This window comes from Dankookia sp. GCM10030260 (genome assembly GCF_042666655.1).
GTDB lineage: Bacteria > Pseudomonadota > Alphaproteobacteria > Acetobacterales > Acetobacteraceae > Paracraurococcus.
Window position 1 is genome coordinate 1 of sequence record NZ_JBHTDE010000004.1, and the last position, 55,480, is coordinate 55,480.

The window sequence follows — 55,480 nt, forward strand, 5'->3', positions numbered from 1 at the left end:
GTCGGAGGCACCCGATGCAGATTCAGTCCGGCCTTACCGCCGGCAAACCCCAGGTCGCGTAGCTCGCTACGCCGGATCGTTTTGGACCACTCGAAGTCCGGCCTGGCAAGATTGTACAGGCGGTCACCAAGCGCACCATCGCCTGGCTCAACTGCTGCCGAAGACTGGCCAAGGATTGGGAGTGCTTGAACCGCCGCGTTTGCCTTCCTGCGATGGACCTCCGTCCGCCGCATGCTTCGGAAATTATGGCAGAAAGCCATATGATCCCTGATGGATTTCCAAAAAACGGCGCAATCGGCTTACATAAAATTCATTCGTAAAGAAATAAAGTTACTCTCATATCACAAGATCTACATATCATCATTACTATGCAATATGTAAAAATCATTGCTCAATCAATCGAAGGCGACCTCTCTGCTGCTCTCAGAAAGTGTGTCTTTTTATATTATATTACGGTTAAGAATTTCAGTCGAACTAACGTGCGCCGCCGCGCCACATCAAGCGACTTGCAGATCCTGCAGCACCGCTTCCAGCTCCTGGAAGCTCGGCATCAGGGCGGTGGGTGCCATCTTGCGGCCGGTCTCGACCGCGACCTGCGGCGCATTGCCGTGCAGGTGGGCGACCAGGACGGCGCGGATCACCTCGTAGTACTTGGCCTCCTCTTCCACCACGCCCTTCAGTCGGGCGGCCATCGGCCCGACCATGCCATAGGCCATCAGCACGCCCATGAAGGTGCCGACCAGCGCGCCGCCGATCATGCCGCCGAGCACCGAGGGCGGCTGGTCGATGCTGGCCATGGTCTTGATGACGCCGAGCACCGCGGCGACGATGCCGAGCGCGGGCAATGCATCGGCGACCGATTGCAGGGCGTGCGAGGGGTGCAGCTCCTCGGCCAGGATCTTCTTCAGCTCGCGCGCCATCACGTCCTCGATCTGATGCGGGTCGTCGGCGTTCATGCCGACCATGCGCAGGTAGTCGCAGATCAGCGCGACGCCGTGGTGGTCCTTCTGGATCTTGGGGAATTTGCCGAAGGCGCTGCTTTCCTCCGGCTTCTCGATATGCGGCTCGAGCGCCATGGCGCCCTTGGTCTGGGCGAGGCGGACGAAGAAATACAGCAGGCTCAGCATCTCGACGTAGTCGGCCTTCTTGTAGCGGGCGCCCTTCATGATCTTGCCGAAGCCGCCGGCGACATGCTTGATGTCGCCGATGCTGTTGGCCATGACGAAGGCGCCGACGGCGGCGCCGCCAATGGTCAGCATCTCGTGCGGCAGGGCATGCAGGATGATGTCGAACTTGCCCCCGGCCAGCACGTAGCCGCCGAAGACGCAGGCCAGCAGGAAGATCAGGCCGCCGATCGTGGTCATGGGTTGGCGGGTACCGCGCGCAGCAGGGTGATGGCGACGCGGCGGTTGCCGGCTGCCAAGGGCTCGTTCGGCAGCAGCGGCATGCGGTCGGCATGGCCAGCGACGCTTTGCAGCCGCGCCTCGGCGATCCCCGAATCCAGGAGCAGCCGGCGCACCGCATTGGCGCGTTCCGCCGACAGCTCCCAGTTCGAGCGGTCGGCGCCGCGGAAGGGGGTCGCGTCGGTATGGCCGGCGATGGCGAGCCCGTTCGGCAGCCGGGCGGCAACCGCCGCCACCTTGGCCAGCAGGGCACGGGCGCGGTCGTTTGGCACTGCGCCGCCGACCGGGAACATCGCTTGCCGCTCGGCGTCGAGGATCTGGATGCGTAGCCCCTCCTGCACCTGTTCCACCACCAGCTGCCGCGCCAGGTCGGCCAGTGCCGGGTCGTCCTGCACCGCGGTCCGGATCTCCGCCGCCGCCGCCTCGAAGGCCCGGGCCTCCCGCTTCGCCAGCTCGGCGCGCAGCGCGGCCTCCCCCAGCGCGGCGGCTTCGGCGGTGCCGGGCGGCGCGGTGCCTTCGGCCGGCACCGCGCCGGAGGTCTGCGGCGCGGCCTCCCCCGGCGGTTGGGGCGGCTGCGGCGTGGCCGCTTCGGGCGGGGCGTCGGATTGCCCGTCATCCTCGATGTCGAGCCGCACCGGGGCGCGGCCCTGTTCCATCCGGATGGCGCCATTGTCGGAGACCATGGTGCCGTCGGAATTCGGGCTGCTGCCGCCGAAGGGCTCGCCCGAGCCGGTGGCGCTGCGGCCGAGCGCGTTGGACGGTGCGAAATAATCCGCCAGGCCGCGGCGCTGGTCATCCGACGTGGCATTCAGCAGCCACATGAGGAGGAAGAAGGCCATCATCGCGGTGACGAAATCGGCATAGGCGACCTTCCAGGCGCCGCCGTGGTGCCCGTCCCCACCCGCTTCCTCCCGTTTGATGACGATGGTCGCGCCCGCGCCGCGCCCGCCCTTGCCCTTGCCCGCCATGGCCCCCGCGTCGTCGCTGCCGCGCGCAGACTGCCGCAGCCGGGCTTAAGGCCGCGCTAATGACCCGGGCGCCCCAGGCGCGGGCATTCTGCCGCCGGCTTGGGCAGCCTGCGCCCGGCGGATGGTGTCCGGCCGGGGCTACGGGCCGGCCGCCTCGGCTGGCACGAGGCTTGCGATGCAGTGGTCCCGGTGTCCCGAACACCGCAACGACGTCCTACCGGAGACGCCCCTCCCATGACCTTCCGGCGCATGCTGCTCGCCGCCGTAGCCGCCCTGGCGCCCGTCGCCCTGGCCCCCGCTGCCCAGGCCCAGGGCACCATCCGCATCGGCATGACCGCGGCCGATATCCCGCTGACCCACGGCCAGCCCGACCAGGGCTTTGAGGGCAACCGCTTCACCGGCATCCCGCTGTTCGACGCGTTGACCGCCTGGGACCTGTCGCGCGGCGACCGGCCGACGCCGCTGGTGGCCAACCTGGCCACTTCCTGGGAGGTCGATGCAACGGACAAGACGCGCTGGATCTTCAAGCTGCGGCCGGGCGTGAAATTCCATGACGGCTCCGACTTCACCGCCGATGCGGTGGTCTGGAACGTCCGCAAGGTGCTGGACCGCGAAGCGCCGCAATTCGACCCGCGCCAGGTCGGCCTGACCGCCACCCGCATGCCGGCGCTGCGCCGGGCGGAGAAGGTGGACGACCTGACGGTCGCGCTGATCACGAGCGAGCCGGACAGCTTCCTGCCGATCAACCTGACCAACCTGTTCATGGCAAGCCCCACGCAGTGGGAGAAGCTGCGCGCCGCCGCCCCCAGCGCCGAGGCCGCCTGGAACGCCTTCGCCGCCGCGCCGTCCGGCACCGGCGCCTTCCGGATGACCCGCTTCGTGCCGCGCGAGCGGGCCGAGTACAGCCGCAACGAGGCCTATTGGGGCGAGAAGGCCAAGGCCGAGAAGATCGTCCTGCTGCCGATCCCGGAGGCGAATGCCCGCACCGCGGCGCTGCTGTCCGGCCAGGTGGACTGGATCGAGGCGCCGGCGCCCGACAGCGTGCCGCAGATCAGGTCGCGCGGCATGGTCATCCAGCAGAACCTGCAGCCGCATTTCTGGCCCTGGCAGCCCTGCTTCGCCGGCGAGAGCCCGCTGAAGGACGTGCGGGTCCGCCGCGCGCTGAACCTGGCGATCGACCGCGACGGCCTCAAGCAGCTGCTCGGCGGCTTCATGGAGCCCTCGATCGGCACCGTCGGCCCCGGCCATCCCTGGTGGGGCAACCCGGAATTCCGCATCCGCACCGACAAGGCCGAGGCGAAGCGCCTGCTGGCCGAGGCCGGCTATGGCCCGGGCAAGCCGCTCAATCTCAAGGTGCAGATCAGCGCCAGCGGATCCGGCCAGATGCAGCCGCTGCCGATGAACGAGTTCCTTCAGCAGGACCTCAAGACCATAGGCGTAAACGTCGATTTCGACGTGGTGGACTGGAACACGCTGTTCACCAATTGGCGCCAGGGCTGCATGGCGCCGGCCGCCCGCGGCGTGCACGCGATCAACGTCTCGATCTCCACCATGGACCCGTTCTTCGCCCTGGTGCGGTTCTACGACAGCAAGATGGCCGCCCCCGTCTCGAACAACTGGGGCCTGTTCAGCGACCCGCGCTTCGATGCGATGATCCGCGAGGCCCGCACCAGCTTCGAGCCGGCGGCGCGCGATGCGGCGCTGGCCAGGCTGCACGCGGCCGGCGTGGACGAGGCGCTGTTCATCTGGATCGCGCATGACGTCTCGCCGCGCGCCATGTCGCCGCGCGTCAAGGGCTTTGTCCAGCCGCAGAGCTGGTTCGTTGACCTCCGCCTGCCCTACATCCAGTAATCATTGAGGGATCCGCCGATGCTTCTCTATCTGCTGCGCCGGGTCTTCTATGCGATCCCGATCGCGCTCGCGGTCGGCTTCGTCTGCTTCATGCTGGTGCAGATCGCCCCGGGCGACCCGATCAACGCCATCGTCCCGCCGGACGCGCCGGCGGATGTGGTGGAGCAGGTCCGCAAGGATTACGGCCTCGACAAGCCGCTGCCGGTGCAGTTCGGGCTCTGGCTGTCGAAGGTGGTGGTCGGCGACCTCGGCCGGTCGCTGGCGACCGGGCGGCCGGTCTGGGCCGACCTGCAATCGGCCATTGGCAACACGCTGATGCTGGCCTTCGCCGCGTCCTCGCTCGGCTTCGTGCTGGGCTGCGTGCTGGGCGGGCTGGCCGGTACCTTCCGCGGCTCGGTGCTCGACCGCGTCGCGGTGGGGGTCGCGGTCGCCGGCGTCTCGGTGCCGCACTACTGGCTCGGCATGGTGATGGTGGTGATCTTCTCGGTGCAGCTGAACTGGCTGCCGGCGATGGGGGCGGGGCCGGGCGGGTCGTCCGACTGGGGCTGGGACTGGGAGCACATCAAGCATCTGGTGCTTCCGATGGTGACGCTCTCGGTCATCCCGATGGGCATCGTCACGCGCACCGTGCGCGGCATCGTCGCCGAGATCATGAACCAGGAATTCGTCGTGGCGCTGCGCGGCAAGGGGCTGACCCGCTGGGGCGTCTTCCTGCACGTGGTCAAGAACGCTGCGCCGAACGCGCTGGCGGTGATGGGCCTGCAGCTCGGCTACCTGATGGGCGGCTCGATCCTGGTGGAGACGGTGTTCTCCTGGCCGGGCACCGGGCTGCTGCTGAACAGCGCCATCTTCCAGCGCGACCTGCCGGTGCTGCAGGGGACCATCCTGGTGCTGGCAATGTTCTTCGTTGTGCTGAACCTCTGCGTCGACCTGATGCAGACGGCGCTCGACCCCCGGATCAAGCGCGGCTGAGGAGGCCAAAGGCATGAGCACGGCCACCACCCCCACCGCCGCGGAAGCGGAACTCGCGGTCCAGGCGAAGCAGACCCAAGCGAAGTCCGAGGGCTATTGGGCCGGCGTCTGGAAGCGCGTGCGGCGCGACCCGGTCACCATCGTCTGCGGCGCCATCCTGCTGACCATGCTGCTAGCCATCATCTTCGCGCCGCTGATCGCGCCGCACGACCCCTACCAGGGCAGCATGATCCGCCGGCTGAAGCCGATCGGCACGCCCAACTACCTGCTGGGCACCGATGAGCTCGGCCGCGACATCCTGACCCGGCTGCTCTACGGCGGGCGGCTGTCCTGGTTCATGGGCATCGCGCCGGTCGCCATCGCCTTCGTCATCGGCACCACGCTGGGCGTCATCGCCGGCTTCGTGGGTGGCCGCGTGAACATGGCGATCATGCGGACCACGGACGTGTTCTACGCCTTTCCGTCCGTGCTGCTGGCGGTCGCCATCTCGGGCGCGCTGGGGGCGGGCATCTTCAACGCCATCCTGGCGCTGACCCTGGTCTTCATCCCGCAGATCATCCGGGTGGCGGAAAGCGTGACCCAGGGGGTGCGCAATCTCGACTTCGTCGATGCGGCGCGGGCCTCGGGCGCCTCCGGCTTCACCATCGTGCGCGTCCATGTCCTGGGCAACGTGCTGGGGCCGATCTTCGTCTACTCGACCTCGCTGATCTCGGTCTGCATGATCATCGCCTCGGGCCTCAGCTTCCTCGGCCTCGGCACCAAGCCGCCGGAGCCGGAGTGGGGCCTGATGCTGAACACGCTGCGCACCGCGATCTATGTGCAGCCCTGGGTGGCGGTGCTGCCGGGCGCCTGCATCTTCGTGACCTCCATCTGCTTCAACCTGCTGGCGGATGGGCTGCGCCAGGCGATGGATGTGAAGGGCTGAGGCCCTTCGCACCCATCGCCGCTATCCCGTGCTCCGAGTCCGCAACGGATGTGAAGGGCTGGACAGTCACCCACCTGGCCGCACAAGCCTCGCGGCCAGGCGGCAACCCGCGGCGCGACGGGACGTTGCGGCACCGGCAACCATTCCAGGAGGTTCCCGATGCCGACGCCGACCCGCCGCCATGTGTGCCGTCTCGCGCTCCTCGCCGGCGCCCTCGCCGCACCGGGCATCCTGCCGTCCCCCGCCCGGGCCGCGACGCGCCGCGAGATCGACGCCGATGTCGCGGCCGCGCTGATTCGCCTGCGCGAACTGCCGAACACCGAGCCGCTGCTGCGCCATTCCAAGGCGATGCTGCTCTTCCCGCGCATCATCAGCGGCGGCTTCATCGTCGGCGGCCAGTACGGCGAGGGCGCCCTGCTGCGCGGCGGCAAGACCGAGGGCTACTTCTCCATCGCCGGCCTCTCGCTCGGCCTGCTCGCCGGCGCCCAGGCCTCCGGCCTGGCGATGTTCTTCATGCAGGAATCGGCGCTGACCGCGCTGCAAAAGGCCGATGGATGGGAGATCGGCACCGGGCCGAGCGTCGTGGCGCTCGACAAGGGACTGCAGGCCAATGCCAGCATCACCACCCTGACGGAGCCGGTCTATGCCATCACCTTCGGCCAGCAGGGGTTGATGGCGGCGCTTGCCTTGAACGGCACCAAGATCACGAAAATTACCCCGGACGCCTGATGTTGCGCGGGCGGCGCGGGCAGGCGTAAACGGCATGCCGTTCCGGGGGACGACTCATGCCGATTGCCCGCCGCCGCCTCGCCGCGCTTGCCTTGTTGCCGCTGGCCTGGCCTGCCGCTGTCCGGGCCGCCAGCCGGCGCGAGATCGACGATGCCGTCGGCCCGGCGCTGGCCCGACTGCGCGAGCAGGACGGCACCCGCATCCTGGCCGACAACGCCAAGGCCATCCTGGTCTTCCCGCGCATCATCCGCGGCGGCTTCGTCCTCGGCGGCCAGTACGGCAACGGCGGGATGGTCGAGGGCGGCGAGACAACCGGCTACTACAGCATCGCCGGCGCCAGCTTCGGCCTGCAGATCGGCGCCCAGACCTACGGCCTGGCGATGTTCATCATGACCGAGGCCGCGCTCGACTTCTTCCGCCGCAGCCAGGGCTGGGAGGTCGGCACCGGCCCCAGCGTGGTGGCACTCGATGCCGGCCTGGCCGGTAGCCTGACCTCCACCACCATGAGCCAGGATGTCTATGCGGTGACTTTCGGCCAGACCGGGCTGATGGCGGCGTTGACGTTGGACGGGCAGAAGATCAGCCGGATCACGCCGGACTGACTTCGGCGGCCGGGCCCCTTGGCCTGCCGGACGCGGGTGCCGGCCGCCGCGGGGCGGCCCGGAGCCGGCGCTCAGGACCACAGCACGCCCGCTAGCATTCACTCCAAGAGAACCATGCACCTTGCAGTAAAGGTGCCGCTATATGCCAAGCACCGAAAATGTCGACGTCGCCGGCGCTGGCGTTATTTGTGGTTCTTAAGAATTAATTGGAAGCCGCCACCGATCCTCGTCATCCTCCGCACGCCATGGATAGGAGGCGAGCATGGACGACGCGAAGCTGAACCAATTCATCGGCCGCATCCTGGGTGACCTGGGTGGCGCGGCCAGCGTGCCGATGGTGCGCATCGGCGATGCGCTGGGGCTCTACCAGACCCTGCATGCGCGTGGCGCGATGACCTGCGGCGAACTTGCCGGGGCGGCCAAGGTGCATGAACGCTACCTGCGGGAATGGCTGTCCCACAATGCCGCGGCCGGCTACCTGGACTACGACCCCGCGACCGGCCGCTTCATCCTGCCGCCCGAGCAAGCGATGGTCTTCGCCGTCGAGGACAGCCCGGTCTACATGATGGGCGCCTTCGACCTGATGGTGGCGCAGGTCGAGAACCAGCCGAAGGTCCAGCAAGCCTTCCGGACCGGCGGCGGGGTGGCCTGGGGCGAGCAGGCCGGGTGCATGTTCTGCGCCGTGGCGCGCTTCTTCCGGCCGGGCTACCAGAACCACCTGATCGCCGAGTGGATGCCGGCGCTCGATGGCGTCGTCGCCAAGCTCGAACGCGGCGCCAGCGTGGCCGATGTCGGCTGCGGCCATGGCTGGTCCACCGTGCTGATGGCCAGGGCCTTTCCGAATTCGACCTTCACCGGCTACGACTTTCATGCCGGGTCGATCGAGGCGGCGCGGGAACACGCGGCCTTGCATGGCGTCGCGGCGAATGCGCGGTTCGAGGTGGCGACCGCCAAGGCGATCCCCGGCGGCGATTTCGACCTCATCACCTGCTTCGACTGCCTGCACGACATGGGCGACCCCGCCGGGGTGGCGGCGCATCTGCGCAGCCGGCTGAAGCCCGATGGCACCTGGATGATCGTCGAGCCGATGGCCGGCGACCGGCTGGAGGACAACCTGAACCCGATCGGCCGGCTTTTCTACGCCGGCTCGACGATGATCTGCGTGCCGACCTCGCTGTCGCAGGAGGTCGGCGCGGCGCTCGGCGCCCAGGCCGGCGAGGCGAAGCTGCGCGAGATCATCGGCGGGGCGGGGTTCCGTTCGGTCCGCCGGGCGACGGCGACGCCGTTCAACATGATCCTCGAGGCCCGGCCGTGACGCACTGCCGTCGCCGCATCGGGTGACCCGGGGCCCGTGCGGCGTCCTGCCGGCTCAGCGCCGCTTCGGCGGCTCGAACCGGTAGGGCGCGTCGCTCGCCACCATCGGGTCGAGCGACAGCCGGTGCTCCAGCGGCGGGAAGGCGCGGCTGCGGCAATCCGTGCGGTCACACAGCCGGCAGGAGAGGCCGATGCCGACCATCGCCTTGTCCATGTCCAGGCCATCGCCATAGACCACCTCGTCCGCCCGGCCGATGTCGCAGCCCATGGCGACGACATAGACCGGCGGCGGCTCGCCCCAATGCGCCGCGACGCCGTGCACGGTGCGGGCGAAGCAGAGGAAGCTGCCCCCGTCCGGCAGCTGCGCCAGCTGCACCCGCACCGTGCCCGGCGTGCCGAAGGCCTGGTGGACGATCCATTTCGGGCAGGAGCCGCCGAAGCGGGCGAAGGGGAAGCCGGCCGCGGCCAGCCGCTTGCCCACGTTGCCGGCCGGGTCGACGCGGAGGAAGAAGAACGGCACGCCGCGCTGCGCCGCCTCGCCCGGGCGCTGCATCGTCGTCAGCCGGTGGCAGGCCTGCTCGAAGGAGACGCCGAAGCGCGAGGCCAGCGCTTCCAGGTCGTGCCGCAATTCGCGCGCCGCGCCGAGGAATGGCCCATAGGGCATCAGCAGTGCCGCCGCGGTGTAGTTCAGCAGGCCGATGCGGATGAGCTGCCCGGCCTCGGTGGACGACGGCTCGAACCCGGCCATCGCCGACTGCACGGCATCGCCGGCTTCGAGCAGCATGAGCTGGAAGGCCAGATGGAAGCCGCGGCTCTCGCGCGGCAGCGTCTCGGACAGGTCGAGCCGCCGGCCGACGGGATCGTAGCGCCGCAGCGCGCCGGGCAGGGCGGTGACGGTGACGGACAGCCCGTGCTTCTGCCGTAGCCGCTGCGCCACGGCATGGTTCATCTCGGACGGCGCGGTGACGCCCATCTCGGCCGCGATCGCCTCCGCCGCTGCTTCCAGTTCCGCGAAGTGGTTGCTGCGGTCGTGGAAGAAGTCGCGTGCCTCCTCGGTCGGCAGCAGGATGCGGCGCCCGGTCGGCAAGGCGATGCCGCCCGAATCCTCCCGCGCCACGCGCCAAGCGCGGTACAGCGCCAGCATGGCGCGGGCCGCATTCGGCGCGCTGCCGGCCAGCGTCGCCACCTCGTCCTCCGGCACTTGGTCGAGGCCGAGCAGCGGGTCGGACATGACCTCGCGCAGCCCGGTCTCGATCGCCTTCTCCCGCATGCCGGACAGCGCGGCGATGTCGACCTGGAGCGTCTCGGTCAGCTTGATCAGCAGCGTCGCGGTGACCGCCCGCTGGTCGTGCTCGATCAGGTTCAGGTAGCTGGCCGAAATGCCTAGCCGGGCGGCCAGGGTCTGCTGCGCCAGCCCTTTCTCCTGCCGCAACCGACGGACGGTACGGCCGATCAGCGCACGCGCCATGCTTGACTGCCTTTACTAAATTCACAGATGCGGTGTCAAAACGGCGACCCATTTGCCGATTTTCACCGATTTAGAGGCTGATCTTCGGCGCCGCAATGTGAATTATTGACCCTGCCCGCCGGGACGATCCGGCCCAGGAGAAACCAGTCATGCGCCAGACCCCTGTCCCGACCCACGCCCCCGACGGCAGCTTCGGCGGCGGCCGGCCCGAACCGGGCCGCTTCGAAGGCATCCGCCGCGACTATACCCCGGCCGACGTGGCCAAGCTGTCCGGCAGCTTCCGGATCGAGCATACCCTGGCCGACATGGGCGCCCGCCGGCTCTGGCAGCTGCTGAAGACCGAGCCGCAGGTGACCACGCTCGGCGCGCTGACCGGCATGCAGGCGCTGCAGCAGGTCAAGGCGGGCCTCAAGGCGATCTACCTGTCGGGCTGGCAGGTGGCGGCCGATGCCAATACCGCCGGCACCATGTATCCCGACCAGTCGCTGTATCCCGTGGACAGCGTCCCCAACGTGGTGCGGCGGATCAACAACTCGCTGCGCCGGGCCGACCAGATCGCGGTGCAGGAAGGCAAGGGCGACACCACCCAGTGGATGGCGCCGATCGTCGCCGATGCCGAGGCCGGCTTCGGCGGCGCGCTGAACGCCTACGAACTCATGCGGGCAATGATCGATGCCGGCGCCGCCGGCGTCCACTTCGAGGACCAGCTCGCTTCCGAGAAGAAGTGCGGCCATCTCGGCGGCAAGGTGCTGGTGCCGATCGCCCAGCATATCCGCACCCTGAACGCCGCCCGCCTGGCCGCCGACGTGGAAGGCGTGCCGACCGTGCTGCTGTGCCGCACCGATGCCGAGAGCGCGCAGCTTCTCACCAGCGACGTCGACGAGCGCGACCGCCCGTTCATCGGCAACGACCGCACCCCGGAAGGCTTCTTCCGCATCAAGCCCGGCTGCGGCAAGGACTACGCCATCGCCCGCAGCCTGGCCTATGCGCCCTATGCCGACCTGCTGTGGTGGGAGACCTCGGACCCCGACCTGAACGACGCCCGCATGTTCGCGGAAGCCATCCAGCGCAAATTCCCGGGCAAGATGCTCGCCTACAACTGCAGCCCGTCCTTTAACTGGCAGCGCAAGATGGGCGTCGAGGCGGCGACCAAGTTCCAGCGTGAGCTCGGCGCCATGGGCTACAAGTTCCAGTTCGTGACCCTGGCCGGCTTCCACAGCCTGAACCTATCCATGTTCAAGCTGGCGCGCGGCTACAAGGACCGCGGCATGGGCGCCTACTCCGAGCTGCAGCAGGCCGAATTCGCCGCCGAGTCCGAGGGCTTCACCGCGGTGCGCCACCAGCGCGAGGTGGGCGTCGGCTATTTCGATGCCGTCGCCACCGCGGCCGGCGGCGGCCAGTCCAGCACCACGGCGCTGGCGACCAGCACCGAGGCGGCCCAGTTCCACGACGAGCACGCCCCGGCGCACTGATCCCCACCCCCGCGCCGGGTGACCGGCGCGGGGTCCTCCACCACGCGGCCCCTAAGCAAAAGGAAAAGTCCCATGTCCAACGACGATTACGACGACGGCCTGGTGCACTCCCACGGCTGGGCGACCGAGCCGCCCGCCCCCCCGGCCGGCCCGATGCGCCGCGGCGCGGAGATCGCCGCGGCGATGTCGGCGCACCCCGAGGAGGAGTCCTTCGACGATGGCCTGGTCCACAGCCATGGCTGGGCCTGCGGCGAACGCGGCCAGCCGGCCGCGCGCTGAACGACCGCCGAGGCGGTGGGCGGGAGAATCTGCGGATGATGTTCAAGCTTCCCCGCCTGCCGCTGCGGCGATACCGCCACGGCGCCGGCCGCGCGGTCCGCGATGCGGTCTCGGCGCTGCTGCACGGCATGACGCCGCAGCGCCGTCCCGGTGGCGCCGTGGTGTCGCACCTCGCCGCGCCGAGCCCGGCCGGCAGGGTGACGCCGGATGACGCGCATGACGCGTGGTCGCGGTTCCAGTCCGGGATCGCGGCAGGCGGCTGAGAAGGCAAGGCCAGGGAGGAGGTATCCTCCCTGGACCCACCCCTGTTTTTCTGAGGCTGCACTCGCTTTGCGGCACGAAAGCCCTATTCGACCAGGCCCGCCGCCACGTTCACCGCCGCCGCCAGGATGACGACGTTGAACAGGAACGAGACCAGCGCATGCACCAGCGCCAGCCTGCGCAGCAATCGCTTCGAGACGGCGACGTCGGAGGTCTGGAAGGTCATCCCGATGATGAAGGCGAAATAGAGGAAATCACCGAATTCGGGTTCCGTGTCACCGGGGAAATCCAGCCCGCCCTCCGCCTGCCAGTATTCATGCGCATAGCGCACCGCGAACAGCAGGTGCACGAAGACCCAGGACAGGGCGATCGAGACCAGCGCCAGCACCACCTCGCCTGCGCCCATCCGCCCCGACTTCGAGGCCAGGAACCAGGCGACGGCGGCGATGGCGGCGATCGCCGCGGCCAGGCTGGCGGCCAGGATCGCACCCTCGCCCTCGTCCAGCAGCTCCGCCCTGCGGCGCATCTGCGCCGGCGTCGCCCGGTGCATGATGCGCAGCGTCGGGACGACATAGGACAGCGTCGCGGCGCACCAGCCGGCCAGCAGGGCGGCCTGCAACGGCAGGCCGAGCGCCGCGCCGAGCCCCACCACCAGCGCCCCCAGTCCCGCCGCGGCCAGCAGGACCGGCCGGTGGCGGAGCCCGAGCCGCATCACGCCGCCAGCGCGAGCGCGAAGACCGCCGGGTCCACGTTGCCGCCGCTGATGACGACGCCGATGGTGCGGCCCCTGGCGTCCAGCTTGCCGGCCAGCACGGCGGCCAGCGCCACGGCGCCGCCCGGCTCCGCCACGATCTTCAGGTGATCGAAGGCGAAGCGCATGGCGCGCAGCACCTCAGCCCGGGTCACCGCGATGCCGCCCGCCAGGCGCGGATGGTTGATGGCGAAGGTGAGGGCGCCCGGCTGCTTCGACAGCAGCGCGTCGCAGAAGCCGTCGCCCTGTCCGTCGGCGGCGATGCGGTGGCCGGCCGCCAGGCTGACGCGGGTGTCGTCCCAGCCTTCCGGCTCCACCGCCCAGACCTCTGCCAGTGGCGCCAGCGCCTCGGCGGCGAGCGCACAGCCGGCGATCAGCCCGCCGCCGCCGGTGCAGACCGCCAGCGCGTCGAGCATGAGGCCCGCCGCCCTGGCATCCTCGATCAGCTCCAGCGCCACGGTGCCCTGGCCGGCGATGACATGCAGGTGGTCGAAGGGTGGGATCAGCGTCGCGCCGCGCGCTTCGGCCAGTTGCCGGGCCAGCGCGTCGCGGTCGACGCCGTGGCGGTCGAAGGGGTGGATCTCGGCGCCCCAGCGGCGGGTGGCGGAAACCTTGATCCCCGGCGCGTCGGCCGGCATGGCGATCAGCGCCGGCATGCCCAGCATATGGGCGGCGCAGGCCAGCGCCTGGCCATGGTTGCCCGATGAATGCGTCACCACCCCGGCGCGGCGCGCGTCGTGGTCCAGCAGCAGCGCCGCGTTGGTCGCGCCGCGCAGCTTGAAGCTGCCGGTCCGCTGCAAGGGCTCCGGCTTCACCAGCACGGTGCCGCCGGTGAGCTCGTCCAGCAGGCGGTGGCGCAGGACCGGGGTGCGCACCACCTTGCCCCGCAGCCGCGCCGCAGCGGCCTCGACATCGGTGAAGCCTACGGTCTCGCTCATGCTGCTGTCCTTTCGAAGCGACGCGGATCGGACAGCGGCACCGCCGCCGCCAGGTCCGCGTCAGGCGTCGTGTTGTTGACCGGTGATGCCAGCAGGCGCCCTGCCGCCGGCGCGGTCTGCATGCCGTAGCCGCCCTGGCCGACCATCCAGAAGAAGCCGCGCTCGGCGGCCTCGCCGATCGCCAGGCCGCGGTCGGGGGTGACGCTGCGCAGCCCGGCCCATTGGTGCCCGATGCGCGTCACCGGGATGTCGAGGGCCTGCTGCATGCGGTCGATGGCGATGGCCACCTCCAGCGCCTCCGGCTGGGCGTCGAGCGGCGGGCTGTCGGTTTCGTCGGCCGGCGAGACCATCAGCTTGCGCCGCGCCTCCGGCCATACATACCAGCTGTGGTCGACGTCGCCGAGCAAGGGCCAGTCGGCGCAGTCGTGCCCGCCCGGGTCGATGAGGCAGGCGGTGCGGCGCTTCGGCTGCAGGCCGAGCACCGGCACCCCGGCCAGTGCCGCCGCCGCGTCGCCACAGGCGCCGGCGGCGTTCACCAGCACGGGTGCTGCGAAGACCGCGCCGTTCGAGGCCGCGGCCCGCCACCCGCCATCCTGCCGCCAGATCCGCCCGGCCCGGTGGCGCAGCGCCGGCATCCCGCCGCGCGCCACCACCTGGCGCAGGTAGCCCTGGTGCAGGGCGGCGACATCCATGCCGAAGCAGTCCGGCTCCAGCGCCGCCACGCGGCATAGCCGGGCCGCAGCGCCGGCACGCGGGCGCGCAACTCGGCCAGTCGAACGGCCGCATCTCCGGCGCGCCGGACATCATCTGCCGCAGGTGCTCGGCCTGCCAGGGTGGCGCCAGATGCACCGCGTCGCGCGTCCGGATCAGCGGGGCGTCGGCGAATTCCGGCGGCGGGGCTGCCGTAATCGCGGATCCAAATCGCCGCCGACCGGCCGGTAGTGTGGTAGCCGGCACTCTCCTCCGCCTCCAGCAGCGCGACGCGGCGGGTGGCGGAGAGATGCGCGGCGGAGCTGGCCCCGGCCATGCCGGCACCGATGACGACGGCCTCGACGGCGGTTGTGTCCATCGGGGCATCGTCTGTCCGGGCGTCGTCGGGGGCAAGGCCAGGGAGGAATCATCCTCCCTGGACCCACCTCTATTCTTGTGGGTCTGGCACGTGCCGATCTGCCTACCGCGCCGCATCATCGTCCGGCAGCGGCGCATCGCCGGCCGCCGCGCTGCCCGCGGCCGGCCCCTCGCCGGTCCCCGGCCCGTCATTGCCCATCGAGGCAGCCCGCTCCGCGTCGGCCGCCGCGCTGCGTCGCGCCGAGGTGCTGGGCGCCGCCGCCGCCAGCGCCGCCGGCCCGGCCGGTCGCACCGCCGGGGAGGAGGCGACGCCGGCATTCACCGGCTTGGTGATGTCCTCATCCGTGCTGCGGGCGCCCATGCGGTGGCTGCCGGCATAGGTCGAGCCGACCTTCTCCGGGGCTGCCGTCTCGCGCGTCGCCGCGGTGCTGCCGATCGCGGCGCCGCCGCCGGTCCAGCCGCCTTCCGCCGCATCCGCGTTCACCGCCGGCAAGCTGTCCGGCGTGGAACCGCTGCCCGCCGACTTGCCGCCGATGAGGCCGCCGCCGCCGGTCCAGCCATCCGCCCGCCAGGCCGCTTCGCGGGCGTCCAGGTCGGCCGCGCCGTGTCCGGTGAGGACTGCGGACACCGTGTGCGCCTGCTCGTCCGGCACCTCGGCCGAGACCAGGATGCCGCCGCGGCGCAGGCCCTCGCCATAGCGCGCGCGGTCCTTCTCCCGCGCCGAGGCGAGGAAGCCATGGTGCGACTCGCTGCGCTGTTCGTGGGTTCCGGCGGTGGCGTTCTCGGCGCCGGCGGCATGGACCTGCACGCGGGCGCGGTCGATGCCGTGTTCCTGGACCAGGGTCTCGACCGCGCGCTCCGCCTCGGGGCGGCTGTCGAACAGGCCGGTGATGGTGCGCATGCCGTGGGTTTCCTTGTCGTTTCGCGGCGGCGGGAAGCAACGATACTTGGACTACCCAACGCGTTCCCGTGGCACAGGAACGGTTCGGCGCCTCCCGCCGCGTGGCGCGGACTCAACGGCGGCGACGGCTCGGCCGTTCCGCCCGGCAGCGCATCGTCCAGCTGGTTGCGCCGAAGTTACAAACCGACCCCCGTTGTCACGGCACGGTCGCCGGGCCATGTTGCGCGCCGGGGCCGGTACAGGCCCAGCAGGGATGTCCGGCGGGCTTTGCCCGTCACGCAGGGAGGATTCAGATGGCAGGCAATCGCTTGAGCCGGCGCACGGTGCTTCGGTCCGGTGCGGGTGTGGTCGCAGCCGGTACGCTCGCCGCCCCGATGGTGCATGCGCAGGGCACGGGCGGTACGCTCCGCTTCGCCTTCTGGGACCATTGGGTGCCGGGCGGCAACGACGCGCTGAAGAAGCTGGCGGCCGATTGGGGCGAGAAGAACCGCGTCACCGTCTCTCTCGACTTCATCAATACCACCGGCAACCAGCTGCAGCTGACCGCCGCCGCGCAGGCGCAGTCGGGCAACGGGCATGACGGCATCTCGCTGACCCCCTGGGACGTCGGCGCCTACTCCGACAAGCTCGAGCCGGTGGACGACGTCATCGGCCGGCTGGAGGCCAAGTACGGCCAGATCAACCCGGTCGCCAAGTTCCTCGCGGTCCATGGCGGCAAGTGGCGCGGCATCCCGGCCACTTCCGGCACCCAGAACAAGCCGGCCTGCGTCCGCTTCGACCTGATGCAGGAGCATGCCGGCATCGATGTCCGCGCGATGTGGCCGGCCAGCGGCGAGCGTGGCCCGGGCGCCGACACCTGGACCTGGGACACCTTCCTGAAGGCGGCCGAGGCCTGCCACAAGGCCGGCTTCCCCTTCGGCCTGCCGATGGGCCAGTTCTCCGACGCCGTCGACTGGGTCGGCGCGCTCTTCCTCAGCTACGGCGCGCAGATCACCAATGCCAAGGGCGAGCCCACCATCAAGGGCAACGACAAGCTCAAGCAGGCGATCGACTACGGCGTGCGGCTGTCGAAGTTCCTGCCGAACGACGTCTGGGCCTGGGACGATGCCTCGAACAACCGGGCGCTGATCTCCGGCCGCTCGGCGCTGGTCTTCAACCCGCCTTCCGCCTGGGCGGTGGCCAAGCGCGACAACATCGCGGTGGCCGAGAAGTGCTGGACCATCCCGATGCCGTCGGGCCCGGCCGGCCGTTTCCTGGCCTACCTGCCCTTCACGACCGGCATCTGGGCCTTCGGCAAGAACAAGACCGCGGCCAAGGCGATGCTGGAGTTCTTCAGCCAGCGCGAGAGCGCCGAGCTGACCACCAACACCAGCGGCGGCTACGACATCCCGCCCTTCGCCACCATGTCCGACTTCAAGATCTGGGAGACCCAGAACCCGCCGGTCGGCACCATCGCCAACTATCCGCTGAAGCCGCACCACCAGGCGAAGACCTCGATCGCCTTCGACCCGGCGCCGCCGGAACTGGCTTCGCAGATGTACATCCAGGCGCTCAACACCAAGGTGATCGCCCGCGTCGCCCAGGGCGGCGAGACGATCGACCAGGCGATGGGCTGGCTGGAGCGCGAGATCAACAACATGCGTCGCGGCTGAACCGAAGCGTAAACGGTAGGGGGCAGCCACACGCTGCCCCCTCTCGCTATTTGAGCAGGGGAGGGCGCGATGGCGCTGGATGCCACCACCATCAACGAAGCCGGGCGCCCCGCATCGCCCGCTGCCGGGGGGATGACGCTGCAGCGCTTCGCGCGGCGGCGTTCGACCATCGCCTTCCTGATGGCATTGCCGCTGATCGCGGTGATTGCCGGGCTGGTCGCCTGGCCGGCCGGCTATGCCATCTACCTGTCGACGCTGAACCGGAGGATGACCACCTTCATCGGCCTGGAGAACTTCGACATCCTGCTGGATTCCGAGACCTTCCGGATGGTGATCTGGCAGAGCTGCATCTTCGCCATCACCGCGGTGGTGTTGAAGGCGCTGCTCGGCTTCTGGCTGGCGCATATGCTGCACCATATCCCGACCAAGGGTCAGCGGGTCTGGCGCGGCATGCTGCTGCTGCCCTGGGTGGTGCCGCCGGCGCTGTCGACGCTCGGCTGGTGGTGGATGTTCGATCCCAGCTATTCCAGCCTGAACTGGCTGCTGACCGCGATGGGCGGTCCTTCCATCCCCTGGCTCGGCGAGCCCGGCTGGGCGCGCGCCTCGGTCATCATCGTCAATGTCTGGGCCGGCACGCCCTTCTTCATGATCATGTACCTGGCGGCGCTGAAATCGGTGCCCGACCAGCTGTATGAAGCCGCCGCCATCGACGGCGCCACCGGCTGGCAGGGCCTGCGCTTCGTCACCCTGCCGATGATGCGCAACATCATCAGCATCACCGTGCTGTTCAGCTTGATCGTCACCTTCGCCAACTACGACATCGTTCGGGTGCTGACCAACGGCGGGCCGCGCGACCTCACGCATGTCTTCGCCAGCTATGCCTTCCAGGTCGGCGTGCTGTCCGGCAACATCCCGCGCGGTGCCGCGGTGTCGTTGTTCATGTTCCCGCTCCTTGCCATCGTCGCCTTCTTCATGTTGCGCGGCGTCAACCAGCGCAACCGGGAGATGGCATGATGTCGGCCTCCGCAGCCTCGCCCTCCGCCGTCCTCCCCGGCGTCGCCCGCAAGATCGGCTCGCTCCGCAAGGAGCGCCGCTGGGCGCTGATCACCGCCTATGTCTCGCTGGTGGTCGCCGCCGTCGTCATGCTGGCGCCGCCGGTCTACATGCTGATCACCAGCCTGAAGACGAGCGCCGAGATCTCCAACCCCGTCGGCTCGCCCTGGCTGGTGCGCAACCCGACCCTGGAGAATTACTGGGCGCTGATCAGCGACCCGATGTTCCGCGGTTTCTTCTTCAACAGCATCAAGATCACCGTCGCCGTGGTCTGCATCACCATGGTGATCTCGGTGCTCGCCGCCTTCTCGCTGGCGCGGATGAAGTTCTTCGGCAGCGGCGTGCTGGCCACCGGCGTCTTCCTCACCTACCTGGTTCCGGACACGCTGCTGTTCATCCCGCTGTACCAGATCGTCGGGGGCCTCGGGCTGCTGAACTCGATCTGGGGGCTGGTGCTGGTCTACCCGACCCTGACCGTGCCCTTCTGCACCTGGATCATGATCGGCTACTTCGCGTCCATCCCGAAGGAGCTCGATGAGGCGGCGCTGATCGACGGAGCCAACTGGATGCAGATGCTGACCAAGATCTTCATCCCCGTGGCGTTGCCCGGCATCATCGCGGCGACGATCTTCGCCTTCACCGTGTCCTGGGCGGCCTTCGTCTACCCGACCGCCTTCATCACCCGGCCGGACGAGATGCCGCTGACCATCGGCGTCGTCTCCCAGCTCATCCGCGGCGACACCTTCGCCTGGGGCCAGCTGATGGCGGGCGCGCTGCTGGCGGCGCTGCCGCCGGTCATCGTCTATGCGTTCCTCATGGATTACTACATCGCCGGCCTGACCGCCGGCGCGACGAAGGGCTGACCGCCATGGCGCAGGTATCGATCCGCAAGGTCGTCAAGGAATACGAAGGCGGCGTGCAGGCGGTGAAGGGCATCGACCTCGAGATCGACGACCACGAGTTCGTCGTCCTCGTCGGCCCCTCTGGCTGCGGCAAGTCCACCACGCTGCGGATGATCGCGGGGCTGGAGGAGATCTCCCGCGGCGAGATCGCCATCGGCGGCGGCGTGGTCAACGACATCCCGCCGCGCGACCGGGACATCGCCATGGTGTTCCAGAATTACGCGCTCTATCCGCACATGTCGGTCTACGACAACATGGCCTTCGGCCTGATGCTGCGGAAATTCCCAAAGGAGGAGATCAACCGCCGCGTGATGAACGCGGCCAAGATCCTCGATATCGGCGTGCTGCTGGATCGCAAGCCGAAGGCGCTGTCCGGTGGCCAGCGGCAGCGCGTGGCGATGGGCCGCGCCATCGTCCGCGACCCCAAGGTCTTCCTGTTCGACGAGCCGCTGTCGAACCTCGATGCCAAGCTGCGCGTGCAGATGCGGACCGAGATCAAGAAGGTCCACCAGACCGTCAAGACCACCACCGTCTACGTCACCCACGACCAGGTGGAGGCGATGACGCTGGCCGACCGCGTGGTGGTGATGAACCATGGCGTGATCGAGCAGGTCGGCCCGCCGCAGGAGTTGTATCACCACCCGCAGACCAAATTCGTCGCCGGCTTCATAGGCAGCCCGGCGATGAACTTCATCCCGGCCCGGCTTACCGAAGCCTCCGGCGCGCTGAAACTGGAGCTGTCCAGCGACATCGTGCTGCCGATCCCGGAGGACCGCATCGGCCGCTACAAGGCGCATGCCGGCCGCGAGCTGCTGTTCGGCATCCGGCCGGAGCACATGACCGAGGTGCGCCCGAACGACCACCGCCCCGGCCTCGCCAGCTTTCACGCGACGCCCGAGGTGGTGGAGCCGATGGGCGCCGAGACGCTGCTGCATTTCTGGAAGGATGGGCACGAGATCTGCGCCAAGTTCGACCCGGGCGTGGCGGCCGAGCCGGGCGTGCGGATGCCGATGGCGATCGACATGAACCGCATGCACCTGATCGACCCGAAGACCGACCGCGTCCTCTGATCGCGCCTGCCCGAGGGAAAATTCATGGCTAGCTACACCCCGGTGCTGATCGGCGCCGACGCGCTCGAAGACCTCGTCGCCAGGATCTTCGTCGCCAATGGCTGCGCCGCGGCGGAAGCCGGACGCATCTCGCACCACCTGCTCGGCGCCAACCTCGCCGGCCATGACAGCCACGGCGTGGTCCGCGTGCCGCGCTACGTGGAATGGCAGCAGGCCGGCTACATCGTCGCCGGCCAGTCGGCCGAGGTCGTCACCGATGGCGGCGCCTTTGCCCTGCTCGACGGCAAGTTCGGCTTCGGCCAGACCGTCGCGCCGGAAGCCTGCGCGCTCGGGATCGAGCGCGCGCAGAAGCACGGCACTGCCATCGTCGCGCTGAAGAATGCCGGCCATGTCGGCCGCATCGGCGCCTACGCCGAACAGGCGCTCGCCGCGGGCCTCATCTCCATCCACTTCGTCAACGTCGCGGGATCCGTGCTGGTGGCGCCCTTCGGCGGGACCGAGCGCCGCTTCTCCACCGCTCCCTTCAGCGTCGGCGTGCCGACCGACCCGCCGGTGGTGCTCGACTTCGCCACCTCCCTCGTTGCCGAGGGCAAGGTGCTGGTGGCGTCGAACGGCGGCAAGCCTTTGCCGCAGGGCGCGCTGATCGAACCCGACGGGACGCTCTCGGCCGACCCGCACACGCTGTACGGGCCATACGAACAGGTCGGGCCGCGCAGCCCCTCGGCCGGGCTCGGCGCCATCCGTGCCTTCGGCGAGCACAAGGGCTCGGGCCTGGCCTTCATGTGCGAGCTGCTGGCCGGTGCCTTCACCGGCGGCGGCACCTCCGGCCCGATCGATGCGCGCGGCCGCATCGCCAACGGCATGCTCTCGATCTACATCTCGCCCAAGCATTTCGGCACCGAGGGCGAGTTCAAGCGGACCGCCGAGGACTATGTCGCCTGGGTGAAGTCCTGCCGCGCCGATACCCCGGGCGGCGAGGTCCTCGCCCCCGGCGAGCCCGAGGCGCGGCTGCGCGCCGAGCGGCTCGCCAAGGGCGTGCCGCTGCAGCCCGACACCTGGGAGAGCATCGTCCGCTGTGCCCGGGCGCTTGGCGTCACCGTCCCGAACTGAATGTCCGAGGACGAGACGCCGGCGGCGCGCTACGCCCGCTACGCCGCGATCCGCCGCAGCCTGCTGAGCGCGGCCTCGCAGCTTATCCCGCTGGTCAGCGTCGCCAGCCAGGCCCGCGCGCTCACGCTCTGGGACGGCAGCCGGGTCTGCCCGGCCGACGAGATGCAGCTTGCCGCGGTCTTCGACCTCGGCGTGCTGGACCCGGTCGGCGGCCATGGCCGCGCCATCGAGCGCCAGGCCCGGGCCGAGCCGCCGCTGCCGGGCAGCCCGGAGGCGCGGATGCTGGCCGCGCTGGGCACGGCGCGCTTCGGGCTCTATCGCATCCTCGGTCCGCGGGTCGAAGGCGGCGTGTCGGCCGAGGCGGTGCCGGACGGCACGCCGCTGGTGATCTGGGACAACCACCTCGCCCGCAACCGGGTGCCGGGCGCGCTGGTCGGGCTGCGGCTGGCCTGGCCCGATGCCGACCTGGCGATGACCTGCGGCACCGCCATCTCGCTCGACAGCCGGGCCCTGGAACGGCTGTTGCTGGGTACCCCGCCGCAGCGCGGCCCGGTGCGGCCGAGCCTGCCGCTGCCGGAGGACGGGCCGGCGCTCGACCGGCTGCTGGCCGAACCCGCGGCGCGACTGCGGCTGACGGCGCTGGCCGCGGCGCCCGGCTTCGCGGCGAAGGTCACCCGCACCGCTATCGATCTGGGCCTGATGGGCGGCATCCCCGGCCGCACCCCGCCGGAATTGCTGCCGCAAGGCTGACGCCCTCCACCAAGGAACACACCATGCGCCGACTGCTGGGCCTTGCCCTCGCATTGCTGCTGCTCGCGCCCGCCGCGCGGGCCTTCCCGGACCGGCCGATCACCCTGGCCACCGGCTATGCCCCGGGCGGCTCCACCGATATCGCGGCAAGGCTGCTGGCGGATCGGCTGGCTGCCCATCTCGGCAACGGTGCCCGGGTGGTGGTGGAGAACCGCCCCGGCGCCGGCGGCATCGTCGCCAGCGAATGGCTGAAGCGGCAGGCGCCGGACGGCCATGTCATCATGCTGGTCGAGAGCTCGTCCCACGCCATCGCGCCGAGTGCCCTGGTCGGCGGCACGCGCTACGACCCGATCGCCGATTTCTCGCATCTCGGCGTCATCGGCACCGCGCCGCTGATCCTGGTGGTGAACAAGGACCTCCCCGGTGCGACGCCCGCCGCGGTGGTGCAACACCTGCGCGGCGCGCCGGCCGACAGCATCGCCTATGCGACGTCGGGCGTCGGCACCATCGTGCACCTGGCGAGCGAGATGCTGGCGCTCGACCTTGGCACCCGCTTCGTCCATGTGCCGTACCGCAGCGGCGGGCAGATGCTGACGGCGATCTTCCAGGGCGACGGCAAGTTCGGCATCGCGGTGCTGGCCTCCGCCGCGCAGCAGGTGCGGGACGGCATGGTGCGCGGCATCGCCGTGACCGGTGACCGCCGCTTCCCCAGCTTCCCCGACCTGCCGACGCTGGCGGAGGCCGGGGTGCCCGGCTACGACCTGACGACCTGGAACATCCTGCTCGGCCCGCCCGGCATGCCCGCCGAGATCCAGGCGGCGCTGAACCGGGCGCTGAATGCCTCGCTGGCCGAGCCCGCCTTGCAGCAGCGGCTGCTGACCGCCGGCGTCGAGGCCTGGACCCGGCCGAACGGCCCGCCCGAGGCGCGCGCCTTCCTGCAGCGGGAGGTGGAGAAATTCCGCGTCGTGGTGCAGCGGACCGGGGTAAAGCTGGAGCCCTGATCGCAATCTCTTGCCCGTGCGGCCTCGGCAGGGGTAACTGAGGGGCCAATGGGGAAGGGCGCCGGGACCCGCGCGGCTTGCGTGGAGGGGACCGGAATTGTCGGATCGGGTTGAGACTGTCGACACGGTGCCGCCGGCACCGAAGCTGCTGGCCTTGGCGCTGCAGCATGTCCTGGTGATGTATGCCGGCGCCGTGGCGGTGCCGCTGATCATCGGCCGTGCCGCCAGGCTGCCGCCGGACCAGGTGGCGCTGCTGGTCAATGCGGACCTCTTCGCCTGCGGCGTCGCCACGCTGATCCAGTCGCTCGGCATCGGGCCCTTCGGCATCCGGTTACCGGTGATGATGGGTGTCACCTTCGCCGCCGTCGGCCCGATGGTGGCGATGGCCACCAACCCGGATCTCGGCCTGCTCGGCATCTTCGGCTCGGTCATCGCCGCCGGCGTGGTGACGATGCTGATCGCGCCCTTCGTCAGCCGGCTGCTGCCGCTGTTTCCTTCCGTCGTCACCGGAACGATCATCCTGATGATCGGCATCTCGCTGATGCGGGTGGGCGTGAACTGGGCGGCGGGGGCGCCGTCCCCCACCATGCCGGGCTATGGCGACCCGCTGCATCTGGGGATGGCGGCGGGCGTGCTGCTGCTGATCCTGCTGGTCACCAAATACGCCCATGGCTTCCTGGCCAATGTCTCGGTCCTCGTCGGCATCGTCGCCGGCTGCGCGGTGGCCTGGAGCATCGGCCGGATGGGCTTCGCCAAGGTCGAGGCGGCGCCCTGGTTCGACCTGGTCATGCCCTTCGCCTTCGGGATGCCGAGATTCGACCTCGTCGCCATCGTCACCATGAGCATCGTCATGGTCGTGGTGATGATCGAGTCCGCCGGCATGTTCCTGGCATTGGGGGAGATGACCGGCCGCCGCGTGGACCAGGTGGCGCTGACCCGCGGGCTGCGGACCGACGGCATCGGCACCGTCATCGGCGGCATCTTCAACACCTTCCCCTACACCTCCTTCTCGCAGAATGTCGGCCTGGTCGGGGTGACGGGGGTGAAGTCGCGCTACGTCACCGCGGTCGGCGGCGTCGTCATGCTGGCGATGGGGCTGGTGCCGAAGCTCGGCGCGCTGGTGGAATCCGTGCCGTTGTTCGTGCTCGGCGGCGCCGGGATCGTCATGTTCGGCATGGTGGCGGCGACCGGGGTGCGGATCCTGTCCGGCGTCGACTACCAGGGCAACCGCAACAACCTCTATGTCGTCGCCATCTCCATCGGCTTCGGCCTGATCCCGCTGGTGGCCCCGCAATTCTTCAAGGCGATGCCGCATGCGCTGGCACCGCTGCTGGAATCCGGCATCCTGCTCTCGGCGCTGATGGCGGTGGCCCTGAACCTCTATTTCAACGGCATGGGCGCGGCCGCCGCGGCGCAGGACGACGCCGCCGCCTCGGCCCGGGCGCAGGAGGCGCTGCATTGATGGACCCGTATCTGCAGGAATGGGGCGGGCTGCTGCTGCGCTGGCTGCATGTGCTGGCCGGCATGGCCTGGATCGGCACCAGCTTCTACTTCATGCATATCGACGCCATGATGAAGGCCGACCCCGGCATCCCCGGCGGCAAAGGCGGCCAGATGTGGGAGGTCCATGGCGGCGGCTTCTACCAGGTGCGGAAATGGCTGGTGGCGCCGGCCTCGCTGCCGCCCGACCTGCTCTGGCACAAGTGGGAGGCCTATACGACCTGGCTCTCCGGCTTCTGCCTGCTGGCCTGGATCTACTACGGCGCCGCCGACCTCTACCTGATCGACCCGGAGGTGGCGGCGATCGGGCCGGTGACGGCGGCGGCCATCGGCATCGGCGCGCTGGTGCTGGGCTGGGTGGTCTACGACCAGCTCTGCAAGTCGCGCATCGGCCGGAACGAGGTGCTGCTGGCCGGCGTCTGCTTTGCGTTCGTCATGCTGCTGGCGCTGGCGTTCCAGCAGGTCTTCTCCGGCCGCGGCGCCATCATCCATACCGGCGCGGTGCTGGCGACCTGGATGGCCGGCAACGTCGCCATGATCATCATCCCCAACCAGCGCAGATCCATCGCCGCGCTGGTGGCGGGGCAGGAGCCCGACCCCGCCTTCGGCCGGATCGGCAAGATCCGCAGCACGCACAACAACTATCTGACGCTGCCCGTGCTGTTCCTGATGCTGGCGAACCACACCCCGATCGTGTCGTCGACGCCCTTCGCCTTCGTCATCGTCGGGCTGATCCTGGTGGCGGGCGCGATGATCCGGCATTTCTACAACGTCCGGCACCATGCCGGCGGCAATCCGTGGTGGTGCTGGGCGGTGGCCGCGGCGGCCATCGTGCTGGCCGGCGTGATCAGCATGACCTCCTCCTCCGCGGGGCGGGAGCGGCTGGGCCTGGCGGCGATCGACCCGCCCGGCGCCGCGCTGCCGCACGGCATGGCGGCGCCGCCGGATCAGGTGGTGGAGATCGTCCTCGGGCGCTGTTCGATGTGCCATGCGGCGGAACCGGCCTGGGCCGGCATCGCCATCGCGCCGAAGGGCGTGCGGCTGGACACGCCGGAGCACATCGCCCGCGCGGCCCCGGCGATCCGCGCCCAGGCGGTGATGAGCCACGCCATGCCGCCGAACAACATCACCGGCATGGAGCAGGACGAGCGACGGGTGCTCGCCGCCTGGCTCTCGCCGCGCTGACCCGGCGCCGGCGCGCGAGGCCTGGCGTGCTTCGGCACCTCAGGCGGCCGGCGTGGCATCCATGCCTGCCTTCCGCAACCTTTGGCGCGCCCCCGGCGAGGGGGCACGGAAGGCCTGCGATCGGTCGTCGAGGATGACCGATGGCGTCAGACGATCGCCCAGTCGCTGCCCGGATTGCCAAGCGCGGTCGCCGCGACGACGACCGTCCCGTCCATGAGCCAGAGCGAGACTGATCCTTCGGCACCGCGCCACAGGATGTCCGCCTTGCCGTCGGCATCGTAGTCGCCGACATCGGCGACCTCCCAGGCGGTGCCGGGCGAGGCGATCGCACCGCCGCCGGTCGGCGTCGTCCCGTCCATGGCCCAGAGCGAGATGCTGCCGTCGGTGCCGTTGCGCCAGAGCAGGTCGGCCTTGCCGTCGCCGTTGAAGTCGCCGACCCCGGCCACCGTCCAGGCGGTGCCGGGGTTGCCGATCTCGGCGCCGCCGACGATGGCGGCGCCGTCGAGCAACTGGACGGAGACGCGGCCGTCGTCGTTGCGGGAGACGAGGTCGCTGCGCCCGTCGCCGTCGAAGTCGCCCATGCCGACGACCTTCCAATCCGCGCCGGGGGCGCCGATCTCGCCACCGCCGGCCGAGGCCAGCCCGTTCAACAGCCAGCCGGAGACGGTGCCGTCGGCATGCTGCCAGAGGATGTCGGCCCGGCCGTCGCCGTTGATGTCGCCGACGCCGACGATCCGCCAGGCCACGTCGACCACGGCGATGCTGTCGCCGGCGATGAAGCTGGCGCCGTCCATCTGCCATTGCGCCACCGTGCCATCGGTGCCGCGCCAGAGGATGTCGGCATGCCCGTCGCCGTTGAAGTCGGCATAGCCTGCAACACTCCAGCCGGCGTCGGCCGTGGCGATGTGAAGGCTGGTGCCGGTGCTGCCCTGCATGGTCCAGGCGGTCAGCGTGCCGTCGCCGCCGCGCCAGGCGATGTCCGAGGTGCCGTCGCCGTTGATGTCCTTCGGCGTGCCGGACTGGCCGATGACCACGGTCCGGTCGGTGAAACGCAGCGCCTCCACCCCGGTCAGCGTGTCGGCGCCCTCGGCGGTCGTCACGATCCAGCCGCCGGCGGCGTCCCGCAGCCAGGTCGCCGCGGTGGAATCGACCAGGTAGGCCGCGGTGTCGAACCCGGCACCGCCGGCGATCGCGTCGCTGCCGTCGCCGCCGCGCAGGATGTCGTCGCCGGCGCCGCCGGCCAGGGTGTCGGCGCTGCCGCCGCCGCTCAGCGAATCCGCGCCCGCCGCGCCGGTGAGGCGGTCGGCAAGGTTGGAGCCGAGCAGCGTATCGGCGAAGCCGGTGCCGAGGACGCCTTCGATGTTCGCCAGGGTATCCGTGCCGCCCCAGGCATCCGTCGCGGTGCCGGCGCCGAGGTCAACGCTCACGCCCGCGCCGATCGGCGTCAGGCTCCAGACCGAGTAGTCGACCACGTCGAACCCCTGGCGACCGTCGATGCTGTCGCTGCCGGCGTCGCCCGCCAGGGTGTTGTCGCCGTGCGAACCCTTGATGGTATCGGCGCCGAGCCCGCCATAGGCGCGCTCGATCGAGACCAGGGTGTCGGTGTAGCCGGAGTGGAAGGCGTTGCCCTGGTAGGCGCCGCCGACCGAGCTCGTGCCCAGGTCGACGTAGAGCGTGGCGCGGCCCTGGTAGCGCCAGGTATCGGTGCCGGCGCCGCCGAGGACCGTCTTGTTGCCGGTGCCGGCGATGATGAAAGTGTCGTCGGCCGCGCTGCCGGTCAGCACGTCGTCGTGGCCGTTCGATGCCATGATGGCATGCACGCCGACCAGCATGTCGGTGCCGCCGGCGCCATCGACCGCGGTGCCGGTGCCCAGCGTCGCGGTCACCGCCCCGGTCGCCGCGCTGTAGTCGGCCACCACGGTCTCGTGGCCGTTGCCGGTGATGGTGTCGTCGCCGCCGCCGCCGCGCACGATGAAGGCGAGCGGTGCCGCTGGGGAATACCGCGCCAGGTCGAAGGCGTCGGCACCGGCGGTGCCGAGGAGCTGGTTGATGTTCAGCAGCGTGTCGGTGCCGTCGGTCTTGGTGACGACCAGATAGCCGCCATCGACCGCTTCGACGGCGAGCGCGCCGCCGAAATAGCCGCTGCCGCTGCGGTAGTCGACGGCGTTGCGCAGCGTCCGCTCGCCGCCATCGACGCTGTCGCTGCCGGTCCCGGCCAGGATGGCATCGGCGCCGTCGCCGGCCACGATGCTGTCGTTGCCATCGCCGCCGCGCAGCGTGTCGTTGCCGCTGCCCGCCGCCAGCGTATCATGGCCGCCGCTGCCGTTGAGGCTGTCGTCGCCGGCACCGCCGGCGAACCAGTTGTCGAGGTTCGAGCCGATGACCGTGTCGGCGAAGCCGGTGCCGAGGACGCCCTCGATGTTCGCCAGGCTGTCGATGCCGCCCCAGGGATCCCGCGCGGTCCCGCCACCGAGCGTGACGCCGCCGGAGCCCTGCTGCGAGGCGGCCAGGTTGACGAAGACGCCGCCGGTCACGGTGGCGTTGATCGAGCCGGAATAGTCCAGCAGGTCGAAGCCGCTGCGGCCGTCGATCGTGTCGTTCCCGACATCGCCGGAGAGGGTATTGTCGCCGTGCGTGCCCTTGACGACGTCGTCGCCGGTGCCGCCATAGGCGCGCTCGAAGCCGAACAGGGTATCGATGCCGCCGGCGACGGTCGCCGAGCCCTCGTAGCCGTTGGCGCCGGCATTCGTGCCGAGGTCGACGAAGACGCTGTCGGACGTGCGGAGATAAAGCGTATCGAGATCGGCCCCGCCCAGCAGCATTTCGGCGCTGCCGCTGGCGAAGATGGCGTCGTTCCCGGCACCGCCCTGCACCGAATTGGCGCCTGGGCCGCCGTCCAACGTGTCGTCGCCGGCAAGGCCGAGGATCGTGTCGGCGCCGTCGCCCGGAAGCCCGCCGGTCACATCGGGCGAGATGAAGGATACCGTTATGATGTCGCGGAGATGCGTACCAATGGTTTCCGTCATGACCAGTTTCCTATCGCAAACGCGTTAGGTGGTCCTATAAGATATATATCTAAGGTTGAATATTGGCGAAGATCGGATCGCGGTCTGATATGCTAGCCGCAGCCTTCCGCACGAGCCTCGATGAACTCGAGCAGGCAGCTCCCGTAGCGCAGCGTGAAGCGCGCATCGGCCCCGCCGCCATGACCGGTGACCTCCTGCGGCCGGTCGAGGAACAGCATCCCGCCGACGCGCGGCGCGCCCAGGCTGCGGAACAGGACGGCGCGCCGGTCGGGGTCGGGATCGAATTCGTCGCGGGCGAAATTCGCCACGACGACCCGGGCCTGCGGGCTGCGCGCGGCCGTCACCACCTGTTTCAGGTCCTCCAGTGCCCAGGCCCAGGCCGGGCTGCCGGTCGCGCCATGCGCCGCCGGCGCCACCGCGACGACGCCATCAATCAGGCCGGGCGTGTCCAGCGCCTGCAGGGCATTCCAGGCGCCGCGCGACTGGCCACCCATGACGATGCGGCCATAGCCCTGGGCGCGCAGCGTGCGCAGCGCCTGCTTCAGCCAGACGGCGGCGGTGTCGGTCTCGTCGGTCGTCGGGTCGCGGTCGAAGCGCAGCACGTCGTAGCCGGCATTGTTGAAGACGCGGACATGCGGCTGCGGCTGGCTGCCGCGGCTGTCCTGGCCGCCGGCGGCGCGGCCATGCGCCCAGACATAGGCGCCGCGGGCCGCCTGCGGCCCCTGCCAGAGGAACCGGCCGTCCGGCACCAGCGACCAGCCGGCGCCGGCCTCGACCGCGGCGGCCGGGGCGACGGGCGGTGCGGGGCTTTCCCGGCCGGGCCAGACCACGGCCAGATCCTGGGCATAGACCTGGCAGCCGCTGCCGCCCCAGGAGGCGCAGAGTGCGACCGCCCGCGCCGCGGTCGCCGCCGCGTCCGGCAGGGCAGCGGCCCAACCCCAGGCGCCTTCCGGCGACACGGCGAAGGCGCGGGGCGTCGCCTGCAGCAGGAAGCGGGCATAGTCCTCGCGCCCCTCGGCGCTGAGATGCGGCACGGCGGCGGCATTGAGGACCGGAGCGTTGGGGAAGGGGGCGCGCGGCGGCTCGGCCCGGGCGGGCAGCAGGGCGGCGGCGACAAGGATAAAATACAATAATATGTGATATCCCATAAAAGTGAGGAAACCACATTGCCGGGGCCTTTTGCAACAAGCCTCTTGTCCCCCGCGCGTCGCCGGGGCAGGACACCAAGGATTTTCCGGGCCGCGGGGCCTCTCCCGTGGCTGCCCTGACGGGCCGACCAAGGACGTTTCCGATGCGCGTGAAGGACGTGAAGAAGGTTGTCCTCGCCTATTCCGGCGGGCTCGACACCAGCGTCATCCTGAAATGGCTGCAGACCACCTACCAGTGCGAGGTGGTGACCTTCACCGCCGATCTCGGCCAGGGCGAGGAGCTCGGCCCGGCCCGCGACAAGGCCCTGCTGCTCGGCATCAAGCCGGAGAACATCTTCGTCGACGACCTGCGGGAGGAGTTCACCCGCGACTTCATCTTCCCGATGTTCCGCATGAACGCGCTGTACGAGGGCCAGTACCTGCTGGGCACGTCCATCGCCCGGCCGCTGATCGCCAAGCGGCAGATCGAGATCGCCGAGCAGGTCGGCGCCGACGCCGTCTCGCACGGCGCCACCGGCAAGGGCAACGACCAGGTCCGGTTCGAGATCGGCTACTATTCCCTGAAGCCGGAGGTGAAGATCATCGCCCCCTGGCGCGAATGGGACCTGACCAGCCGCACCGCGCTGATCGCCTTCGCCGAGGCGCACCAGATCCCGATCGCCAAGGACAAGCGCGGCGAGTCCCCCTTCAGCGTCGACGCCAACCTGCTGCACTCGAGCTCCGAGGGTAAGATCCTCGAAGAGCCCTGGGACGCGCCGGACGAGATGGTCTGGCAGCGTACCATCCGCCCCGAGGACGCGCCCGACACCCCCACCGAGATCACCATCGAATTCGAGCGCGGCGACGCCGTCGGCATCAACGGCGAGCGGCTGTCGCCGGCCACGCTGCTGACGAAGCTGAACGCGCTCGGCAAGGCGAACGGGATCGGCCGGCTCGACCTGGTGGAGAACCGCTTCGTCGGCATGAAGTCCCGCGGCTGCTACGAGACGCCAGGCGGCACCATCCTCTACGCCGCCCACCGGGCGATCGAGAGCATCACGCTGGACCGCGAGGCGGCGCACCTCAAGGACTCGCTGATGCCGCGCTATGCCGAGATCGTCTACAACGGCTTCTGGTTCAGCCCGGAACGCCGGATGATCCAGGCCATGGCCGATGCGAGCCAGGCCAGCGTCAGCGGCACCGTCCGGCTCAAGCTCTACAAGGGCAACACCATCGTCACCGGACGGCGGTCGCCGAACAGCCTCTATTCGATGAAGCACGTCACCTTCGAGGACGACCAGGGCGCCTACGACCAGATCGACGCCAAGGGCTTCATCAAGCTGAACGCGCTGCGGCTGCGGCTCGGCGCCATGGCCGGCCGGAAGGGCGGCGCACTCTAGGCGCGCCACACCCATGCGGGAGATGGCGCGGCAGCACGGCAAGCGGGTCGTGCTGCGGCACCTTTACGAGGCGGGGACGCGGCCTGCCAGGCGCTTCCGCTATGGGCTGCTCTGCCTCGACATCCTCAGCATCGCCTGGATCGTCATCGCCTCCTTCCTGCCGGTCAGCAGCGTCGTGCTCACGCTGGACGTGCTGCTCGGCCTGGTACTGCTGACCGAGTTCGGGATGCGCATCGCCGCCAGCGGCGTGCCGTTGCGCAGCCTGGTCAACCCCTTCAACCTGGCCGACCTGGTCGCCATCCTGTCGCTGCTGCTGGCGCCGGTGCTGCAGGGGGCGATGGCCTTCCTCCGCGTGCTGCGGACGCTGCGGCTGCTGCATTCGGTGAAGCTGATCAGCACCCTGCGCAGCGACCTGCCCTTCTTCCGCCGCAACGAGGAAGCGACGCTGGCCGGCGCCCAGCTTCTCGTCTTCCTCTTCGTCATGAGCGGCGTGGTCTTCGAGACGCAGCACCGCGGCAATCCCGGCATCAAGCACTATGCCGACGCGCTGTACTTCACCGTCACCACCCTGACCACGACCGGCTTCGGCGACGTCACCTTGCCGGGGGTGACCGGACGGCTGCTGTCGGTGGTCATCATGCTGGCCGGCGTCACCCTGTTCCTGCGGCTGGCCCAGGCATTGTTCCGCCCGATGAAGGTGCGCTACCCCTGTCCCGCCTGCGGCCTGGAACGGCACGAGCCGGACGCCGTGCACTGCAAGGCCTGTGGCCAATTGCTGAACATCCCGGATGAGGGAAATGCCTGACCCGATGCGCACCATGTCCATCGCGCTGCTGTTCGCGGCGCTGCTCGGCGCCGGCCAGGCGCTCGCCCAGGCCTGCCCGGGGCACCTCTCCTCGACCGCCCTGGCCCCAGTGCCGCGCGACGCGGTCTACGGCATCGCGCTGCGCAACGACGACGCCACCGGCCGGGCGCTGCGCGACCGGCTGTTCGCCGCGCTGCGCGGCTCCGGCCACCGGGTGGGGGAGCCGGCGACGCATGTGCTGTCCTGGCGCGGCAGCCTGTCGACCGACGGCATCGGCCGCGGCGGCGCCGACCCCTTCAGCTTCCGCGATTCGGACAACAACCGCGACGGCGACGACCTCGGCTGGATGCGGGATGTCCCGCGCAACCGGCGCGGCGGCGCGGTGCCCACCCGCCGGCTGAACGGCAGCGTCGAGCTGCGCGACCGTGCCAGCGGCCGCGTGGTCTGGACCGCAGTGCTGTCCTGCGACCGGCAGGGCGACGACCAGGCGGCGCTGATCGGCACGCTGGTCGGCGCCGTGGTGCCGGCGATCGGCCAGACGGTGGCCGGTCGGGCCTTCTGACGCCGGACGGGGAGGGGACCTCGCAGCACCTGCTGGATGCCGGCTTCCGCCTGGCCTGCCGCATCGCCTTCCGGCTGCTGCGGGTCTGGCGGGCGCTGCGCCGCCCGGCGCGGCACGGCGTGGTCGTCGGCATCTGGTGCGGCGGCCGGGTGCTGATGCTGCGGCAATCCTATCGCCCCGGCAACCGGGAGGTGGTCGCGGCCGGCTTCCTGGCGCCCGGGCAGGCGCTGCGCGACCCCGACCTGCCGCCCCATATCAGCACCTACCTGGATGCGCGCGCGGCGGCCGTCGCGCCGTGATCGCCCATGCACCGCAGCCGGCGGCGCAGGCATTGCCCTCCACGCCGGAACCGCCCCCCAGCCCCCGGCGTTCCGCCGCCGGACCGAAGGAGCGGGATATGCCGAACGCGGATACGCCCAAGGAAGCGGGCAAGGGCACCGGGGAGCCGGGCTGGACGGAGCAGGAAAAGGGCCAGGACGCCTCCGGGCAGGCAGGCTCGGCCGAAGCGGCGGATCCAGGCGAGGCCGGCGACGCACAAGCCAAGGGCCGCCCGACCAATGACCGCGAGAAGACCGAGACGGCGGCTGCCAATACGAAGCCCTGAGTGGCGGTTCGGCAGACCACTGCGCCGAAGCAAGTGAAAGAAGGCCGGGGAGAGGGTATTCTCCCCGGCCCCCCCTTATTTCTGTGGGTTGCACCTGCCGCGCGGCGGATGCCGAGCCCAGAAGAAGCAAAGCTGGGGTTGGGGGAGGAGATGCTGTTTCCTCCCCCGGCCCTCCTTCCCTGCCCGGCTTGCAACCCCGACCCGCATGCGCCGCCGTTGCGGGACTGGCCCGGCTTCCGGCAGGCTGGCGCCATGTACAACCCGCCCGCCTTCCGGGAAGATCGCCCGGACATCCTCTATGGCCTGATCCGCGCCGCCCGCCTGGCGCTGCTGGTCTCGAACGGCGCCACCGGCGTGCCCGACGTGACCCACCTGCCGCTGGTGCTGCTGGAGGAGGAGGGCGTCCTGCTGGGCCATGTCGCCCGCGCCAACCCGCATTGGCAGGCGCTGCGCGCGGCCGGCCGGGCGGTGGCGGTGTTCCAGGGGGCGGAGGCCTATGTCTCGCCCAATTGGTACCCCTCGAAGGCCGAGCACCACCGGGTGGTGCCGACCTGGAACTACGAGGCGGTGCATGCCGAAGGCCCGGTCGAGGTGATCGAGGACCCGGCCCGGCTGCATGCCGTCGTCTCGGTCCTGACCGACCGCAAGGAAGCCGCGCAGCCGCGCCCCTGGGCGGTGACCGAGGCGCCGGCACCTTTCGTCGCCGGACAGCTGAAGGGGATCGTCGGCCTGTCGCTGAAGATCGAGCGGCTGACGGGGAAGCGGAAGCTCAGCCAGAACCGCGCCGAGCCGGACCGTGCCGGGGCCGAGGCGGGGCTGGCGGAAAGCGCCGACCCGCGCGACCGGGAGGTGGCGGCGGCGATGCGGGCGATGGCGGAGCGGGGCTGAAGCCCTATCGCCGCGCGCGGAACAGCAACGCCAGCCCGGCCAGCGTCACCGCACCGCCGGCGAGGTCCCCCGGCGCCAGCCGCTCCCCCAGCAGCGCCCAGCCGAACACGCCGGCCAGCGGCGGCGCCAGCAATTGCAGCGCCGCGGCAGTCGCCGGCGGCAACCGCTCCAGCATGACGAAATACAGCGCATAGCCGCCGACGCCCACCACCAGCACGCCATACAGCAGCGACAGCAGGAGGGTCGGGCTCGGCGCCGGCGGCAGCGCCGGCTCGGCCAGCCCAGCCAGCAGCAGCAGCGTCATCGCCGCCATCGTGGTCTGCGCCGCGTTGGCGGTCCATGGGTCGATCCGCCGCCGCGCCGGGGCGAAGGCGAGGATCCCTGCCGCCTGGCTCAGCGCCCCGCCGAGCGCCAGCCCGATGCTCCAGAGCTCCGCCGCGCCGACCCCGCCGAAGCCGCGCCCCGCGCCGAGCACCGCCACCCCGAGCCAGCCGAGCCCGAGCCCGGCCCAGGCCAGCGGCGGCACCCGCTGGCGCAGCACCACCACTTCGCCGAGCGCGACGAAGAGCGGCGCGGTCGAGGACAGCAGCGCCACCAGGCCGGAGGGCAGCACGGTCGAGGCCTTCCAGGCCCCGGCGAGGTAGAGCGCCGAGCCGAAGACCCCCATCGCCGCCAGCCGCCAAGCATCGGCGCGGCCCGGCCAGATGGCCCTTCGCCAGGCGACCACCGCCAGCAGGATCGGCGCGACCAGGGCGAACCGCGCCGCCAGGCCCCAGAGCGCCGGCCATTCCGGCACCACGCCCTTGATCGCGGTGAAGGCCGAGGCCCAGATCGCGACGAACAGCAGGCCAAGGCCCGCCATGCGATCAGTGCGGCTCCAGAGCCTTCTGGGCCCGCCGCAGCGAGCGGCTGAGCAGCAGCAGCGCCAGCGCCGGCAGGGCCACGCCCGAGATCCGCAGCCATTCCGGCGTGCCCAGCGCCGGCAGGCCGATCGCGGCCAGCAGGGCGGTGGCGAGCAAAGCGACGATGCCGAGCACCCGCAACAGGCGATAGAGCCGCATCAGTGCGCCCCGCGGCGGGCCAGTGCCGCCTCCAGCGTGTTTTCCAGCAGGCAGGCGATGGTCATCGGCCCGACCCCGCCGGGGACCGGCGTGATGGCGGCGGCGCGCTCGGACGCCTCGGCGAAGGCGACGTCGCCGACCAGCTTGCCGGCAACGTCGCGGTTGATGCCGACGTCGATGACCACGGCACCCGCGCCGATCCAGTCGCCGCGCACCATCTCGGCACGACCGACGGCGGCGACCAGGATCTCCGCCCGGCGGCATTCGGCGGCCAGGTCCCGCGTCCGGGAATGCGCGATGGTCACGGTGCAGTCGGCCGAAAGCAGCAGCTGCGCCATCGGCCGGCCGACGATCTGGCTGCGGCCGAGCACCACGGCGCGGGCGCCGGGCAGCCTGGCCCCGGCCTCGCGCAGCAGGTGCATGACGCCCTTCGGCGTGCAGGGCACCAGGCCATGCTGCTGCGCCGCCAGCCGCCCGGCATTGACCGGATGGAAGCCGTCCACGTCCTTGGCCGGGTCGATCGCCGCGATCACCATGTCAGGGCGGATCTGCGGCGGCAGCGGCAGCTGCACCAGGATGCCGTCCACCGCGGGGTCGATGTTCAGGTCCTCGACCAGCATCAGCAGGTCGGACTCGCGGGTATCGGCGGGCAGGTGGATGGTGGCGCTGTCGAAGCCGGCTGCCGCCGCGGCGCGGTCCTTGTTGCGGACATAGACGCCGCTGGCCGGGTCCTCGCCGACCCGGACCACGCGCAGCCCGGGGCGGAAGGGCAGGGTGGCGATGCGCGCGGCCAGCTGCCCGCGCAGCCGCTCCGCCACGGCCTTGCCGTCGATGATCCGTGCCGTCATGCAAGCGCCTCGAGTCGGGAAGCCAGCGTCTCGGGGTCGCCGGCGATGAAGACCAGCTTTTCCCTTGCCGCGTGTCCTTGGGCAACCTCCGCGGCGGAGGGAGGCATGCCGAGGGCGCGGGCCAGGGCGGCGCAGACCGCCCGATTGGCGCGGCCATCCTCCGGCGCCTCGACCACCGCCAACTTCAGCCGCGGGCCGTCCACCCCGGGGGCAAGCCCCTGCAGGCCGGCCCGCCGCGCCCGCGGCTGCACCTTCACCCGGACCGAGACCCCGCCCGGCTCAGGCCGCCACCAGGGGGTCAGAAATACATCCCGCTCCGCAGCAGGGCATTCGCCGTGGCGCCCAGCAGCAGCTTGGCCGCGGTGATCAGCAGCAGCACCGCCAGCGGCGCCAGGTCCACGGGGCCGAAATTCGGCAGCACCCGGCGCACCCGGGCGAACAGCGGCTCGGTCACCCGGTAGAGGAAGTCGGAGATGGTCCAGACCACGCGGTTGCGGGTGTCGAGCACCCCGAACTGGATCAGCATCTGCACCACCACGGCCAGCAGCACGGCCCACCACAGCAGGTCGAGCACCGCGCTCGCCAGATAGAACACCACATCAAGGAACATCAGCCGGTCCCGCCAGAAACGCTGGCGCAACCTAGTGACGACACCCCGCCGGGACAAGCGCGGGAGGGCCCGCGGGTCTCCCGCCGGCGCCGCCCGGCAGGCCGGCAAGAAAGCCGCCGGCGGTGCTTGACCTGCCCCGCCGGCTCGGGCATATCGCCGCCCTCCGCGGAACCCAACGCCGCGCGGGTGGTACGGGGCTGTAGCTCAGTTGGGAGAGCGCGTCGTTCGCAATGACGAGGCCAGCGGTTCGATCCCGCTCAGCTCCACCATCTCCCTTCCGATGCTCCTGAAGCTTCGTGATCATCGAGTTTCCGGTGAATGCGACGCAAGGTCTGCAACCATAACGCTTGTGCGCCACGATGCTGTACCGGGCGCCTGATCGGGCGTAGATAGGCACCCAGGCCCAGGCTGGTGGTGCACCCATGGTTGCCGCCGATGACCGCCTCGATGCACTGGCCAACCGCTTCTACGATGCGGCCATGGGGATCTGCGGGTGGGATGCGGTCCTGCATGACCTCACCCGCGCCTTCCGGGCCGAGCTGGCCGCCTTCGGTATCGTCGGGCCGCATGCGCCGGGCCGTATCCTGCATACCGGCATCGACCCTGCTCTGGTGGAACGCTACCTGCTCTGTCATGCCGGGCGGAACGAACTGGCCTTGCGCACCGAGCACCTGCCAGCCGGGACGGTGGTGACCGATACCGGTTTGATGCCCAAGGCCGAGTTCCGGCAGACCGACTTCTATCGGGACTGCCTGCGGCCCCTCGGCCTCGACAGCCTGATGAACCTCCGCGCCGCGCGGCATGCGAACGGGCTGGCGGCCAATCTCTGCCTGTTCCGTACCCCGCGGCAGGGCGATTTCGGCGCCGAGGACATCGCAGCCTATGCGGGCCTGGCGCCGCATCTTTGCCGCGCGGTCGCGTTGCATCTCCGGGTCGCGGAGGCGGATGGCGACCGCCGGGCGCTGGTCAGCGCGCTGGAGACCCTGCCGCACGCGGCGTTGCTGGTCGATGGTGCGGCCAACGTGCTGCGCACCAATGCCGCCGGCGCGGCCCTGCTTGCGGCCCGCGACGGGTTGCAGTCCGACCGCGCCAGGGGCGGTGCGCTGCGCGCCCGGCATGCCGAGGAGACCGCGGCGCTGCGCCGGATGGTGGCGGCGGCGGTCGATGCGCCCGGCCTCGGCGCCGATGGCGCGGAGCCGCTCTGCCTGTCGCGGCCGCCGCCATCCCGGCCGCCGCTGATCGTCGCAGTGCTTTCGCTCGGTGCCGCCGGCGCCTCCTCCCTGGGGTTGCCGCCCGCCGCCGCGGCGCTGCTGCTGGTGACCGATCCGGCACACCGGCCCGATCCGCCATCGCGGACCGTGCTCCGCGAGGCCTTCGGCCTGACGCGGGCGGAGGCCGAGGTGGCGGCGCGGGCGGGGCAGGGCGAGGAGGTGGCGCGGATCGCCGAGGCGCTCGGCATCACCCAGGGCACCACGCGGCTGCACCTGCACCGGGTCTTTGGGAAGACCGGCGTGCACCGGCAGGCGGAACTGGCGCTGGTGCTGTCGGGGCTGCGCCGCTGAATCCGGTTCGGCGGATTTTTTTCGTGACCTATATCAGTCATGCGACGCAACCGTGCTGGTGTCGGACTAGCTTTTCCCCACCGGCGGATTGCACTGGTTGCCATGGCGACGCGAAGCGCCGCGATGGTCATGCAAGTCATACCATCCGCAATCAAAACTTGGACGGCCTAGTGGAGGACACGATGGCTCGCAGCACCGCATTGGCTTCCCTTGCACTCATCGCCGGCCTTGCCGCGACCCCGGTGCTGGCCCAGGCCCCGAGCGACCTCGCCTACCGTCCCGCCCGGGCCGGAGATGTCCAGGGCGGCAACGTGGTCGGCGGCGGCGTCGCGACCATCAGCGGTGGCGGCGATGACGGGCTGATCACCTACAGCCGCGGCGGCGCCGGCGGCGGCGCCAGCTTCGACCGGCCCGGCCAGGCCGCCACCTTCGCCGGCAACCACGGCGACAAGCCGTTCTGGAGCTATGGCGCACCGGCCGAGACCAGCCCCGGCCGCGAAGCCTGGATGTTGGGCGGCGGCGACGACTCCGCCGTGACCTATCTCAACCCGGCGGGCAGCCGCCGGCCCTGAACGGGCATCGCCGATCGCCTCGACCGGGGCAGGATCCGTTCGGCTGGCGCGGGTCGAGCGGGTGTGCCGCCCCAGGATGACTGAGGACGCGGGCCGCGCGGCCGGCCGATGGATCGGGTCTGGGACGTGGTGCGCCCCAGGCCCGGGGCGGCTTGTCCGGGTCACGGCGGCGCGTGTTCCGGCCCGGCACCTGCAGCACCCTCCCTGGCGTTGCGGCCCCGGCGTTCCTCGGCGCCGATCCTCGGTTCCGTCAGCAAGGTCAGCCGCAACCGCGCAGGCTGGCCCATGACAAGATGCAGCGCGCCCGGCTGTGCCAGTACCCCGCCGCAACCATGCCGGGTGGTGCAGAGCCGGTCGCCCTCGACCCGCCAGCGCCATTGCGCCAGCGGCCGCGCGACCTGCCCCAGGGTCAGGTAGCCGAGCGTGCCGTCCTCGCCCCAGACCGCGAGGACGTTCACCGTCGGCTCCCATTCGAGGCCGCGCAGGCGCCGCCCGGCAAGCGCGGCCCGGATCTCCGCCCCATGCAGCCGGCGGCCATGCGGCACCAGCAGCGGCGCTTCCGCCCGCAGCGCGCGCAGCACCTGCTCGGGCGGCATGCCGGTGGTGCAGGCCTGCGCCACCTCGAAGCCACGGCTGATCGTCAGGTGGCGCGAGGCCGCCGCGCCGCGGCCGAGATCGGGCCGATCCTGGCCGGCGACCTGCGCCGCATGCACGGGCAGCCCGGCCCGCTGCGCCGCCGCCACCCAGGCGGTCCAGGCGGTGGCCGGCACCATGCGGTCCTGCCGGTCGCCGATGACGTAGATCTCGGCGCCCGGGCGGATGCCGCCGACGCTCTGCATGGGGTCGGCCAGCTCCGTGGCCCGCATGGTGTAGTCGTCCGGCAGCGAGCCGTCGGGCCGCCGGTAGTAAGCCGCGAGGTCGAGCGGCGCCGAGCCGATCACCGCGCAGGCGATGTCGTCGCGCCGCGCCAGCAGGTTGGCGACCACCGCCCCGCCGGAGGAGAAGCCGATCAGCACCAGCTCCTCGATGCCGAAGCGGCGGCGCAGCGCGGTCAGCGCGGCATCGACCAGCCCGACCTCGGCCGTGGTGTGCCGGTCGCGCGCATGCTCGCCGGAGGAACCCCGCATGCCCGGGCGGCCAAGCACCAGCACCGGCATGCCGCCGAGCGCCGCGCTGCGGGCCCGCGCCGAGGCATGCCGCGCGGCGTCCGACAGTTCGTAGGCCTGGCTCACCTCCTCGACTTCCGGCCGGCCGCCTGTGGTGCGGTAGGCGGCGCCGCCGGCATCGCCGGGCACGTAGACGATCGCCCGCCGCGCCGGCCGGTCCAGCCCGCCGGCGACGCGCAGGCATTCCGCCCGGTCGCCGCTCCGGACCCAGAGCCCATCCGGCAGCGCCAGGCAGGCCGGCTCCGAGGCAGTGGCACCGGAGATCAGGCCTTCCCGTGTCGCGGTGTCGGCGGAGAAGCCAGGGGTGGGGGCGGTCGATGCGACGGGGCCGGCGCAGCCGCCGAGCCATGCCAGCAGGAGCACCACGACACGCCACCGGGGCGTGGCCAGGAAGAGGGGCAAGGCTCACCTCTGCTTCGCGGCGCGGCCGGTGCGCGCCGGGCCGCGGTCGCCACGACATCGATCGATATCAAAGCATGATGGCACGGATCCGCGGCGCCGAGCCGCAATCCGGCGTCATTGCATGCAGGCATCACGGCCGGGCCATCACCGCGGCGATCGCCTGGCGCAGCCGTTCGGTCTGCAGCGGCTTGGACTCGAACCGGTCCATCCCCGCCGCCCGGCATTCCTCCGCGGTCTCGGCGGAGGCATGCGCGGTCACCGCGATGATCGGCACCCGCGCCGTCGCATCCGGCAGGGCGCGGATCGCCCGGGTGGCGGCGATGCCGTCCATGCCCGGCATCATGATGTCCATCAGCACCAGGTCGAAGGCCCGGGCCTGCACCGCGGCGACCGCCGCGGCGCCGTCCTCCACCGCCTCCGCCTCATGCCCCAGGCGGCGCAGCAGGGCCAGCGCCACCGCCCGGTTGGCGGCGAGGTCCTCCGCCACCAGCACCCGCAGGGCGGCGGTCGGCGGGGCGCCGTCGGGCGGGGCGGTGTCCGCCGGGGCGGGCAGGGCCGCCGGCGCATGGCGCAGCGGCAACTCCACCCGGAAGCGGCTGCCCCCGCCGGCGACCCGTTCGAGCGCGATGCCGCCGCCCATGCTCTCCAGCAGCAGGCGGCTGACCGCGAGGCCGAGGCCGAGGCCGCCGAAGCGCCGTGCGGTCGAGCTGTCGGCCTGGGCGAAGGGCTCGAACAGCCGTGCCTCGGCTTCCGGCGTGATGCCGATGCCGGTATCGGTGATGCAGATGCCGAGTCGCCAGCCCTCGGTCTCCGCGGCGACCATCGTGGCGTCCAGGGTGATGCTGCCGGCCTCGGTGAATTTCACCGCGTTGTCGAGCAGCTTGAACAGCACCTGGCGCAGCCGCTCCTCGTCGCCCAGCGCCGCCGCCGGCAGCGCCGGGTCGAGCTCGAGCGCGAAGGCCAGCCCCTTGGCGGCGGCCCGCGGCGCGATGAGCGCCGCCATGGCGCGGAGCGTCGCGGGCGGCGCGAAGGCGGCCTCCCGCAGCACCACGCGGCCGCGTTCCAGTCGCGAGACATCGAGGATGTCGTCCACCAGGCCGAGCAGCTGGCGGCCGGATTCGCGCACCGTCTCCAGGTCCGCCACCTGGTCGGCGCGCGGCCGGTGCAGCAGCAGCACCTCCGACAGGCCGATCACCGCATTCAGCGGGGTGCGCAATTCGTGGCTGACGATGGCGAGGAATTCGGTCCGGCTGCGCAGCGCCGCCTCGGCCGCCAGCCGCGCGGTCTCCTGCGCCCGCAGCGCGGCGTGCCGTTCGGTCACGTCGGTATAGGTGCGGATGGTGCGGCCATCCGGCATGCTGCGCGACCGTACCTCCATCATCCGGCCGTCCGGCAGCCGGCGTTCGTAGCGGTCCAGCCCGGGCTGCGGCCCCTGCAGCGCCGCCTTGGCCTCGTCCTGCAGCACCGGCTGGCCGGCAAGGTCGCCGCGGTCGAGCTGGAGCTGCAGGATGTCGCGCGCCTCCGCGCCGGGCTGCGCCAGCGCCGGCGGCAGGCCCAGCAGGTCCACCGCGACGCCGTTGATGAACTGCACGCGCCGGTCCTCGCCCACCAGCAGGATGCCGAGCGGGGCATTCTCGAAGGCGGCGGCCAGGGCTGCCTGGGCGGCCTCCGCCTGGTCGCGCGCCGCGGCCTCGGCCTGCAGCGCCAGGTGGCGGGCGGTGACGTCGGTGAAGGTGCGGATGACCCGCCCATCCTCCAGATGCGTGGTGCGCACGTCGATGACGCGGCCGTCGCGCAGCCGCCGTTCATACGGCGGCATCGGCGGCTCCGGCCCGTCCAGCGCCGCGCCGGCGGCGTCGGCGATCGCCGGGCTGGCGACAAAATCACCGCGTTCCAGCTGGAAGGCCAGGATGTCGCGCACCGCGACCCCCGGCCTGGCGAGCGCCGGCGGCAGGTCGACCAGGTCGGCGGCGATGGCATTGATGACCTGCACGTGCCGGTCGGCGCCGATCAGCAGCACGCCATGCGGCACGTTCTGGAAGGCGGCGGCAAGCGCCGCCTGGGCGGCCTCGGCCTGGTCGCGCGCCGCCTCCTGCGTCCGCAGCGCGGCGTTGTGCGCGGTGACGTCGGTATAGGTGCGGATGAAGCGGCCATCGGCCAGGAAGGTGGTGCGCACCTCCATGTCCCGGCCGCGCCGGTTGGTCCGCTGGAAGGTCGGGATCGCCATCGAGCGGTCGAGGATGGCGGCCCAGGACCGGGCGACCAGCGGCTCCTCGGCGGCGATCTCGCCCAGCTCCACCTGCAGCTGCAGCAGGTCGGCGACCTTGGCGCCGGGCCTGGCCGCCTCGGCCGGCAGCCCGGTGAGCTCGACCGCCGTCGGATTCATGATCTGGACGCGGTTGTCGGCGCCGACCAGCAGCACCCCGTGCGGCACATTCTCCAGCGCCGCGGTCAGCGCCGCCTCGGCCGCCTGGGCCTGGTCGCGCGCCGCCTCCTGCGCCCGCAGCGCGGCATGGTGCGCGGTGACGTCGGTATAGGTGCGGATGAAGCGCCCATCGGCGAGGAAGTTTGAGCGCACCTCGATCACCCGGCCGTCCGGCTTGACCCGCTGGTAGGTCCGGCCGTCCTGCGCCTGGGCGCGCATCGCCAGCCAGGCTTCGGGGATCGAGCCGGCGATCGGCGCGATCTCGCCCACCGCGACCTGATGGGCGATGAGCTCGGCGATCGGGGTGCCCGGCCGGGCCAGACCGGCCGGCACGCCCGCCAGGTCCACCGCGGCCTGATTGCAGAGCAGGATGCGGTCGTCCGGCCCGATCAGCATCACCCCATGCGGCACGTTCTCCAGCGCCGCCGCCAGCGCCGCCTCGGCCGCCAGCGCCTGGTCGCGCGCCGCGGCGACGGCGGCGGCGGCGCGGCGCGCCGCGGTGACGTCGGTGAAGGTCCGCACATGGCTGCCATCCCCGACATGCGCGGTGCGGATCTCGAGCACGCTGCCGTCCGGCCGGCTGCGCAGGGTCACCACCGGCCGCCGGTCCGGGCCGCCGAGGCTGTCGACATGGGTCATCGGCGCCGGGCCGCCGCCGAATTCGCCGGTCGCTTCCTGCCAGGCGACGATCTCGCGGACCGGCCGCCCCGGCACGGCGAGGCCCGGCGGCAGGCCGAGCATCTCCTCCACCCGCCGGTTCATCACCGCCAGCCGGTGCGCCGGGTCGATCATCATGATGCCCTGGCCGACATGGGCGATGACGGCTTCGAGCTGCGCCCGCGAGCGGCGCTCGCGGCGGCGGACATGCCTCGCGGCCAGCCAGACGGCGGCGATCAGCAGGGTCAGGAAGCCGCCGGTGACGAGGAGCTTGGCGCGTTCCCGGCGGGGGGCGGCCAGGACGGTATCGGCCGCCGTGCCGACGGTGACGACCAGCGGCAGGCCCGCCACCCGGCGGACGGTGAAGAAGCGGTCGACGCCGTCGATCGCGCTGATCTGGCGCATGCCGGTTTCGGTCGCGCCGGCACGGATCGCGGCGATGCTCTCGTCCGACACCCGGGCGCCGAGCAGGGTGTTGCCTCCCTTGTCCGTTTCGGGAACGCGGACACGGACGATGCCGTCCAGCCCGGTCAGCCCGACCATGCTGTCGCGCAGGTCGAGCCGGCGGTAGAGCCGGGCGAAGCCGTCACCATCGACCGCCACCATGATGATGCCGACGAAGCCGCCGGCGGCGTCGCGCAGCGGACGGGCGATGTCGATGCTCGGCCGGCCGGTGACGCGGCCGGTCAGCGGCGGGCTGATCTCCAGCCGGTCGTACGAGGGATCGGCCAGGATGGCGGCGATGTAGTCCCGGTCGCGCAGGTCGACCGGCGCCGGCGGCACGCCGTCGAGATTGACGCGGACCAAGCCGTCGGGACCGACGATCGCCGCATCGATGATGTCGGCTTCGGGATCGATGCGGATCCAGTCCGGCACCGCGAAGGCGGCGGGGTCCCTGGCATGCAGCGCGCTGCCGTAGCGCAGGATGGTCTCGATGGTGCGGAGCCGGCCGGCGACCTCGGCCTCCAAGGTGCGGGCGAGGGTGGCGGTGGCCTGCCACGCCGTATCGCTCGCGCGACGGAATTCGGCGCGGATGCCAAGGCCCACCAGCAGCCAGACCAACGCGACCAGGCCGAGCCCGAGGGCCAGGCCGGCCCGGTCCATCCAGTGCGCCGGCCGGCCGGCCTGAACTTCCGCGTCAGCGTGCAAACCCTGTCTCCGGACATGACAGGCCGGCGGGTCGGGGTTTCCCCCGGGGGATGCCGCCCCATCAGGCTACCGAAGGCAGGCTGTATCACGAAGTCGTCAAAGGCACCTAACCGGAACGGCGGGGGAGGCAGCCCCCCGCCTGCCGGGTCAGGCGGCCAGGCGCTCGGGGACCCGCGGCTCCAGCCGGTAGGCGCCGCGGTCGGTCAGCAGCAGCTGCGGGTTGGCCGGGTCGGATTCCATCTTCTGCCGCAGGCGGTAGATATGGGTCTCCAGCGTGTGGGTGGTCACCCCGCTGTTGAACCCCCAGACATCGGCCAGCAGCGTCGCCCGGTTCACCGGGGCGGCATTGGCCCGCAGCAGGTATTTCAGGATCCGGCATTCCTTGTCGGTCAGCCGGACCTTGCGGTTCTTTGCCGGGTCGAGCAGCAGCCGGACCGCCGGGCGGAACAGGTAGTGGCCGATGGTGAAGCTGGCGTCTTCCGAGTTGTCGAAGACCCGCAGCTGGGCGCGCAGCCGGGCGAGCAGTTCCGGCAGGCGGAAGGGCTTGGCGATGTAGTCGTTGGCGCCGCTGTCGAGGCCACGGACGACATCGGATTCGGCATCCGCGCCGGTCAGCATGATGACCGGCATCCTGCGGCCGTCGCGCCGCAACCGGGCGCAGAATTCGCGGCCATCGGCGTCCGGCAGGCCGACATCAAGCAGGATTGCATCGTAACGACAATCAACGTCCGCCAGCTTTGTTTCGGCCTCGGCGGCGCTGCATGCCTCCGCCGCGATGAACTCGCCTTCCAGGGCAATCTGTTCGGCCAGGGTCGCACGCAGATCGGCGTCGTCCTCGATGATCAGGATGGGACGGGCGAGGGTCATGGGGGGTTGGCTCCTTCGTTTCGCGTTCCGAGATGGCGCGGCTCTGACGCTAAAAATCAGCACCGTTGCTCAACCTGTGAGATTGGATACGCGATTTTGTGTGCGATGCGCCAAGGAATAATCCGCGTTCGGCGAACACGTTGATGTGCGGATGAGCACACCCCGTTCGCTTCGACATGTGAAGTATCCGCCCTGCCTGCGGAGCCGCGATGGCAGCAAAGCGGCGAAGTCGCGGCAATGACCGTTTGGGCCGCGCTGGCGTTACGCCTGGACCCCCGCACCGGATGCACGCCCAAAAAATGGATCCCTATATCGTTCTGCTCGCCGGCACCGGCGCGCTGATACTGCTCGTCGCCTGGCTGCCAATGGTCCTGAAGGAGCTGCCGCTCTCGCTGCCGATGTTCTGCGTCGGCTTCGGCTTCGCCGCCTTCGGCCTCTCGACCGGGGATACCCCGCACCCGCTGGCCTACCCGGCGGTGACCGAACGCCTGACCGAACTGGTCGTCATCGTCGCCCTCGCCGGGGCCGGGCTGAAGATTGACCGGCCGCTCGGCCTGCGGTCCTGGTCGATGACCTGGCGGCTGCTCGGCATCGCCATGCCGCTGTCGATCGCCGGCATCGCGCTCGTCGCCCATTGGCTGCTCGGGCTCGGCGCGGCGGCGGCGCTGCTGCTGGGGGCGGCGCTCGCCCCGACCGACCCGGTGCTGGCCTCCGACATCCAGGTCGGCCCGCCGCGCTCGGGCGAGGAGGACGAGGTCCGCTTCACCCTGACCGCCGAGGCCGGGCTGAACGACGGGCTGGCCTTTCCCTTCGTCCACCTGGCCATCTTCCTGGCGCTGAACGACGCGCTGGCGGGCGACTGGGTCTGGGAATGGGTGGCGCTGGACGTGGTCTGGAAGCTCGGCGCCGGCATCGGCGCCGGCTGGGCGGTCGGCGCGGCGCTCGGTTGGCTGTCCTTCCACATGCCGAACCGCGCCCGGCTGTCCCGCACGGGGGATGGGTTCGTGGCGCTCGGCGTCACCTTCCTCGCCTATGGGGTGACCGAGCTGCTGCACGGCTACGGCTTCGTCGCGGTCTTCGTCGCCGCCCTGGCGCTGCGGTCGGCCGAACGTCACAGCCGCTACCACGACCAGTTGCACGATTTCGCCGAGCAGACCGAGCGGTTGCTGATGATGGTGCTGCTGGTGCTGTTCGGCGGCGCCCTGGCCGGCGGGCTGCTCGACCCGCTGGACTGGTGGGGCGGGCTGGCGGTGGTGGCCTTCCTCTTCGTGGTGCGGCCGCTGGCCGGCTGGGTCTCGCTGCTCGGCGCCCCGGCGCCGCGGGAGGAGCGGGCGGCGATCGCCTTCTTCGGCATCCGCGGGCTGGGCAGCTTCTACTACCTGGCCTTCGCGCTGAACCAGGCGCCCTTCGGCCATGGCGCGCAGCTCTGGGCGGTGCTGGGGCTGACGGTGCTGGTCTCCATCGCCCTGCACGGGGTGACGGTGACGCCGTGGATGCGGCTGCTGGACGCGAAGCGGCGGGTGCAGGGGGTGCTGCCCTTCGGCCGCGGCTGAGCCGCGCACGGGACCGTCAGGCGCGAATGCTTGGCGGCCCGGCGGCGGCGTGGCTAGCTGGTGCCGAAGCGAAAAGGAGATTTCGGCATGTCCGGCACCCAACCGAGCCTCCCCGGGCTGGGGCCCACCCTGACCGGCCACTTCCCGCTGGTCCGCCTGATGGCGCGCGGCTGGTGGGTCTTCGTCCTGCGCGGGGTGGTCGCCATCCTGTTCGGCCTGATCGCCTTCATGGCGCCGGGGCTCGGGCTCGCCTTCATCCTCGGCATGCTGGCGGCCTGGATGGCGATCGACGGCGTGTCGACGCTGTACCAGGCGGTGAAGGGCCCGCCGGAACGCCACGGCGTCTGGTTCTGGCTGGACGGTATCGTCTCGCTCGCCGCCGCCGGCATCCTGCTGTTCGCGCCGGGACTGTCGGCGCTCACGCTGGTTTATGTCGCCAGCTTCTGGAGCATCGCGATCGGCGTGTTCCGGCTGATCATGGCCTTCCGGCTCGGCAGCATCATCATGGGGCTGTTTGGCGCCATCACGGTGTTCTTCGGCGTCTGGCTGCTGCTGAACCCGGGGCCGGGGCTGGTCGCGCTGATCTGGATCGTCGGCATCGAGGCGATGGTGGCCGGCGCGCTGATGATCGGCCTCGGCTGGCGGCTGCGGCGGGTGGCGAACGACCCGCACGGGCCGGCGGCGGGGCGGGGCTGAGGCGTTGCCGCCGGGGGGCTTTCCGGCGAGCATGCGCCCGTCCCGGAGAGCGCCACTTTGCCTGAAGCACCACCGCCCACGCTTGTCCCCACGCGCCGTGACCTCTTCCTCGGCTACCTGAAGATCGGGATGTTCGGCTTCGGCGGCGTCGCCGCCTGGGCCCGCCGCGTGATCGTCGAGGAACGCCGCTGGCTGACCGAGCGCGAATATGCCGAGGTGCTCGGCCTCGGCCAGGTGCTGCCGGGGCCCAATGTGGGTAATGCGGCGGTGATGATCGGCCGGCGCTTCCATGGCCTGCCGGGCGCGCTGCTGGCGACCGCCGGCATCTACTTCGCGCCGTTGATCATCCTGATCGGGCTTTGCCTGCTCTATGACCGCTATGGCCAGCTGCCTGCGGTGGCGCCGGTGATGGCGGGGATCGCCGCCGCCGCGGCCGGGATGGTGATCGGCACCGCGGCCAAGATGGTGCAGAAATTGAAGCTGGCGCCGGAGGCGATCGTCCTGTTGCTGCTGGCCGCCTTCGCCGCCGCCTGGCTGCGGCTGCCGCTGCCGGTCATCGTGCTGGCGCTGGCGCCGATCTCGATCGCCGCCTCGCTCTGGCGGGCCGGGCTGATCCTGCGCAGCGAGTCGGCGCGATGACCCTGCTGCTGCAAATCCTGGTCACCTTCTCCGTCCTGTCGCTGGTCGCGGTGGGCGGGGCGAATGCCGTGCTGCCGGAGATGCACCGCCAGCTGGTGGACCTCCACGGCTGGCTGGACGATGCGACCTTCTCCCAGCTGTATGCGCTGGCGCAGGCGGCGCCGGGGCCGAACATCCTGGTGGCCAGCGTGATGGGTTGGCGGATCGGCGGCTGGGGCGGCATGGCGATGGCCACCCTGGGCATGCTGCTGCCGGCCGCGGTGCTGGCCTGGATCATGGCCGGGCTGGTGCACCGGCTGCGTGGCGCGCCCTGGCTGAAGCCGGCGCAGGGCGGGCTGGTGCCGGTCGCGGTCGGGCTGCTGCTGGCGGCCGGGCTGGTGATGGCCGAGGCGTCGAGCCAGTTCGGCCTGCTGCCGCTGGTGGTGGTGGTGGTGTCGAGCGTCTTCGTCTGGCGGACGAATTACAGCCCGTTGTGGGTGCTGGTGGGTGGCGGGGTGCTGGGGTCGATCCTGCTGCGGTAGAGCAGCAAGGTCGGGGAGGGAAATCTATTCCCTCCCCCAAGCCCCACCCTTCCTTTTTGTGAGTCTGGCACTCGCCGCGCGGCAGGTGCCAACCCACAAAAATAGAGGTGGGCCCAGGGAGGATACGTTCTCCCTGGCCTTGCCGTTCAGAACAGCGGAATCACCCCGATCAGCACCCCCACCCCCAGCATCACCGCCGCCATGCCCAGTGCCCAGGGCAGCGTGAAGCGCTGGTGCGCGCCGAAGTCGATCTCGCACAGCCCGACCAGGAGGTAGGTCGAGGCCACCAGCGGGCTCAGCAGGTGGACCTGCTGGCCGACGAGGGAAGCGCGGCCGATCGCCTCGGCGCTGTGGCCATAGGCCGCGCCGGCCTCGGCCAGGATCGGCAGGATGCCGAAGTAGAAGGCATCGTTCGAGATCAGGAAGGTGAAGGGCAGGCTGACCAGCGCGGTGATCAGCGGGATCAAGGCGCCGCCGCCCTCCGGGATGATGGCGGTGACGCTCTTCGCCATGGCATCCACCATGCCGGTGCCGGACAGGATTCCGGTGAAGACGCCGGCGGCGAAGATGAGCGAGACGACGGCCAGCACGTTGGGCGCATGCGCGGCGATCCGCTGCTTCTGCTCCGCCAGGTTCGGGTAGTTGATCGCCGTGGCGATGGCGAAGCCGATCATGAAGAGGATCGGCAGCGGCAGCACGCCGAGCAGCAGGCAGGTCATCAGCGCGATGGTCAGCCCGAGGTTCACGTAGAGCAGATGTGGGCGTCGCTCCGGCGGCGGCGGCGCTACCGTGTCGACCGTGCCACCGAGCGGGGTGGCGATGTCGTCCAGCCCGGACAGGGCGACCACGCCGATCCGCGCGCGTTCCCGCCGGCCCAGCACCCAGGCGACGAAGATGGCGAAGCAGAAGCAGGCGACCATGGTCGGGATGAGCGGCACGAACAACGTGTTGACGTCGACATGCAGCGCGCTCGCGGCGCGCGCGGTGGGCCCGCCCCAGGGCGTCAGGTTCATGTTGCCGGCCGCCAGCATGATGACGCAGGCGGCGTACAACGGGTTCATCCCGAGCCGGCGGAACAGCGGCAGCATCGCCGTTGTCGTGATGATGTAGGAGGTCGAGCTGTCGCCATCGAGCGAGACGATCGAGGCCAGCACCGTGGTGCCGATCATGATCCGCACCGGGTCGCCCTTGACCAGCCGCAGCACGGTGCGCGCCACCGGGTCGAACAGCCCGGCATCGATCATGATGCCGAAATAGAGGATGGCGAACAGCAGCAGCACGCCGGTCGGCGCCAGGTTGCGGATGCCGGCGATCATCATCGGCCCCATGGTGCCGGCGAAGCCGCCGATCAGGGCGAAGACGATCGGCACCAGGATCAGCGCCAGCAGCGCCGAAAGCCGGTCCGTCATGATCAGCACCATGAAGACCAGCACCATGCCATAGGCCAGCAGTGTCAGCATGCACCCCCCCCCTGGCCGCCGCCATGCGATGGGACCGCAGGGCGGCCAGGCGGGGCATTGCCCAAGGGGTCCGGCGCAACGACCGGCCCCAGGCCTTTGCCTAGCGACCGCCGCCGGATGCCACAAGGTGCCGCGGCGCCGTCAGAACGCGATCCGCGTTCCCAGGTAGATGCTCCGCCCCTCGCCGGGATAGAAGACCGCGGTCGAGACCTGGCTGGCATTGGTGATGGTGCTGAGGTCCGAGACGTAGCGCTTGTTGGTCAGGTTGCGCGCGTCGAGGAAGACCGAGACGCCGGGCCCGACCGTCACCCCCGCTTCCAGCCCCAGCTTGACGTAGCTGTTGGCCCGCAGCGTGTTGGCATAGTCCGCCCAGGCGCCCTGCGGCACCCAGTCGAGGTTCGGCCGGAGGAAGAAGCGCTCGGGCTGCGCGTAGGTGAGGGTGGTCCGCAGCACATGCGGCGGCAGGCCGGCGATGCGGTTGTCGCCATATTGCCGGTCGGCGCGGAAGCGGAAGTCGTTGTAGGTCCAGACCTGGCCGAGGGTCAGCCGGTCGGCGGCCGTCAGCAGCCCCTGCCACAGGTCGTAGCGCCCGGCGAATTCGACGCCCTGGTTCACCGTGGTGCCGGCATTGAAGGTATTGGCCGGGATGGACGGATCGACGGTGAACTGCAGCAGCTGGCCGCGCAGGTTGCTGCGGAACAGCGTCAGGTCCCAGCCGCCACGGTCGGTGCGGCCGCGGGTGCCGACTTCCATCGTCCAGGCCCGCTGCGCCTGCATCGGCACCCAGACCGGGCGGTTGTTGACCGTCTGCAGCTGGTCGGAGAAGTCGGGCACGTCCTGGCTGCGGCTGACATTGCCGAAGACCTGGACCTCCGGCCGCGGCTGCCACAGCAGGCCGAGCTTCGGGTTGAAGCCGTCATAGATGCGGCTGTACTGCTGGTTCGTCAGCCTGTTCTCGTAGTCGCGCTCGTTGCGCAGCGCCTTGGCGCCGGCGACCAGCGCGACGTCCGGCAGGACCCAGAGCCGGTTCTCCAGATAGGCCTCGTAGTTGGTCGCCCGCTGCACGCCGCTGGCGGTCTGCGCGCCGCGCGAGCCGCGGTTGTTGACGTATTGCAGCGCGTCGTTGCTGCCGGCGAAGTAGCGCCCGCCGACGACGAGGTCGTTGCGCAGCCCGCCGACCAGGAAGCCGCTGGTCCAGCGCGGCGCGACGCCCCAGGTCAGCCCGTCCTGGTCGATCACCTGGAAGATCGGGTGGTACAGCGACTTGTGGATGACCCAGCTGTCCACGTCGATCTGCCCCGCCTCCAGCCGCACCGTGGTGCGGTTGGCGAAGCGCTGCGACTGCACGTTGCGCGCCTGGTTGCCGGCCAGCGCCGCCGCGCTGGCCATGCGCGGGGTGTTCAGCGCCTGCGACAGCGTCAGCGCCCCGGGCAACAGCTGCCTTGTGTCGTAGATGCCGACATAGAAGCGCGTCTCGACATTGTCCGAGATGCGGTAGCCGGCATTGCCGTTGAATTGGTCGTAGCTGCCGCGGCTGTGCCGGCGCCAGCCATCGGTCGAAAAGTGGGAGAAATTGGCCAGCGCATCGGCGTCGCCGAACATCCGCGACACCTGGCCGGAGAGCCGCCAGCTGCCCCAGACGCCGGCCTCGGCGCGCAGGATGTTCGCCGCTTCCGCGGTCTGCGCGGTGGGGGTGACGAAATTGATCGCGCCGCCCAGCGTCGAGGCGCCGTAGGCCAGCGCATTGGCGCCGGGGAAGACCGACACGCTGCGCAGCGCCAGCGGGTCGATCTGGTAGAAATCGCCGCTGCCGTCGGCCAGGTTCACCGGGATGCCGTCCTGCAGCAGCTCGACGCCGCGCAGATGGAAGCCGCGGGCGATGCCGGAGCCGCGGACCGAAAGCCGCAACTCCTGCCCGTAGCGGTCCTGGACGAAGACGCCGGGCGTCTCGGCCAGCACGTCGCGCAGGGTGAAGGCACGGCGGTTGCGGAATTCCTCCGCCTCGACGAAGCGGGCGGCGGCGGGGGTGAGCTCCACCTGCTTCCGCTGCTGCTCGACCGAGGGGACGGTGAGCGAGCCGGGCGCCCGGCCGATCACGGTCAGATCCGGCAGGGTGGCGACCGGCGCCTGGGCGAGGGCAGTGGCCGGCAACAGGGCAATGAGGAACGCCGCGCCCGGGGCGCGGAGGTGAACTGGCATGGCGATCTCCTGACGACGGAAAGCCACGCCGCGGCGCGGCGTGGCAGGCGTGGCGTCAGGCGACGGGGGGCGCGCGCGGCTGTTGCGGCGGCGCCCGGGCGGGCGAGGGCGGCAGGCCGGCGGCACGTGGCGCGAGGCCGGCGGCGAAGTAGCGCAGGGCAGCTGCGCCGGCCGCCGGCGCCGCCGGCCCCGGCGCGGCGCTGCCGGGGCAGAGCGGGCAGCTGTCATGCGCGTGCTGCTCGGGCGCCTGGGGCTGGCCGTCCTCGCCGATCACCAGGGTGCGGATGCCGTCGGCCGAGCAGATCTCGACCGCATGGCCAGCCGCGGTCGCGGCCAGCGGCGCCAGGCAATGCGCGAAGGCGGTCCCCCACTGCAGCGACAGCAGCAGGGTGAGCAGCAACCGGAGGGCTGGCGCGCGGCGGACCATGCCGGGGCTATGCCGGATCACGCCTTGCCTGTCACGCCGGCCGCGATGGCAATTGACCGGCGCCGGCATCCGCAGGACTGTCCGGCCATGCCCGACGACCAGCTACTTCCCTCCGCCCTGCTCGACCGCCTCGGCGCCCTGCTCGGGCCGCGCGGCCTGCTCACCGATCCCGCCGACCTCGAGCCGCACCTGGCCGACTGGCGCGCGCTCTATCGCGGCCGGACGCCCTGCGTGGTCCGGCCCGGCTCGGTCGAGGACCTGGCCGCGGCGGTCAGGCTCTGCGCCGCGGCCGGGGCGCCGCTGGTCCCCCAGGGCGGCAATACCTCGATGGTCGGCGGCGCCACGCCGGACGAGGGCGGCCGGCAGGTCGTCGTCTCGCTCGCCCGGCTCAACCGGGTCCGCGACATCGATGCGCTCGACATGACCATGACCGCCGAGGCCGGCCTGGTGCTGAAGGCGGCGCAGGATGCCGCAGCCGGCGTCGGCTGCCTCTTCCCGCTCTCGCTCGGGGCCGAGGGGACCGCGACCATCGGCGGCGTGCTGTCCACCAATGCCGGCGGCAACACCACGGTGCGCTACGGCAATGCCCGCGACCTGATGCTGGGGCTCGAGGTAGTGCTGCCGGACGGCCAGGTCTGGAACGGCCTGCGGCGGCTCAGGAAGGACAATACCGGCTACGCGCTGCGGCACCTTTTCGTCGGTGCCGAGGGGACCTTGGGCTTCATCACCGCCGCGGTCCTGCGGCTCTTCCCCCGCCCGCGCGAATCCGAGGTCGCCTTCTGCGGCGTGCGCGACGAGGATGCGGCACTTTCGCTGTTCCGCCGCTTCCGCGACCGCGACGAAGGCGCGGTGCGCGCCTTCGAGTACATGTCGGGCGCGGGCGTCGGCTTCTACGCGAAGCATATCGAGGGCGGCAGCGTGCCGCTGCCCGGCCATGCGCACTACGTCCTGGTCGACCTCGCCTCCTCCCGGCCCGATGCCGGCCTCCGCGCCCTGCTGGAGGCGGTGCTGGAGGAGGCGATGGAGGCGGGCGAGGTGCTCGACGCCGCGATCGGCGAGAGCGAGGCGCAGCGCGCCGCACTCTGGCGCATCCGCGAGGAGCACCCCGAGGCGCAGAAGCGCGAGGGGGCCAGCGTGAAGAACGACGTCTCGGTCCCCGTGTCCAGGACCCCGGAGCTGATCCGCCGGTCCTCGGAGGCCTGCGCCCGGCTGATCCCCGGCATCCGCCCGGTGCCCTTCGGCCACCTCGGCGACGGCAACATCCACATGAACCTGGAACAGCCCATCGGCATGGACGCGGCCGCGTTCCTCGCCCGCAGCCACGACATCATGGACACGGTGAACGACGTCGTCCGCGACCTCGGCGGCAGCTTCTCCGCCGAGCACGGGATCGGGCGGCTGAAGACCGACATGATGGCGGACTGGCGCGGCGGGGCGGAGCTCGACCTGATGCAGCGCATCAAGCGGGCGGTGGACCCGCAGGGGCTGATGAACCCGGGCAAGGTGCTGCCGGGCTGAGCCGGGCGCGCCGGTCACGCCTGTGTGGGGCGTGGCCGGCGCGCTGGCCTGCGGCCCGCCGGCCGGGAAGGATGCCGCCGGGGCCCGCAACGGACGGGAGGCAGCGGTCATGGCGGGACGCATCGTCGTGGTGGGGGGCGGCTTCGCCGGCCTCTGGGCCGCCGCCGGCGCCGCCCGGGCGCTCGACCTGGCCGGGGCCAGCGCCAACCAGGTTCTGCTCGTCAACCCCGACCCGCGCCATGTCATCCGGGTCCGCTGCTATGAGGCCGACCTCGCGCCGGTCGCGGTGCCGCTCGACGGCGTGCTGGCGCCGATCGGCGTCCGGCGGGTGCAGGCCTCCGTCACCGCCATTGACCGGGCGGCGCGCCGGGTCACGCTCGACGCCGGGGCGGCGACGCTGGGTTACGACCGCCTGGTCCTGGCCGCCGGCAGCACCCTGCGGCGCCCGCCGGTGCCGGGCCTGGCGGCGGCCCTCGACGTCGATACCCTGGGCGGCGCCGAGGCGCTGGCGCGCCACCTCGCCGGCCTTGCCGCCCGCCCCGAGGCGCCCGGCCGCTGGACCGCGGTGGTGGTCGGCGCCGGGCTGGTCGGGATCGAGCTTGCCTGCGAAC

General features: G+C 71.0%; 52 protein-coding genes, 1 tRNA gene and 2 pseudogenes (1 of these 55 cut by a window edge). 34 read left to right on the plus strand and 21 right to left on the minus strand.

All coding sequences use genetic code 11. The features are described from left to right. Positions 1–122: 122 nt before the first annotated feature. A pseudogene (locus ACFQS7_RS15605) lies at positions 123–264 on the plus strand (IS5/IS1182 family transposase); the annotation flags it as partial. A 233-nt stretch (positions 265–497) separates the two neighbouring features. Here ACFQS7_RS15605 and motA read toward each other — a convergent pair. Then, a complete protein-coding gene (motA, locus tag ACFQS7_RS15610) occupies positions 498–1,364 on the minus strand; it encodes a flagellar motor stator protein MotA (protein ID WP_380068029.1) in 867 nt (288 codons plus the stop codon). Next, a complete protein-coding gene (locus ACFQS7_RS15615) occupies positions 1,361–2,371 on the minus strand; it encodes a flagellar motor protein MotB (protein WP_380068030.1) in 1,011 nt (336 codons plus the stop codon). Before ACFQS7_RS15615 ends, motA begins: the two co-directional genes overlap by 4 nt. A 234-nt stretch (positions 2,372–2,605) precedes the next feature. Between ACFQS7_RS15615 and ACFQS7_RS15620 the strand changes: the two genes are divergently transcribed. The 6 genes from ACFQS7_RS15620 (at position 2,606) to ACFQS7_RS15645 (ending at position 8,765) form a co-directional block, all read left to right on the plus strand. Further along, positions 2,606–4,222: an ABC transporter substrate-binding protein gene (locus ACFQS7_RS15620; RefSeq protein WP_380068031.1), complete on the plus strand. Its 1,617-nt coding sequence runs from the start codon at positions 2,606–2,608 to the stop codon at positions 4,220–4,222. 18 nt (positions 4,223–4,240) lie between these two features. After that, positions 4,241–5,194 carry an ABC transporter permease gene (locus ACFQS7_RS15625; protein ID WP_380068032.1) on the plus strand — a complete coding sequence of 318 codons (954 nt, stop codon included), beginning with the start codon at positions 4,241–4,243 and terminating at the stop codon, positions 5,192–5,194. 13 nt (positions 5,195–5,207) lie between these two features. After that, positions 5,208–6,119: an ABC transporter permease gene (locus ACFQS7_RS15630; RefSeq protein ID WP_380068033.1), complete on the plus strand. Its 912-nt coding sequence runs from the start codon at positions 5,208–5,210 to the stop codon at positions 6,117–6,119. A 159-nt stretch (positions 6,120–6,278) separates the two neighbouring features. After that, positions 6,279–6,848, plus strand: a complete 570-nt coding sequence (locus ACFQS7_RS15635) for a YSC84-related protein (RefSeq protein WP_380068034.1) — start codon at positions 6,279–6,281, stop codon at positions 6,846–6,848. Between the two features lie 56 nt (positions 6,849–6,904). Next, on the plus strand, positions 6,905–7,450 hold the full coding sequence (locus tag ACFQS7_RS15640) for a YSC84-related protein (RefSeq protein WP_380068035.1): 546 nt from the start codon (positions 6,905–6,907) through the stop codon (positions 7,448–7,450). Positions 7,451–7,712: 262 nt separating this feature from the next. Continuing rightward, on the plus strand, positions 7,713–8,765 hold the full coding sequence (locus ACFQS7_RS15645; protein ID WP_380068036.1) for a class I SAM-dependent methyltransferase: 1,053 nt from the start codon (positions 7,713–7,715) through the stop codon (positions 8,763–8,765). A 54-nt stretch (positions 8,766–8,819) separates the two neighbouring features. Here the strand turns inward: ACFQS7_RS15645 and ACFQS7_RS15650 are convergent, their stop codons facing one another. Then, positions 8,820–10,232: a short-chain fatty acyl-CoA regulator family protein gene (locus ACFQS7_RS15650; RefSeq protein WP_380068037.1), complete on the minus strand. Its 1,413-nt coding sequence runs from the start codon at positions 10,230–10,232 to the stop codon at positions 8,820–8,822. A 149-nt stretch (positions 10,233–10,381) separates the two neighbouring features. On the opposite strand from ACFQS7_RS15650, the gene aceA reads away from it, so the two are divergent. From aceA to ACFQS7_RS15665, 3 genes are all read left to right on the plus strand, one after another. Continuing rightward, the gene (gene aceA, locus ACFQS7_RS15655; RefSeq protein ID WP_380068038.1) at positions 10,382–11,704 is read left to right on the plus strand and encodes an isocitrate lyase; all 1,323 of its coding nucleotides are present in this window, start codon (positions 10,382–10,384) and stop codon (positions 11,702–11,704) included. 72 nt (positions 11,705–11,776) lie between these two features. Further along, entirely contained in the window at positions 11,777–11,983 is a 207-nt protein-coding gene (locus tag ACFQS7_RS15660; RefSeq protein ID WP_380068039.1) for a hypothetical protein, read from the plus strand. A 35-nt stretch (positions 11,984–12,018) separates the two neighbouring features. Further along, positions 12,019–12,246 carry a hypothetical protein gene (locus ACFQS7_RS15665; protein WP_380068040.1) on the plus strand — a complete coding sequence of 76 codons (228 nt, stop codon included), beginning with the start codon at positions 12,019–12,021 and terminating at the stop codon, positions 12,244–12,246. An 83-nt stretch (positions 12,247–12,329) separates the two neighbouring features. Here ACFQS7_RS15665 and ACFQS7_RS15670 read toward each other — a convergent pair whose 3' ends face one another. From ACFQS7_RS15670 to ACFQS7_RS15690, 5 genes and pseudogenes are all read right to left on the minus strand, one after another. Then, complete coding sequence (locus ACFQS7_RS15670) at positions 12,330–12,956, minus strand: DUF1345 domain-containing protein (RefSeq protein ID WP_380068041.1); 627 nt, start codon at positions 12,954–12,956, stop codon at positions 12,330–12,332. Continuing rightward, positions 12,956–13,933, minus strand: coding sequence for a threonine/serine dehydratase (locus ACFQS7_RS15675; RefSeq protein WP_380068042.1), 978 nt, complete (start codon positions 13,931–13,933; stop codon positions 12,956–12,958). The genes ACFQS7_RS15670 and ACFQS7_RS15675 overlap by 1 nt, the downstream gene beginning before the upstream one ends. Further along, positions 13,930–14,655 (minus strand): NAD(P)/FAD-dependent oxidoreductase, encoded by a 726-nt coding sequence (locus ACFQS7_RS15680; protein WP_380068043.1) that lies wholly within the window; start codon positions 14,653–14,655, stop codon positions 13,930–13,932. The genes ACFQS7_RS15675 and ACFQS7_RS15680 overlap by 4 nt, the downstream gene beginning before the upstream one ends. Before the next feature lie 74 nt (positions 14,656–14,729). Then, positions 14,730–15,002: pseudogene (locus ACFQS7_RS15685) on the minus strand (FAD-dependent oxidoreductase); the annotation flags it as partial. A 102-nt stretch (positions 15,003–15,104) separates the two neighbouring features. Beyond that, the gene (locus tag ACFQS7_RS15690) at positions 15,105–15,902 is read right to left on the minus strand and encodes a hypothetical protein (RefSeq protein WP_380068044.1); all 798 of its coding nucleotides are present in this window, start codon (positions 15,900–15,902) and stop codon (positions 15,105–15,107) included. 293 nt (positions 15,903–16,195) lie between these two features. Between ACFQS7_RS15690 and ACFQS7_RS15695 the strand changes: the two genes are divergently transcribed. From ACFQS7_RS15695 to ACFQS7_RS15735, 9 genes are all read left to right on the plus strand, one after another. After that, on the plus strand, positions 16,196–17,554 hold the full coding sequence (locus ACFQS7_RS15695) for an ABC transporter substrate-binding protein (RefSeq protein ID WP_380068045.1): 1,359 nt from the start codon (positions 16,196–16,198) through the stop codon (positions 17,552–17,554). Positions 17,555–17,623: 69 nt separating this feature from the next. Then, the gene (locus tag ACFQS7_RS15700) at positions 17,624–18,568 is read left to right on the plus strand and encodes a carbohydrate ABC transporter permease (protein ID WP_380068046.1); all 945 of its coding nucleotides are present in this window, start codon (positions 17,624–17,626) and stop codon (positions 18,566–18,568) included. Then, on the plus strand, positions 18,565–19,470 hold the full coding sequence (locus tag ACFQS7_RS15705) for a carbohydrate ABC transporter permease (RefSeq protein ID WP_380068047.1): 906 nt from the start codon (positions 18,565–18,567) through the stop codon (positions 19,468–19,470). Before ACFQS7_RS15700 ends, ACFQS7_RS15705 begins: the two co-directional genes overlap by 4 nt. 5 nt (positions 19,471–19,475) lie before the next feature. Continuing rightward, entirely contained in the window at positions 19,476–20,579 is a 1,104-nt protein-coding gene (locus ACFQS7_RS15710; RefSeq protein WP_380068048.1) for an ABC transporter ATP-binding protein, read from the plus strand. A gap of 24 nt (positions 20,580–20,603) precedes the next feature. Continuing rightward, complete coding sequence (locus ACFQS7_RS15715; RefSeq protein WP_380068049.1) at positions 20,604–21,689, plus strand: malate/lactate/ureidoglycolate dehydrogenase; 1,086 nt, start codon at positions 20,604–20,606, stop codon at positions 21,687–21,689. Beyond that, a complete protein-coding gene (locus tag ACFQS7_RS15720) occupies positions 21,690–22,439 on the plus strand; it encodes a hypothetical protein (protein WP_380068050.1) in 750 nt (249 codons plus the stop codon). It abuts the gene before it with no gap. Between the two features lie 23 nt (positions 22,440–22,462). Beyond that, complete coding sequence (locus tag ACFQS7_RS15725; RefSeq protein WP_380068051.1) at positions 22,463–23,440, plus strand: Bug family tripartite tricarboxylate transporter substrate binding protein; 978 nt, start codon at positions 22,463–22,465, stop codon at positions 23,438–23,440. Between the two features lie 97 nt (positions 23,441–23,537). Further along, a complete protein-coding gene (locus ACFQS7_RS15730) occupies positions 23,538–24,902 on the plus strand; it encodes a nucleobase:cation symporter-2 family protein (protein ID WP_380068052.1) in 1,365 nt (454 codons plus the stop codon). Further along, positions 24,902–26,125 (plus strand): urate hydroxylase PuuD, encoded by a 1,224-nt coding sequence (locus ACFQS7_RS15735; protein ID WP_380068053.1) that lies wholly within the window; start codon positions 24,902–24,904, stop codon positions 26,123–26,125. The genes ACFQS7_RS15730 and ACFQS7_RS15735 overlap by 1 nt, the downstream gene beginning before the upstream one ends. Before the next feature lie 146 nt (positions 26,126–26,271). Here the strand turns inward: ACFQS7_RS15735 and ACFQS7_RS15740 are convergent, their stop codons facing one another. Together ACFQS7_RS15740 and ACFQS7_RS15745 are read right to left on the minus strand one after the other, a co-directional pair. Next, the gene (locus ACFQS7_RS15740; RefSeq protein WP_380068054.1) at positions 26,272–29,151 is read right to left on the minus strand and encodes a beta strand repeat-containing protein; all 2,880 of its coding nucleotides are present in this window, start codon (positions 29,149–29,151) and stop codon (positions 26,272–26,274) included. Positions 29,152–29,243: 92 nt separating this feature from the next. After that, positions 29,244–30,281 carry a hypothetical protein gene (locus ACFQS7_RS15745; protein ID WP_380068055.1) on the minus strand — a complete coding sequence of 346 codons (1,038 nt, stop codon included), beginning with the start codon at positions 30,279–30,281 and terminating at the stop codon, positions 29,244–29,246. A 161-nt stretch (positions 30,282–30,442) separates the two neighbouring features. Here ACFQS7_RS15745 and ACFQS7_RS15750 point away from each other — a divergent pair, with 161 nt between their 5' ends. From ACFQS7_RS15750 to ACFQS7_RS15775, 6 genes are all read left to right on the plus strand, one after another. After that, positions 30,443–31,678, plus strand: coding sequence for an argininosuccinate synthase (locus ACFQS7_RS15750; RefSeq protein ID WP_380068056.1), 1,236 nt, complete (start codon positions 30,443–30,445; stop codon positions 31,676–31,678). Positions 31,679–31,691: 13 nt separating this feature from the next. Further along, entirely contained in the window at positions 31,692–32,483 is a 792-nt protein-coding gene (locus ACFQS7_RS15755) for an ion transporter (RefSeq protein ID WP_380068057.1), read from the plus strand. A gap of 4 nt (positions 32,484–32,487) precedes the next feature. After that, a complete protein-coding gene (locus tag ACFQS7_RS15760; RefSeq protein WP_380068058.1) occupies positions 32,488–33,045 on the plus strand; it encodes a hypothetical protein in 558 nt (185 codons plus the stop codon). A 119-nt stretch (positions 33,046–33,164) separates the two neighbouring features. Further along, complete coding sequence (locus ACFQS7_RS15765) at positions 33,165–33,344, plus strand: hypothetical protein (protein ID WP_380068059.1); 180 nt, start codon at positions 33,165–33,167, stop codon at positions 33,342–33,344. 98 nt (positions 33,345–33,442) lie between these two features. Then, positions 33,443–33,649: a hypothetical protein gene (locus ACFQS7_RS15770; RefSeq protein ID WP_380068060.1), complete on the plus strand. Its 207-nt coding sequence runs from the start codon at positions 33,443–33,445 to the stop codon at positions 33,647–33,649. Positions 33,650–33,901: 252 nt separating this feature from the next. Beyond that, on the plus strand, positions 33,902–34,537 hold the full coding sequence (locus ACFQS7_RS15775) for an FMN-binding negative transcriptional regulator (RefSeq protein ID WP_380068061.1): 636 nt from the start codon (positions 33,902–33,904) through the stop codon (positions 34,535–34,537). A gap of 4 nt (positions 34,538–34,541) precedes the next feature. On the opposite strand, the gene ACFQS7_RS15780 is transcribed toward ACFQS7_RS15775, so the two are convergent. Genes ACFQS7_RS15780 through ACFQS7_RS15800 form a run of 5 tightly spaced genes read right to left on the minus strand, consistent with a single transcriptional unit; the run spans position 34,542 to position 37,056 of the window. After that, positions 34,542–35,399 carry a DMT family transporter gene (locus ACFQS7_RS15780; RefSeq protein WP_380068062.1) on the minus strand — a complete coding sequence of 286 codons (858 nt, stop codon included), beginning with the start codon at positions 35,397–35,399 and terminating at the stop codon, positions 34,542–34,544. A 4-nt stretch (positions 35,400–35,403) separates the two neighbouring features. Then, entirely contained in the window at positions 35,404–35,598 is a 195-nt protein-coding gene (locus ACFQS7_RS15785) for a hypothetical protein (RefSeq protein WP_380068063.1), read from the minus strand. Then, positions 35,598–36,446, minus strand: a complete 849-nt coding sequence (gene folD / locus ACFQS7_RS15790; RefSeq protein ID WP_380068064.1) for a bifunctional methylenetetrahydrofolate dehydrogenase/methenyltetrahydrofolate cyclohydrolase FolD — start codon at positions 36,444–36,446, stop codon at positions 35,598–35,600. Before folD ends, ACFQS7_RS15785 begins: the two co-directional genes overlap by 1 nt. Further along, positions 36,443–36,748 carry a DUF167 domain-containing protein gene (locus ACFQS7_RS15795; protein ID WP_380068382.1) on the minus strand — a complete coding sequence of 102 codons (306 nt, stop codon included), beginning with the start codon at positions 36,746–36,748 and terminating at the stop codon, positions 36,443–36,445. Before ACFQS7_RS15795 ends, folD begins: the two co-directional genes overlap by 4 nt. Next, a complete protein-coding gene (locus tag ACFQS7_RS15800) occupies positions 36,745–37,056 on the minus strand; it encodes a YggT family protein (RefSeq protein ID WP_380068383.1) in 312 nt (103 codons plus the stop codon). The genes ACFQS7_RS15795 and ACFQS7_RS15800 overlap by 4 nt, the downstream gene beginning before the upstream one ends. Before the next feature lie 193 nt (positions 37,057–37,249). On the opposite strand from ACFQS7_RS15800, the gene ACFQS7_RS15805 reads away from it, so the two are divergent. From ACFQS7_RS15805 to ACFQS7_RS15815, 3 genes are all read left to right on the plus strand, one after another. After that, positions 37,250–37,325: transfer RNA gene (locus tag ACFQS7_RS15805), tRNA-Ala, on the plus strand. Between the two features lie 153 nt (positions 37,326–37,478). After that, positions 37,479–38,618 carry a LuxR C-terminal-related transcriptional regulator gene (locus ACFQS7_RS15810; RefSeq protein WP_380068065.1) on the plus strand — a complete coding sequence of 380 codons (1,140 nt, stop codon included), beginning with the start codon at positions 37,479–37,481 and terminating at the stop codon, positions 38,616–38,618. A gap of 182 nt (positions 38,619–38,800) precedes the next feature. Further along, positions 38,801–39,190, plus strand: coding sequence for a hypothetical protein (locus ACFQS7_RS15815; RefSeq protein WP_380068066.1), 390 nt, complete (start codon positions 38,801–38,803; stop codon positions 39,188–39,190). Between the two features lie 161 nt (positions 39,191–39,351). Here the strand turns inward: ACFQS7_RS15815 and ACFQS7_RS15820 are convergent, their stop codons facing one another. The 3 genes from ACFQS7_RS15820 to ACFQS7_RS15830 form a co-directional block, all read right to left on the minus strand. Beyond that, entirely contained in the window at positions 39,352–40,719 is a 1,368-nt protein-coding gene (locus tag ACFQS7_RS15820) for an alpha/beta fold hydrolase (protein WP_380068067.1), read from the minus strand. A gap of 169 nt (positions 40,720–40,888) precedes the next feature. Continuing rightward, entirely contained in the window at positions 40,889–44,989 is a 4,101-nt protein-coding gene (locus ACFQS7_RS15825; RefSeq protein WP_380068068.1) for a PAS-domain containing protein, read from the minus strand. 147 nt (positions 44,990–45,136) lie between these two features. Then, positions 45,137–45,856 (minus strand): response regulator transcription factor, encoded by a 720-nt coding sequence (locus ACFQS7_RS15830; RefSeq protein WP_380068069.1) that lies wholly within the window; start codon positions 45,854–45,856, stop codon positions 45,137–45,139. Positions 45,857–46,155: 299 nt separating this feature from the next. Between ACFQS7_RS15830 and ACFQS7_RS15835 the strand changes: the two genes are divergently transcribed. The 4 genes from ACFQS7_RS15835 (at position 46,156) to ACFQS7_RS15850 (ending at position 49,265) form a co-directional block, all read left to right on the plus strand. After that, complete coding sequence (locus ACFQS7_RS15835; protein ID WP_380068070.1) at positions 46,156–47,409, plus strand: cation:proton antiporter; 1,254 nt, start codon at positions 46,156–46,158, stop codon at positions 47,407–47,409. Positions 47,410–47,496: 87 nt separating this feature from the next. After that, complete coding sequence (locus ACFQS7_RS15840) at positions 47,497–48,105, plus strand: HdeD family acid-resistance protein (RefSeq protein WP_380068071.1); 609 nt, start codon at positions 47,497–47,499, stop codon at positions 48,103–48,105. Between the two features lie 57 nt (positions 48,106–48,162). Continuing rightward, entirely contained in the window at positions 48,163–48,744 is a 582-nt protein-coding gene (locus tag ACFQS7_RS15845; protein WP_380068072.1) for a chromate transporter, read from the plus strand. Beyond that, on the plus strand, positions 48,741–49,265 hold the full coding sequence (locus tag ACFQS7_RS15850) for a chromate transporter (RefSeq protein WP_380068073.1): 525 nt from the start codon (positions 48,741–48,743) through the stop codon (positions 49,263–49,265). Before ACFQS7_RS15845 ends, ACFQS7_RS15850 begins: the two co-directional genes overlap by 4 nt. Before the next feature lie 146 nt (positions 49,266–49,411). Here ACFQS7_RS15850 and ACFQS7_RS15855 read toward each other — a convergent pair whose 3' ends face one another. The 3 genes from ACFQS7_RS15855 to ACFQS7_RS15865 all read right to left on the minus strand — a co-directional run bounded on the left by ACFQS7_RS15855 (position 49,412) and on the right by ACFQS7_RS15865 (position 53,372). After that, a complete protein-coding gene (locus ACFQS7_RS15855; RefSeq protein ID WP_380068074.1) occupies positions 49,412–50,725 on the minus strand; it encodes a CitMHS family transporter in 1,314 nt (437 codons plus the stop codon). Positions 50,726–50,866: 141 nt separating this feature from the next. Further along, positions 50,867–52,924 (minus strand): TonB-dependent receptor family protein, encoded by a 2,058-nt coding sequence (locus tag ACFQS7_RS15860; protein WP_380068075.1) that lies wholly within the window; start codon positions 52,922–52,924, stop codon positions 50,867–50,869. Positions 52,925–52,979: 55 nt separating this feature from the next. After that, positions 52,980–53,372 carry a DUF2946 family protein gene (locus ACFQS7_RS15865; protein WP_380068076.1) on the minus strand — a complete coding sequence of 131 codons (393 nt, stop codon included), beginning with the start codon at positions 53,370–53,372 and terminating at the stop codon, positions 52,980–52,982. Between the two features lie 66 nt (positions 53,373–53,438). Here ACFQS7_RS15865 and ACFQS7_RS15870 point away from each other — a divergent pair, with 66 nt between their 5' ends. Both ACFQS7_RS15870 and ACFQS7_RS15875 read left to right on the plus strand, forming a co-directional pair. Then, positions 53,439–54,869 carry an FAD-binding oxidoreductase gene (locus ACFQS7_RS15870; RefSeq protein WP_380068077.1) on the plus strand — a complete coding sequence of 477 codons (1,431 nt, stop codon included), beginning with the start codon at positions 53,439–53,441 and terminating at the stop codon, positions 54,867–54,869. Between the two features lie 109 nt (positions 54,870–54,978). Next, positions 54,979–55,480, plus strand: the start of a protein-coding gene (locus tag ACFQS7_RS15875; RefSeq protein WP_380068078.1) for an NAD(P)/FAD-dependent oxidoreductase. The gene runs 722 nt beyond the window's last position; 502 of the gene's 1,224 nt are visible here — the first part of the coding sequence; its start codon is at positions 54,979–54,981; the stop codon falls past the right edge of the window.

Bases quoted from the DNA above. Each gene is read 5' to 3' on its own strand.
- motA (WP_380068029.1), bottom strand. From the start codon at position 1,364: ATGACCACGATCGGCGGCCTGATCTTCCTGCTGGCCTGCGTCTTCGGC.
- ACFQS7_RS15615 (WP_380068030.1), bottom strand. From the start codon at position 2,371: ATGGCGGGCAAGGGCAAGGGCGGGCGCGGCGCGGGCGCGACCATCGTC.
- ACFQS7_RS15620 (WP_380068031.1), top strand. From the start codon at position 2,606: ATGACCTTCCGGCGCATGCTGCTCGCCGCCGTAGCCGCCCTGGCGCCC.
- ACFQS7_RS15625 (WP_380068032.1), top strand. From the start codon at position 4,241: ATGCTTCTCTATCTGCTGCGCCGGGTCTTCTATGCGATCCCGATCGCG.
- ACFQS7_RS15630 (WP_380068033.1), top strand. From the start codon at position 5,208: ATGAGCACGGCCACCACCCCCACCGCCGCGGAAGCGGAACTCGCGGTC.
- ACFQS7_RS15635 (WP_380068034.1), top strand. From the start codon at position 6,279: ATGCCGACGCCGACCCGCCGCCATGTGTGCCGTCTCGCGCTCCTCGCC.
- ACFQS7_RS15640 (WP_380068035.1), top strand. From the start codon at position 6,905: ATGCCGATTGCCCGCCGCCGCCTCGCCGCGCTTGCCTTGTTGCCGCTG.
- ACFQS7_RS15645 (WP_380068036.1), top strand. From the start codon at position 7,713: ATGGACGACGCGAAGCTGAACCAATTCATCGGCCGCATCCTGGGTGAC.
- ACFQS7_RS15650 (WP_380068037.1), bottom strand. From the start codon at position 10,232: ATGGCGCGTGCGCTGATCGGCCGTACCGTCCGTCGGTTGCGGCAGGAG.
- aceA (WP_380068038.1), top strand. From the start codon at position 10,382: ATGCGCCAGACCCCTGTCCCGACCCACGCCCCCGACGGCAGCTTCGGC.
- ACFQS7_RS15660 (WP_380068039.1), top strand. From the start codon at position 11,777: ATGTCCAACGACGATTACGACGACGGCCTGGTGCACTCCCACGGCTGG.
- ACFQS7_RS15665 (WP_380068040.1), top strand. From the start codon at position 12,019: ATGATGTTCAAGCTTCCCCGCCTGCCGCTGCGGCGATACCGCCACGGC.
- ACFQS7_RS15670 (WP_380068041.1), bottom strand. From the start codon at position 12,956: ATGCGGCTCGGGCTCCGCCACCGGCCGGTCCTGCTGGCCGCGGCGGGA.
- ACFQS7_RS15675 (WP_380068042.1), bottom strand. From the start codon at position 13,933: ATGAGCGAGACCGTAGGCTTCACCGATGTCGAGGCCGCTGCGGCGCGG.
- ACFQS7_RS15690 (WP_380068044.1), bottom strand. From the start codon at position 15,902: ATGCGCACCATCACCGGCCTGTTCGACAGCCGCCCCGAGGCGGAGCGC.
- ACFQS7_RS15695 (WP_380068045.1), top strand. From the start codon at position 16,196: ATGGCAGGCAATCGCTTGAGCCGGCGCACGGTGCTTCGGTCCGGTGCG.
- ACFQS7_RS15700 (WP_380068046.1), top strand. From the start codon at position 17,624: ATGGCGCTGGATGCCACCACCATCAACGAAGCCGGGCGCCCCGCATCG.
- ACFQS7_RS15705 (WP_380068047.1), top strand. From the start codon at position 18,565: ATGATGTCGGCCTCCGCAGCCTCGCCCTCCGCCGTCCTCCCCGGCGTC.
- ACFQS7_RS15710 (WP_380068048.1), top strand. From the start codon at position 19,476: ATGGCGCAGGTATCGATCCGCAAGGTCGTCAAGGAATACGAAGGCGGC.
- ACFQS7_RS15715 (WP_380068049.1), top strand. From the start codon at position 20,604: ATGGCTAGCTACACCCCGGTGCTGATCGGCGCCGACGCGCTCGAAGAC.
- ACFQS7_RS15720 (WP_380068050.1), top strand. From the start codon at position 21,690: ATGTCCGAGGACGAGACGCCGGCGGCGCGCTACGCCCGCTACGCCGCG.
- ACFQS7_RS15725 (WP_380068051.1), top strand. From the start codon at position 22,463: ATGCGCCGACTGCTGGGCCTTGCCCTCGCATTGCTGCTGCTCGCGCCC.
- ACFQS7_RS15735 (WP_380068053.1), top strand. From the start codon at position 24,902: ATGGACCCGTATCTGCAGGAATGGGGCGGGCTGCTGCTGCGCTGGCTG.
- ACFQS7_RS15740 (WP_380068054.1), bottom strand. From the start codon at position 29,151: ATGACGGAAACCATTGGTACGCATCTCCGCGACATCATAACGGTATCC.
- ACFQS7_RS15750 (WP_380068056.1), top strand. From the start codon at position 30,443: ATGCGCGTGAAGGACGTGAAGAAGGTTGTCCTCGCCTATTCCGGCGGG.
- ACFQS7_RS15755 (WP_380068057.1), top strand. From the start codon at position 31,692: ATGCGGGAGATGGCGCGGCAGCACGGCAAGCGGGTCGTGCTGCGGCAC.
- ACFQS7_RS15760 (WP_380068058.1), top strand. From the start codon at position 32,488: ATGCGCACCATGTCCATCGCGCTGCTGTTCGCGGCGCTGCTCGGCGCC.
- ACFQS7_RS15770 (WP_380068060.1), top strand. From the start codon at position 33,443: ATGCCGAACGCGGATACGCCCAAGGAAGCGGGCAAGGGCACCGGGGAG.
- ACFQS7_RS15775 (WP_380068061.1), top strand. From the start codon at position 33,902: ATGTACAACCCGCCCGCCTTCCGGGAAGATCGCCCGGACATCCTCTAT.
- ACFQS7_RS15780 (WP_380068062.1), bottom strand. From the start codon at position 35,399: ATGGCGGGCCTTGGCCTGCTGTTCGTCGCGATCTGGGCCTCGGCCTTC.
- ACFQS7_RS15785 (WP_380068063.1), bottom strand. From the start codon at position 35,598: ATGCGGCTCTATCGCCTGTTGCGGGTGCTCGGCATCGTCGCTTTGCTC.
- folD (WP_380068064.1), bottom strand. From the start codon at position 36,446: ATGACGGCACGGATCATCGACGGCAAGGCCGTGGCGGAGCGGCTGCGC.
- ACFQS7_RS15800 (WP_380068383.1), bottom strand. From the start codon at position 37,056: ATGTTCCTTGATGTGGTGTTCTATCTGGCGAGCGCGGTGCTCGACCTG.
- ACFQS7_RS15810 (WP_380068065.1), top strand. From the start codon at position 37,479: ATGGTTGCCGCCGATGACCGCCTCGATGCACTGGCCAACCGCTTCTAC.
- ACFQS7_RS15815 (WP_380068066.1), top strand. From the start codon at position 38,801: ATGGCTCGCAGCACCGCATTGGCTTCCCTTGCACTCATCGCCGGCCTT.
- ACFQS7_RS15830 (WP_380068069.1), bottom strand. From the start codon at position 45,856: ATGACCCTCGCCCGTCCCATCCTGATCATCGAGGACGACGCCGATCTG.
- ACFQS7_RS15835 (WP_380068070.1), top strand. From the start codon at position 46,156: ATGGATCCCTATATCGTTCTGCTCGCCGGCACCGGCGCGCTGATACTG.
- ACFQS7_RS15840 (WP_380068071.1), top strand. From the start codon at position 47,497: ATGTCCGGCACCCAACCGAGCCTCCCCGGGCTGGGGCCCACCCTGACC.
- ACFQS7_RS15850 (WP_380068073.1), top strand. From the start codon at position 48,741: ATGACCCTGCTGCTGCAAATCCTGGTCACCTTCTCCGTCCTGTCGCTG.
- ACFQS7_RS15855 (WP_380068074.1), bottom strand. From the start codon at position 50,725: ATGCTGACACTGCTGGCCTATGGCATGGTGCTGGTCTTCATGGTGCTG.
- ACFQS7_RS15860 (WP_380068075.1), bottom strand. From the start codon at position 52,924: ATGCCAGTTCACCTCCGCGCCCCGGGCGCGGCGTTCCTCATTGCCCTG.
- ACFQS7_RS15870 (WP_380068077.1), top strand. From the start codon at position 53,439: ATGCCCGACGACCAGCTACTTCCCTCCGCCCTGCTCGACCGCCTCGGC.